Origin of the sequence: Leptolyngbya sp. FACHB-261 (genome assembly GCF_014696065.1) — a bacterium.
Taxonomy (GTDB): domain Bacteria; phylum Cyanobacteriota; class Cyanobacteriia; order FACHB-261; family FACHB-261; genus FACHB-261.
In genome coordinates, this window is sequence record NZ_JACJPL010000024.1 from 230,687 (window position 1) to 288,357 (window position 57,671).

Below are 57,671 nucleotides of genomic sequence, written 5' to 3' on the forward strand. Positions count from 1 at the left end.
TGCAAAGCAGCTAGCACTTCTAAGCCATTACCCGCCACGTCTGCCCGGTAGCCCAGGCGCTCCAGGATCAGCAGCGCCATCTTTTGATTCACCAGATGGTCCTCCGCCAGCAGAATCCGAAGTGGCACCTGCTGCGCTAAGTGGGAATTCATTGCTAAGGGCAGCGTTTGGGCAGACCTGAGCTTGGTCGGTTGGCCGCTCAAGATCTCATTCAAGATCTTGTAGAGCTGGGCTTGTTTAATTGGCTTGCTCAAGAAGGCAGCAAAGTCTACCAGCTTCGACTGCTCGCTTGGGGACTGAGTACTGAGCGAACTGAGCATCACCAATGGCAGTTGCTGACCAGCAGGGGACAAACGAATAGCAGCACCCAGGCTCAGCCCATCCATCTCTGACATGTTCATGTCCAAAATGGCAATGTCGAAGATTGCACCTTGCGCCAGCCAACTGAGCGCCTGAAGAGCAGATGGAGCAGCCCGAACTGCCATGCCCCAGGACTGGGCTTGCAGGGTTAGGATTTGCCGATTGGTGGCGTTGTTATCAACAACCAACAGCCGCTTGCTAGTCAAATGGCTGCCGGTTGCCCCCGTTTCGGCTTGGTAGTTGAGCGCAGCCGGCAAGAAACTCTCGGCTACGGAGCGAGCCTGGATCGTGAAATAGAAGGTAGAGCCCTCGCCAACTTGACTTTCGACCCACATCCGGCCCCCCATCAGTTCACTCAACCGATGGCTGATGGCTAAACCCAAGCCTGTGCCCCCATATTGGCGACTGGTAGAAGAATCGACCTGGCTGAAGGACTTAAACAGGCGGTCCATGCGGTTTTGGGGAATGCCAATGCCAGTGTCGCGGACGGCAAAGGTGATCTCATACAGCTGACCGACTTCAGGCAGTCGGCAGGCTGGAGCCGTGTCCTCATGGGTCTCAGGTTCCACAGGTTGAGCACTGACAACCACGACGACTTCGCCAACTTCAGTGAATTTGATCGCATTGCTGAGCAGGTTCACCAAAACCTGACGCAGCCGGGTGACGTCGCCCATAAAGCCAGCAGGCGTTTTAGGATCGATTAGATAAGCCAGTTCCAGTTCCTGATAGGCAGCTTTAGACGCCAGCAGATCCAGCGCACTTTCGACGCAAGCTCGTAGGTCAAAGGGTTGTTCTTCTAAATCCAGCTTGCCGGACTCGATTTTTGAGAAGTCTAGAATGTCGTTGATCACGGCTAGCAAGGCATCGCCGCTGTTGCGAATGGTCTCGGCAAAGTCGCGTTGTTTGGGGGTCAGATCTGTATCGAGCAACAGGCCTGTCATGCCAATCACGGCATTCATCGGCGTGCGGATTTCGTGGCTCATAGTTGCCAGAAATTCACTCTTGGCTCGGGTGGCAGCCTCCGCTACTCTTTTGGCTTTCTCTAGGGCAAAGTTTTGCACGGTTAATTTCTCCCGTTGCTGAGTTTCGCGGCTTAGCAGTTCAGCCTGGGTTAGCGCAATGCCCACCTGAGCGGCTACCGCCTCTAGAAGTTCGATTTCTGGTTGGCTCCAATCCCGCAGTTGATCGCACTGATGCAGGCTAATTAAACCGCTGGGCTGCCCTTGATAGGATGTGCGCACTGCCAGCAAAGACCTCAGGCCAAGGGAGCGTAGCAGTGGTTCAGCTTGCTCAAGATGGGGGTCGTCATAAACATTGTTAGAGGCTACGGCTTGGTCAGTTGCAATTAGCCGCTCCAAATAGGGGTTTCCCGCAATGGAAAGCTTCAGATTATTGACCCGTTTAACCCCAGGTTCTACAGACTCAGCGACTAGAGAAATATGGCAGTTGGGTGTGTCAATGCAGGTGTAGATTAAACAGCGATTGGCTCGAAAGGCTCGACCAATTTGTAGGGCGGCAGTCTGAAGAATTTGCTGGCTGTCTAAGCTTTGACGAATGTCCTGGGTGAGGCGCTTGAGGATTAAAGTGCGATGGAGTTGCTGTTGCAGGGCGATTCTACTTTGATGCAGTTCTCTTTCAACTTGCTTGCGCTCAGTGACATCTTTCACAAAGCAGTAATGCCCGTTGAATTGCTGCTGGTCATAGCGACCAGTCATGATCACCTGCTTATAGAAGGACGAACCATCCTTGCGCAAGCCCCGCACTTCGGCTTCAATTCGCCCTCCGCGCTCCAGTTGTTGGTAAGCAGCCATGATTACCTCGTGATCATGGGCATGAACGGTGATCGGCCATTGCCGGCCAATCAACTCCTCGGGCTCATAGCCCAGCATGTCGGCGTAAGCTTTGTTGACGCTCAAGTAGCGTCCCTCTGTGTCTAGCTGAGAGATGCCCTCGACCGTGTTTTCTAGGGCGAGGCTCATGTCGCGAAGTTCTTGTTCAGCCCGTTTCCGCTCGCTGATCACCTCGTTAAATACGGTGATACCGCCGATCTCCCTGACTCCATTCCACCAGGGATGGATCTCCCACTTCACCCAATCAAAGCTGCCATCAGCATGAATAAAGCGGTCCTCATCACACTTTTCAACGGTGCCAGCTAAGCAGCATTGATGGGCCTGTTTCCAGGACTCAGGAGTTTGCGGAAACAGATCGTAGTGACAACGGCCAATAATCTCCTGCCCTAGCAAACGGTGGTTGCTCAACCATTGCTGACTGACCATCACATAGCAGAGGTCGCGGTCCAGTAAGGCGATGGCTGCTGGCGTATGTTCTAAAAACAGACGCAGTTGGGCCTCGCTGGCAGCCAATGCTTGCTCTGTCAGTTTGCGTTGAGTGATGTCCCGCGCGATGGTCAGGACTTCGTCCTCGCCAGAGGCGACAATGCGCACCTCTTCATGCTGAATGTTGTCCTCCGCACACAGCTGGAGCTCATAGGTTTGAGTCTCACCCGTGGCCAAAGCTGCTTCCAGCAACTGCCTCTGCTGGCGAGCTGCATCTGCTGGCATAACCTCCTGTAATTTCCGACCGATGATCTCGCTAGACATCACCGTCTTGAAGTTTTTTGCAGGTCTGAAGTCCAGGTAGGTCCCGTCTCGTGACATCCGAATCATCAAGTCTGGAATTGCTGCTAGCAGCGCCCGATTTCTGGCCTCACTTTGGCGCAGGGCTACTTCGGTTCGTCTGCGTTCAGTCACCTCGCGGTAGATCAGCCAATAAACACCAGACAAGATGGCTAGGCTAAGTCCGTTACCCATCAAGGTGTTGGAGACGCCTCGTTGAGTGCTTGCCTTTGCTGCTTGCAACTCCTGTTGCAGTAACTGATCCTGCTGCCTATCCAGCCGGTTGAGAATGACGCGGCTCTTATCCATGAGCTGTTTGCCCCTGCCCGTCCGAACCACCTTGCTCGCTGCTTCAAAGCCTTGAGTTCGGCGCAGGTCAATGGTTTCTTTAAGATTCGCAAGTTTAGCCGCCACTAACGGTTCAAGGGCAGCCAGGCTCTGCTGTTGATTGGGGTTATCCGCTGTCAGTTGCCGCAGCTTTTGCAGCCTTAGATCAATGTTTTGAATGGCAGCGTTGTACGGTTCCAGATAAGGGTCTTTCCCCGTAATGATGTAACCCCGCTGTCCCGTTTCAGCATCTCTCAAGTCAGAGAATAAGTTCTCTAATTGCTTATCAACCTCACGGTTGCGTACGACCACAGTCATCAACTCGGTCAGCTGAGTCACGCTGTTGTACGAGACCATACCAACCATGACTAGAAGACTGGCTGCTATCCCAAAGCCCCCGACTACTTGGCCGAAAAAGTAGTTGCGACTAAGGGTGCCCTGCCTCTGCGGTTGAGGAATGGCAGCTGAGTCAGATGAGTGATGCCCCTGGGGTTGTCTGAACACTGACTACTGTGCAAGGCTCAACAATCCTCACAAAGTGCCTCACTCGACTAAGAATCTAACGTTCGGCTTCAGGAAGTGTTAACAATATGACCTTAGAGGACCCTTACCTGGCCTTAAGCGAAGATCAATACAACCCGCTCATGGAGCGGGTTCTCAAGCGAAGTAACCAGGTCACAGAGGCGCTTCTAATCAGCTTCCACTTCAGCCTGCGCCTTAGTGGACTTGCGGAACCGCTGTCCCATTTTGTTCACTGCACTATCTAGACCCAGCCGCTTGCCAGTTGCCTTTGCCGAGTTATAAGTTAACCGTGCCGCTGCATAAGCTTCACTGCCGACTAACATTTGCGTTCCTTCTACCAGTTCTTGCAACTGATTGAGTGACATCAAAATAGTGCTTAGTGCCTCAAATAATTCCAAATCTCGACGCATTTCTGCCACATCAATACAACCGGGAATCAAGCTAGGATTTTGGGCAGCCAGAGCTACAGCATCATGCACAAAAGCCCGGGACTTTTGCCCTAGCTTGGACAGTTGGCGGCGTTCCTCTCGGGTCAAACCCACCAGAAATGGCATCTTTTCGCGGATTATTTCAACTTCTGCAATCACAGCCTGTAGCTGTTCGTCGGAAAGATGAGCACTAATACTACCAAGTGTCATGCTGACTGCCCCTTGAAGGCTTATTAAGTAAATCGCTAAGCCCATAGAGGCCGCTTCTTTAGCAGTTCCCCTTTAACAGCCTGCGCAAACCTGTATTCACACTGAAAAAATCAAGTCAACTTACGACGCGACTAGGTGAATTTTCAGAGCTTAATTCGCTCACGGCCCTCAAATCGACATCAATGTCATTTTGAGCCGCAACAATGTCACTTCAGATCCCGCTGGTCTCACTTCGGACCGCGCCAGTCTCACTTTGACCCACAAAGATGTCACTTAAAGTGACGTTGGTCTCACTCTGGACGCCGCCAGTCTCACTTTGAGCCGCAACGATGTCACTTCAAGCGACGCTGGTCTCACTTTGGACTGCATCAGTCTCACTTTGACCCACGAAGCTGTCACTTTGAGTGACATTCATCTAAATTCAAGGTCAGAGCGTTGCACTTTTAACAGCTTGCTAAGGTTATTGACCTTCCACTAAGGCTTTGTAGGCCTCAGCTGTGAGTGTTTCAGCCAGCTCGCTGCTGTTGCTAAGACTAATTTTGAGCAGCCAACCCTCACCGTAGGGGTCTTCGCCAATCTTTTCGGGCGCATCAACTACAGCAGCATTGACTTCCACTACACTGCCACTCACCGGCGCATAGAGATCGCCCACTGCTTTGACCGATTCCACACTGCCGAAGCTTTGGCCCTGCTCTAGAACAGTTCCGACCTCTGGCAACTCGACAAACACCACATCTCCCAACTGATCCAAGGCAAAGGCTGAGATGCCAATTGTTGCCACCTCACCCTCCAAGCGCACGTACTCATGGGAGTCGCGGTATTTCAGATCGGCAGGATAGGTGAGAGTCATAGACCAAAGATGCTGTGTAGATTGGGTTCTAATTAGCTTAGATCTAAGCAGCCTTAGATCTAAGACAGCTTGAATCGAAGGTTGAAGCTTAACGCAGCTCTCAGCGAACCGCCGCTTTATAAAAGGGCCGTTTCACCACCCGAGCGGGCTGAACTCGCCCCCGAATTTCCACGCCCAGCTCCTGACCGACGCTCGCTAGTTCAGCACTGACATAGCCCATAGCGATTGGCTTGCCCAGCGTCGGCGAAAGCGTTCCACTAGTCACTTCGCCAACTATTTGCCCGTTGTGCACCAGCGGATAGCCATGACGCGCAATCGCCCGCTCGGTCATTTCCAGCCCCACCAGTCGACGGAGAACCCCCTGGCTCTTTTGGGTCTCCAACGCTGTTCTGCCAATAAACTCAGGTTTTTGGTCCCAATGCACCAGCCAACCCAGGCTGGCTTCTAACGGCGTCGTCAATTCGGACATGTCCTGTCCATATAAATGCATGGCTGCTTCCAAGCGCAGCGTGTCCCGTGCTCCCAGTCCACAGGGTACTGCCCCGGCAGCTAATAGGCGCTGCCAAAAAGCTACGCCGGTCGCCACATCAAGCATGATCTCGAAGCCATCTTCGCCGGTATAGCCAGTGCGGGCCAGAAAGGCCGGAGCCCCTAAGATCTGGCTTTGCAAATGGCCAAAGCGAGGCAGACTGCTGAGGTCAGTGGGCACAAAGGACTGCACCAACGCCACTGCTTCCGGGCCTTGTACTGCCAGCAATACTTGCTCAGCAGAGCGATCCTCGAAGGCAACTCCACTCAGATCTAGATGTTGTAGTAGCCAGGTTCGATCCTTCTCACTCGTCGAGGCATTGACAATTGTTAACCAGCGGTCACCACCCTGGTTATAGAAAATCAGATCGTCAATAATGCCGCCCTGAGGATTGAGCAGAACCGTATATTGCGCTTGACCCGGTTGCAAACGGGCGAGATTCGAGGGCACAAGTTGCTGCAATTGGGCCACCAAGCCTGAACCTTGCAACGCAAACTTGCCCATGTGCGAGATATCAAAGACGCCAACACCCTGCCGCACTGCTTGGTGTTCGGCCTGAATGCCCACATACTGCACTGGCATTTCCCAACCCCCAAAGGCGACCATGCGCGCACCGGCTTGCTGTTGCAAGTCAAATAAAGGAGTGCGCCTGAGTAAGCCGCCAACTTCAGCCATTGCAGCCTCGAGGGGAGAATAGACCGTCTTTCATTATGTGTTCAAATGAAATGGAGAAACGCGCAGAAAGTCGCAGGTTGAGTCATGGCAGAGCGTCCCATTAAGAAATCCGAGTTGGCAGCCCGCAAAGCAGCCGAAGGCCAAACCGCCGGTCCCGAAACCGAAACCCCTGCACCTCAGGAGCAAGGCAGCCGAGAGCGTTCTAAACCCCAACTGAAGAGCAGCGCTGAACGCAGCGAGCGCAGCAGCGGCGGTGAACGCAGCGGCAGCGGTGAACGCAGTCAACGCGGTGGCGGTGGCGGCGGTGAGCGTGGCGACCGTCGCGGTGGTCGGGGCAAACGCGGTGAACAGGCGGCGCCATCTGGCGTAAACCCAGCTCTAGCCAGAGGTCCTAGACCCAGCAAGGCCAAGCCAGCTGAGCCCGAAGCCCCTGAACTTGAGGCTACTGAACTTGAAGCCACCGAAGCAGAAACGACTGGGTCTGAAAATACTGAGCTTGAGACCAGCGAAGTCGCAACCGAAAGCGAAGTCGCAACCGAAGCAGTAGCTGCGCCGACAACTAGCGAAGTCGCAACCGAAGCAGTGAGTGAGCCTGCGGCTGCGCCGACAACTAGCGAAGCTCCAGCTGAACCGGCAACCAGTGAAGCTCCAACTGAAGCAGCAGCTGAGGGCGAAACGACTGAGGGTGAAACACCTGAAAAGCTAGTCGCAGCAGAATAAGCAACCGAAACTCCTCTCCCGGCCCAATCCGAAGCGGTGAGGGGAGCTAGGTCACTCCCCCTGCCTTCGTCGGAAAGGGACTAGAGGTTAGGTCTCTTGGCAGCCAATTCTTAAGGATCCAGAACTCCGCTTTGGTGAACCAGTTGCGTTGGGAACCGGGGATATACTGACTCCAGAGGGGGGGAGCAAGATTTCTTAATGCGAGGGAGACTGCCAGTTCTATGGGTAAGGTGGACCGCAAATGAACGGAATTGATCTGCAAGGCAGTTTTATTGAAGCGCTAACCCAGTTGGGGCTACCCTACGGTGCGGCGCGGGCAGTCTGGATGCCACTGCCCATGCTGACCGTGGTGATTGGAGCCAGCTTGGGACTGCTGGTAACGGTTTGGTTGGAGCGGAAGATTTCGGCTGCAGCTCAACAGCGCATTGGTCCTGAGTATGTGGGTCCGTTAGGCGTTTTAGCGCCTGTCGCTGATGGTCTGAAATTAATTCTCAAAGAAGACGTTATTCCTGCCAAGGCTGACGCGATTCTGTTCAGCGTCGGACCGATCCTGGTGCTGCTGCCAGTGTTTGTGTCCTACTTGGTAGTGCCCTTCGGACAAAACCTGGTCATTACCAATATCGGTAATGGCGTGTTTCTCTGGATCGCACTCAGCAGCATTCAGCCAATTGGTTTGCTGATGTCTGGCTATGCCTCCAACAACAAGTACTCCTTATTAGGAGGCTTACGGGCGGCAGCTCAATCGATCAGCTACGAAATTCCCTTGGCGCTTTCGGTGCTGGCGATTGTGATGATGTCCAATAGCCTGAGCACCATTGACATCGTCAACCAGCAACAGGGCTATGGCATTTTGTCCTGGAACGCTTGGCGACAGCCAGTAGGCTTTCTGATCTTCTTAATCTCGGCTCTGGCTGAGTGTGAGCGCTTGCCCTTCGACTTGCCTGAAGCGGAAGAAGAATTGGTTGCAGGTTACCAAACCGAATATGCAGGCATGCGCTTTGGCCTGTTCTACATTGCCTCCTACGTCAACCTGATCTTATCGTCGCTGCTGGCCTCCATCCTGTTCTTGGGTGGTTGGAGCTTCCCTGTTCCTGTGGAGCAAATTGCAGGCTGGTTGGGTGTCAGCGAAGGGAGCGGTGTTTGGCAGTTTATTGCGGCTACCATCGGCATCGGTATGGTGTTGCTCAAGACCTACCTCTTTATCTTCCTGGCAATCTTGATGCGCTGGACTCTGCCACGTGTCCGCATCGACCAACTGCTAGACCTGGGTTGGAAGTTTTTGCTGCCCATTGGGCTCGTAAATTTGTTGCTGACAGCTGCCTTAAAACTGGCGTTTCCAGTTGCGTTCGGCGGTTGACCCCCTTGCCTTCCTGAGAGCACCCTTCGAGAACACAACCTCTTTTAGCCTTTTGACATATGTTGAAGTTTCTGGAGAAAGTGGGCAGTTACGCCCGTGAGACAGTCCAGGCCGCCAGGTACATTGGTCAAGGGCTTTCGGTCACCTTCGACCATTTGCGCCGACGTCCTGTCTCAGTGCAGTACCCTTACGAAAAGCTCATTCCCTCTGAGCGTTTCCGGGGCCGCATTCACTTTGAATTTGACAAGTGCATTTCTTGCGAAGTCTGCGTGCGCGTATGTCCGATCAACCTGCCGGTTGTGGATTGGGAATACAACAAAGACACCAAGAAAAAGCAACTCAAGCACTACAGCATTGACTTCGGTGTATGCATTTTCTGCGGCAACTGTGTGGAGTACTGCCCCACCAATTGCCTGTCCATGACCGAAGAATACGAACTCTCGGTTTACGACCGCCACGAACTAAACTTCGACAACGTGGCAATGGGACGCCTGCCCTACAAGGTGACGGAAGACCCAATGGTGACTCCGATCCGAGAGTTTGCTTATCTGCCCAAGGGAGTGGTAGACGGCCACGAAGTGCCTTACACAGCCCGCCGCGCTGGTCTGCGCCCCGAGGAAATTCTGGAGCAGGAGAACAAGAGTTAAACCTTTGCCGTTAACCCCTTTGGTTTAAGCCCTTAACGGCAAAGGCCTTTGTAGCGGATTGCCTACTCCGATTGCCCTACTCCAATTGACTTTCATTGAAGGAAGCTGAACTCCCGTGAATCTTGCTGAAGGTGTCCAGAACGTTTCATTTGCCATCCTGGCAGTCATGATGCTTGGAGCAGCGCTGGGCGTTGTGCTGCTCCCTAACATCGTCCACTCGGCGTTTCTGCTGGGTGGTGTGTTCATCAGCCTGGCCGGCTTGTATCTCCTGCTCAATGCTGACTTTGTTGCTGCCGCTCAGGTGTTGATTTACGTTGGGGCAGTCAACGTCTTGATCTTGTTTGCGATCATGCTGGTTAATCGCCGCGAGCCCTACACTGTTGTGCGCTGGGGCTGGCTGAGAAGTGGGGCCACAGTCTCGGTTTGTATCGGTTTATTTGCCTTCCTGGGCTCGATGATTTTCTCGACTCATTGGGCACTTAAGCCAATTGTGGCGTTACCCTCGACAGTTTCAGTCATTGGCATTCACTTCTTCACCGACTTTCTGCTGCCTTTTGAAGTAGCTTCGATTTTGCTACTGATTGCTTTAGTGGGTGCAATTGTGCTGGCGCGTCGCGAGTACTTGCCTGATGAAGCGACTGGCGAGGAGTTTGAGCTGGTCGAGCGGCCTCGCGATCCTGTAGCTGCCCTTGCCGAAGCAATCGAAAGTCCACTAGAGCGCCCAATCGGCAGAATTTAGACCTGGAATACGAGAGCCGCAAATTATGCAACTCCAATACTTTTTGCTTCTGGCCTCTGCCCTGTTCTGCATTGGCATCTATGGTCTAGTCACCAGCCGCAATGCAGTGCGCGTGTTGATGTCTATTGAGCTGTTATTCAATGCAGTCAACCTGAACTTGCTGTCCTTCTCTAACTATCTGGACTCCACTGATATCCGTGGCCAGATCTTTGCGGTCTTTGTGATTACGGTGGCGGCCGCAGAGGCAGCAGTAGGGCTGGCGATTATCCTGTCCATCTACCGAAATCGGGAAACCGTGGACATGGAGCAGTTCAACCTTCTGAAATGGTAGAGCCAGGTTGGGGGCGAAGCATGACTGGTTTTGTGACCAGTGCAGAGCGTCAATGCTTCGCCCTTGGGCGTGCTGGGTCCCGATGTTAGGTTGGCAGGTCTCAGATTGGGTGACACTGCTGCCGCTCTTATTTTTTGGGCTGTTGGCGCTGATCGTGGTGATTCAAGATAGCCGCAGCCTGTCTAGGATCTATACAGAAGGCAATCGTTCGCTGCCTCGCCTGTCGCGAGAATTGGTACGGGGCAACCGGGCTGAGGCGCTAGAGATCGTGGGTGCCTTGGGCGGTGTTGTGGGGGCCCTGCTAGAGGAAGGAATTCAGTTGGTAGATCGCACTTCCTCAACCGAGGCGTTTAAAGGCGCGTTTGCCTGCACTCGACGTTTGAGCTCTACCCAGTTTGAGGGTGGATTGTATCTGCTGCGGGTCTCAGCGCTTGGAACGGTGGCAGTGACGCTGCTGGGACAAGCCTTGGGTTCAAATCACTTTTGGTGGGGCGGCCTTGCCTTGACGGCATTGATTCTGCTGAGCGAGCAAGTGTTACGCCTGCAACTGCTGAGGCTAGACGAGACCCTAGAGCGTCTGCAGCTGTTGCTGTTGGACTACTGGCAGAAGATTCACTCAGCACTCTGACGGGAGTTGCGCCAGGGGGTGTTGGTCTGTTGGTAGAAGAAGACATACCCTTCAAACAGACAGCCTACCAGGGCACAAGTTAAGCTGATCACCAACGTGCCGGTAATGGTATCTCCACTGCCAAAGGTGGCCAAGAAATTGGCAAACTGCTGCGCGCCTGCTTGCAAAAGGGGTAGATGGGTTTGACTGAATAAGAATAGGCCAGCCGTGGCAAAGCTCAACAGTGCGGCGGGGACAGCGAAACAGAGTAGGCCAGCTACCAGGACGGATCGAGTCAGGGTGAGCATCAACATGATGGTTAACATACGTAGGCCAAGGACAAGGGGGGGAAGGAGTCAGCCTCAAGCATAGGATTGTTACATCGGAGCAGCCGAAATGCTGCGCAATCTTAAATCTTGCTTAAAAAGCTTGTTGAAGTAATGTAAAGTCCAATAACTCAGCTTCTCGATGCATTGCAGACCAGAGCGGGACGGTTGGCCTGTTAAGCTGCAAACATCTGCCGGCAGAAGGAGATGCAGGTTGCTCGACAGCAATGCGTTTGGTCCATTGGGCCTCTGGTTACAACGTCTGGGATTAGCCATCCTCCTGGGAGGCCAAGTTCTCATCCACTTGCTTAAAGGCAAGCTCCACCGACGTAACACATTAGAACAAATGAGTCTGGTAGGAACTGACTCAGTAGGCATCGCTCTGATTACGGCTGCGGCGATTGGGGCAGTGTTTACAATTCAGGTGGCACGTGAGTTTATTCGCTTTGGCGCAACTAGCACAATTGGTGGGGTTCTAGCGATTGCGCTCACCCGTGAGCTAGCACCCCTGCTGACCGCAATCATTTTGGCGGGGCGGGTTGGCTCTGCGTTTGCTGCTGAGATTGGCACCATGCAAGTCACTGAGCAGATTGATGCTCTTCAAATTCTGCGGAGTGACCCGATTGACTATTTAGTCGTACCGCGAGTTGTAGCCTGCAGTTTGATGTTGCCGGTACTCACAATGTTCGCGTTGGTCACCGGGCTATTGGGCGGCATGTTCCTGGCCTATAGCCTTTACGACATCTCACAAACGCTGTTTCTCGACTCTGTACGCAGCTTCCTGCGTCCCTGGGACTTATTTGCAGCCATTCTCAAAGCCATCGTATTCGGCGCCCTAATTTCCGTGATTGGTACAGGCTGGGGGTTGACCACCACGGGCGGCGCGAAAGGTGTTGGCCAGTCTACGACGACAGCTGTCGTGACCTCACTCCTGGCAATTTTTATCTCTAATTTTTTTCTAACCTGGTTACTGTTTCAGGGTTTCGAGGGTGTGGATTAAGTTGCTGAGGTGATGACTTAGGTATTGCATAGACATTTCCCCCTTACAGTGCCTTTGCCCGTGGTACCTTTGCTCGTATTTTTTCCATCGTTCGCCCAGACTTGCACAAATTGATCAACGTCAATTCGAGATTTAGATCAATGATTTCATCATCTTCTCGTCATCTATTTAGGCCGCGCTTGTGAGCCATCACTTAAGCCTGTATTTTGCGCTTTGATTAAAGAAGCTTGGCACAGGCCCAAACACCATCCAAACTCCCCCTACTAAGCTGAGGCAAGGCCCAGGCTAGCAGAGCGGGCGCGAACAGCCTCTAGAATAGGGATAATCCAGGCATTTGGAGCGTTTGAGCGGTGGCAGTTTCTTCCAATTCCCCCCCCAATACAGAAACGGCAGTTGAGTTACGGCCCAGCTATAACCTCCCCTTAGCGATCTGCTTGTTAGCTTTACCTGCGCTGCTTGTAGCCTGGTGGCTAGCCCTAGTCGTATCCTTTTTTGGGCTGTTTCTGCTTTACCAAGCCTCGGTGATTCGGTTGGTCTTTACCGCAACCGCTCTGGACGTCTACCGAGGGCAGGAGCGCATCCGGCAGTTTCCCTATGCAGAGTGGCAGAGCTGGCGAATCTTCTGGCCTTCGGTGCCGATTTTGTTCTACTTTCGCGAAGTAAACAGCATCCACTTTCTACCGGTGCTGTTCTCTCCTGGAGAGCTTCAGCGTTGCTTACAAGAGCGCGTCGCTGGCCTGGACGCCTGAACCGCAATCTTCTTGTCTCTAACTTCGTCTTTAGTTAATTCACTTTCAGCCTTTAGAAGCCCGGCACTATGGAAGATCAGCAAAACCAAGAACAGGCAGTCGCCAGTTTAGAGCAGCGTCTCGCCGCGCTTCAACAACAGGAGCAGGAATTGCAGCAAGCGATTGAAGACTTGCGCAACTCTCAGAGCCGTGTCTTTCAAGAACAAATCACGGAGCTGCAAAACACGTTGGGCCGCTTGATGCAAGAGAGTCTCTCGGAGCTGGAACATCGCAAGCAGGCACTTCAAGAATCTGTTAGTCAGCTGGAGCGCCGCCAAGAACGCATTCAAGCTGAGATGCGCAAAAATTTCGCAGGGGCCTCTCAGGATCTCGCAATTCGGGTTCAGGGATTCAAAGACTATATGGTCGGCAGCTTGCAAGACTTAGTTCTGGCTGCTGAACAACTTGAGCTAGTGCCCCCTGCCGCTACCCAAAAGCAGCCCGAGCCAGAAGAAGCTCCGGCTAAGCGCTCTAGCGTCCCTGAGCAGGGTTTCCCTGATCAAGCCAAAAAGATCCGCCAACTGCTGGAGCAGTACCGTGCCCTCCCAGACTATTACGGCCCGAGTTGGCAGTTGCGCCGCACCTTTGAGAAAGTACACGAAGAGCGCGTCACCAATTGGTTCTTCACCCTAGCGGGTCGGGGCGCAGTCAAGAGTATGGGCAGCCGCTTGCAGAATATCCTGGTGGCCTCCGCGGTCATTTCTGTGTTGCGGGTTATGCACGGGAATCGGCTGCGAGTGCTGATTCTGGCAACTCTGCCTGAGCGCTTGGGCGAATGGCGACGCGGCTTGCAAGATTGCCTGGGCATTGCTCGGGCGGACTTTGGGCCGGATGGCGGTGTGGTGCTGTTTGAAGACCCAGATCCAATGGTGCAAAAGGCCGACCGGCTACTGGCTGATGGCGATTTACCCATGCTGATTTTCGACGAGGCCGAAGAGCAGGTGTCACTGAATACGCTGCGCTTCCCGTTATGGCTGGCCTTTGGTCTGGATGCCCAGCAAATGACCCGAATGATGTACTAATCGCTTCGGCTCGCTCTGAATTAAGGAACAGGCAGTCATTAAACAGGCAGTAATCAGCGTGTAATCAGCGTAAGGAGTGGCGGGTGAACAGCATGGAGATTGGGTTCAGTGCCGGATTAGTAGTGCTCGCATACCTATTAGGGTCCATTCCCACGGGTTACCTCATAGGTCGCTGGCTGGGGGGACTGGATATTCGAGAGCACGGCTCTGGCTCAACTGGTGCGACCAACGTGCTGCGGGTCCTCGGCAAAGGGCCAGCACTGTTCGTCTTCAGTGTGGATTTGCTCAAGGGAGTTCTAGCCGTTTTTCTAGCCCGCTTTTACGGCTCGGAGCTGCTGCCGCCTGACTGGGTTGCCTGGTTGGTTCTGCTAGCTGCCCTAGCGGCTCTGCTGGGCCACAGCCGCTCAATTTGGATTCAGTTTACAGGTGGTAAGTCAGTGGCAACGGGTCTAGGGGTGCTGCTGGCAATGGCTTGGCCAGTGGGCTTGGGCGCTCTAGTGAGCTTCTTACTGGTGCTGGCACTGTTTCGGATTGTCTCGCTGGGTTCAATTATGGCGGCAGGTGTGGTTGTCGTACTGATGGTGGTCACGCAGCAACCACTGCCCTACGTTCTCTTCGGCATCCTGGGCGGATTGTATGTGCTGTTGCGGCATCGACAAAACATTCAACGGCTAGTGCAGGGCACCGAGCCCCGGATTGGGCAGAAAGTTCAGGCTTCTGAACCTCTCTCGGTTTCGGAGTGAAGAGACACTTTGGTCTGGGGCGACCCCAGTTAAGGCTAACGCTGCTCCTGAGCACCTGTTTGGGCAGCTTTGGCTGGGGCACTGCGGCGCAAGCTGCGGAGCAGGTAGTGTTTGCCTATGGTCCCCTATCGCGGGCTGTACCTGTACGAGCCATCGCAGCTTATGCCCGTGAGGGCCGCATCACTCCTGAGCTGGAGCCCTATGCTGACTTGCTGGCCTCGGAGCAACTGGCTCAGATTCGCGTTGCTCTGACCTCTGCGGCACCGTCCAATTTGGCTGGGGTAGTAGCAGTCTCTCAGTTTCTCTACACGCCGGAAGGCGAGGCCTTTTTGGAGCAGGTGGGCTCGGTGGTGCGCACCAGTCCTCAGTTGCCGGGGGCCCTGGCGATTCGAGGCGCATTGATTCGCTCAGCCGCCGATCCCTCCGGTATTAATCTGGTCAATTTTTTGCGCTACTATCCTACGCCCACCGTCTACATCGACTTGCGCCAGGGCGTGCAGTTTGCTCGACGCATTCAACGGTTAGTCCGGCGTACCCAGCAGGTTGCGGCCCAAGCTGGCTCTGGCATGGGCGATGGGGTAGGCATAGATTTCAGCCAGCTTCCTGACCTGCGGGAGACAGGCGCCTTCACGGTTGAGGAATACAGACTCGACTTGCGCAATCCGCAGGGCGACCGTCCCTTGCCGACCGATCTCTACCTACCTCGGGTCGTACCTCTGGTCCCGCGTTCACCGACGGCAGTGCCGGTGGTTCGGCCAAACCCGATCGTGGTAATTTCCCATGGCTTGGGCGAAGACCGGGCCTCTTTTCGCTACATTGCCTTGCAACTAGCCTCCTATGGCTATGTTGTCGCCGTGCCGGAGCACTCCGGCAGTAGCGACCAGCGTTTACGCAACGTTCTGGCAGGCCTAGAAAATGCAGTCGTCGACCCACAGGAGTTCGTGGATCGTCCCCGCGACATCAGCTTCCTGCTCGATGAACTCACGCGTCTTAACCAAACAGACCCCAGGCTGCGTGGCCGCTTGGATCCTGAGCACGTAGGTGTCTTTGGCCACTCCTTCGGTGGCTACACGGCACTCGCTTTGGCAGGAGCAGACTTAGATTTGGCAGGCCTACGTCAGAGTTGCGCTAACCAACCCACTTTGCTGGCAAATCCGTCGATTGTGTTGCAGTGCAGAGCGGTGGAGCTGCCAGGACAACGCTTGAGTTTTCGCGACCCACGCGTGCGAGCTGCAGTGGCCGTGAGCCCCCTGACCAGTTTGATTTTTGGTGCCAGTGGTCTGCGAGCGGTGAAGGCGCCGGTCACAATTGTGACCGGCACCAATGATGCGGCCACCCCAGCCCTAGCAGAGCACCTGCGCCCGTTTGCCTTTCTGCCTCAACCCAAGTATTTAGTTACCCTGACGGGTGCCACTCACTTCAGCTTCAATGACCCTGGCAGCAGTGGCGTGTTTACATTGCCCGCGGCTGTAGTAGGCCCTGCGCCTAACCTAGCGCGACAGTATTTGCAGGCGTTGGTCGTTGCTTTCTTCAATACCACCGTGTCCCAGGAACTGGACTTTGGCCCCTACTTGAGCCCGGAATATACTCGTTTCCTTAGCCAACAAGCTTTACCTGTGCAACTTAGCCAGCAGGCACCAGCGGAGGTCTCGTCTTTGCATAAGCCAAGCCCAAGCTCAGTAGGTCTGAATCAGTAAGCCTGAAATAGTAAGTCTGAAATAGTGATATTCAATGACATTGCGGGGACATTGCGGGTGACATCCCAAGCCTTCATTGATGCAGCCTAGCTTCCTACAAACCCAAGGAAACCTTAGTTTTTGGGTTGCCCGATGCCTAAGCAAATCAGAAGCTAGAGACAGAAGCAATGCGGTAAACTGCGGTGAATCCCGAGGAATTGATTGACTAAGGCAGTAGCCGGGTGCGGTCCGGATGTCCCCTGCCCGTATAGTGAAGCTACTCTATTGCTGCCATGCCCTCCAGGCGTTCTCAACCGTCCCGCTCCTCGCGTCGCCCTGCTTCTGGCAGTGAGCGTCAGAATGCCCGGAATGCCGGCCCGCCGCAGGACGGCCAGTCTCCGGAGCGCCGTCAAGCCCGGCGTAAGTCATTGCGCAACCGACGTAAGCTAGGACCCAGCAAGCGGCCCGGCCCTCGGCACTGGCTGTTGCTGGGCGCAACCGGTTTAATGACTCTGACCACTGGCGTGGCCGCCTTTGTCTGGTGGCAGGTGAACCAGAATCTCCCTGACTTCTCCAACGTCCGCTCCTTCACACGTGGTGGCACATTGGTAATTCAGGCGGCAGACGGCCTACCCATTCTGCAACTGGGACCCACAGCTCGGCGCAAAGCCGAGATCAACCAAATTCCCAAACCCCTGATCGACGCGTTCATCGCCACTGAGGACGAGCGTTTCTACCAACATGGGGGCATCGACTATTGGGGCATTGTGCGTGCAGCCTTTGTCAACACCTTGTCTGGAGACCTGGTGCAAGGTGGCAGCACAATCAGTCAGCAACTCGCCCGCATGATCTTTCTGGATCAGGAGCGGAGCCTCTGGCGCAAGCTGCGCGAGGCTGCTCTGGCCCAAGCGTTAGAGCGCAAACTCGACAAGCAGGAAGTTCTAGAGCTGTATCTCAACCAGGTTTATTTGGGTTCGGGGGCCTATGGCGTCAGTGATGCTGCCTGGATCTACTTCAGCAAGAACCTCAAGGATTTGAGTCTGGCAGAGGCCGCAACCCTAGCCGGATTGGCGGCAGCTCCTAGCGATTATTCGCCACTGGTCAATCCAGCCCTGGCCGAGCGCCGTCGCAATATTGTCTTGGGGCGTATGTCTGACGTCGGCTACATCAGTGAGGATGAAGCCAAAAGCGCGCAAGCCCTGCCCTTAGATCCCAAAGCGGGTAGTATTGCTGACGCTTACAGCACAGCTCCCTACTTTGCCAGCTACATCCAGCAGGAATTGCCCAAGTACCTGACTGCTGACCAGATCGAAGCCGGCGGTCTAATTGTCGAAACCAGCCTCAACCCCAAGTGGCAACGGGCAGCAGAAAAAGCCGTATACAACGCCATTGACTACGATGGACCCCGCTTTAACTTCGAGCAGGGAGCGCTGGTCGCCATTGACCCTAAAAACGGCGAGATCCGAGCCTTAGTTGGCGGCGGAGACTTTAGCCAAAGCCAATTCAACCGGGTCACTCAAGCCCAACGCCAGCCGGGGTCAACCTTTAAGATGTTCGTCTACGCGGCAGCCATGTCTAAGGACTGGACGCCGTTCGATATCTACCGCGACGCCCCCTACTCGATCTACGACTATGAACCCAAAAACTTCGGTGGTGGCTATCGCGGCGATGTCAGTCTAGTCAAAGCCATTGCCAACTCGATCAACATCGTGGCTGTGAAGCTGATGGTCGATGTCGGCATTGACCCGGTGATCAACTTGGCGCGAAAGATGGGCATTGAGTCTCCGCTTGGACGCGATTACTCCGTGGCTCTGGGCAGCTCCGAGGTCAATCTGATGGAAATTACCGGAGCTTATGCCACCCTAGCCAACCGGGGCATGCATGTGGCGCCCCACGGCATCCGGCGCATCATCCGGGCCAGAACCGGCGAGGTCCTCTACGACTCCTTTCCCGAAGCACACCGTGCCCTGGACGAGCGCACTACCAACATCATCACTTGGATGCTGCAACAGGTTGTGCAAGCTGGCACTGGGCGCCCTGCCCAACTGACAGATCGCCCAGCTGCTGGTAAAACCGGCACCTCAGAGGAGGGAAGGGACTTGTGGTTTATTGGCTTTGTGCCGCAGCTAGCTGCAGGGGTGTGGCTGGGCAATGATGACAGCGCCCCGACCTGGGGCACCAGCCGGGCTGCTGCGGTCACTTGGCAGGAGTTTATGGCAGATATTACTGAGGGCATTCCTGTCCAAGAATTCCCCGAACCGCCTCAACTCAAGGGCCGGGGACTGCGCCCCAGTGAGGTGGACGATGAGCGTGCCACATCCTCCGGGAGCAGTGGCGGCGGCAGTAATCGCAGTAACGACGAGGATCACAGTAGTAGCGACTCAGACCAGGATAAAGCAGCCTCCGAGGATGGCGACGCCCCGTCTGAGCCCCCAGCATCAGAAGCTCCTGCCACCGACAGCAGCGCGCCAGCAGATGGCGCTACCGGCGAACCTGCTCCTCTACCGCCAGCCAACGAAGCACCTCCAGAGAACTCGCCGATTCAAGATTTTGTGCCTGCGCCTGCACCTGATGCCGCTCCTGCTAATCCTTAAGCTTGCCAGCAGTCGCTGGATGCGCTAGAGAGGTGTTAGGAACAGAGTTCAGCCTTGGTATCCCCGTCTGGTTTGCAGACGGCCCCAGGGAACGGAGGTTCATCCATAGTGCCTATCAATGCGCCTTTGCCCAGTGGCGGGCTTACTCCTTCTGGAGTTGTGCTGCCAGAGCCGCCTGTTACAGCTCCCAAAGTCCGCCGCATTCTGGGGTTGGATCCAGGGTTGGCAACTTTAGGCTTTGGGGTCGTGGAAGTATCAGCACAATCGGCCAGCAGACCGGTGGCACCCCGGGTACTTGACTACGGAGTAATTCGCACAGCTGCAGGCACCGACATACCGGATCGCCTGCGTGTGATCTACCAGGACATGCACGAACTGCTGGAACTTTGGCAACCCGACCATGTTGCTGTGGAGAAGTTGTTTTTCTACCGCATGGGCAATACGATTGCGGTGGCCCAGGCCCGAGGGGTCGTGATGCTCACCCTGGCTCAGCACCAGCTAGCGATCACCGAGTTTGCGCCACCTCAGGTCAAGCAAGCCCTCACAGGCTACGGCAAAGCTGGCAAGCAGGAAGTGCAGGAAGCGGTAGCTCAGATGCTCAGCCTCAGCGAAATTCCTCGCCCTGATGATGCTGCTGATGCGCTTGCGATAGCCTTAACCGCTTGGTTTCAGCAGTAAGTTCCACGCGAGTTCTACCAAGATTAGGAGTTCTGGTTACCAGTGCCTGCTATGAGCCTTCAACCTAAACTCCAACCATGAGCAAATTTTTATTGGTTACAGACCTCGACAATACCCTGGTCGGGGATGATGCTGCCTTGGCCCAACTCAACCAAACTCTAGAGCAGCATCGGGCAGCTGGGTCACTGCTGGTTTACTCCACGGGGCGTTCTCGGGTGTCTTACCAAAAGCTGCAACAAGCGAAGCAGCTATTAGAACCTGATGCCCTAGTGACCTCAGTGGGCACCGAGATCTATCGCCCAGGCTCAGTCGAGCCTGAAGCCAAATGGTCCGAGTTTCTCGCTCCTGGCTGGGACCGAGCGCTAATCTGTGCAGTGACTGCTCATTTCGCAGATTTGGAACCGCAACCAGACTCCGAGCAAAATCCCTTCAAAGTTAGCTTCTGGATCACAGAACTGGCGGCCCGTGAGGTGGTTCCTAGGTTAGAGCAGGCTTTACAGGCTGAGAATTTAGACGTTCAGCTGATTTATAGCGGCAGCCGTGACCTAGACATTCTGCCAGCTAAAGGCAATAAGGGTCGAGCCATGGCCTATGTGCGCGAGTTGTTTGGCTTTACGCCAGAACAAACGGTTGCCTGTGGCGATTCGGGTAATGATCAAGCTTTGATGATGGGCGAAGAACGCTGTGTGATTGTGGCAAATGCCCACCCAGAACTGCTGACCTGGTACCAAGCAAACCGCGCACCACACCGCTATTTAGCCCACGCCAAATATGCTGCAGGTATTGCCGAAGGGTTGGCTCATTTTGGGTTTCTGTAAGTAGCTTTTTACCGGCTTTTTAGAACGATAAGCAGCTTACCTAGGCAATGGGGTATACCTAAACCAGCAGTATCCCTTGCAATGGGTGTGTGAGACTTTCGGCAGCTCAATTGGATCTGCTCTCAGGTGTGCCGCCCTCGGCTCTAGAGCAACTTGACACCGATGCGGATCCCAGTCGTGGTTTGTTGCTTCTGCTTCAGCAGCAGGAATTAGGACTGCCAGTTGCAAATTTTCTGGTGGCTGATGTTCTGCTATGCCAGTGGTTTCAAGCGTTCCAGGTCCAAGCCTTTCAAACCGTAGGCCTAGCAGGGCAGGGTGAGCCGCTCCTCAACCACAAACGCTCGCTCAAACGAGCCGATGGCATTTGGCTCAGTGCCAGCTACGACCTGCTGTTTTTGTCAGAGCGCTCAGAGCTTGAGGCAGAGCAAGTTGAGATTTGGCGCTTGGGTGGGCCTGTGTCAGTCCAGTCTTGGCGAGACCGATTAGCCCTATACCTTTTGCCGGAAACCAGCGCCTATGAACCTGAGGCGATCAGGCTCACCGTCTGGTCACCCACCCACACCCAGACCCACTGCTACAGTCGTGCAGCTCATCAGCAGACCCAGGTCGAGCTAGAGCGCCTGTTACAACGCTTGCAGCAACCCCAGCCGGTTGAGTCAGAGGTCCTAGAACTGCCAACTCTGGCGGAGATTCAGGAGATTCCCCTGTGAGCAAGGCTGTCTGGCAACTGCCTACCCCCACCTCCCCACCAGAGTGGTTGGTATCGCTGACCGGTCATCGGGCAGCCCAACTGCTTTGGCGGCGGGGGCTGAGAACGCCCGAGCAAGTGCGCGGTTTCCTCAGCCCAGATGCCTATACTCCTAGCCCCGCGACAGCTCTTGGTGACGAGCTGGAACTGGCCGTTGAGCGGTTAGTGCAAGCTCATAGACGAGGCGAACGGGTTGCAATCTGGGGAGACTTTGATGCCGACGGGGTCACGGCAACCTCGGTGCTCTGGGATGGCCTCGGTCAGTTTTTTGCCAAGGACCAACAGCTTACTTACACCATTCCTAACCGGCTCAAAGAATCGCACGGCTTGCATGCAGAGGGGCTCACCCAGCTTGCCGCCGCTGGCTACAGCTTGCTGGTCACCTGTGATACGGGTAGCAATAGCCCTGAGGAACTGAAGCTAGCATCAACGCTGGGATTAGACGTCATTGTCACTGACCACCACGCGCTACCGCCTGAGCGTCCACCAGTGGCAGCTTTTCTCAACCCACGCGCGCTAGAACCAGACCATCCCCTCGCCCATCTTTCCGGAGTAGCAGTCGCCTACAAGCTTGTCGAAGCGCTTTACTTAGCCCTGCCTGAGGTTCCCCGACGACCGCTGACTGAGTTGTTAGATTTGGTCGCCATTGGCCTGATTGCCGACTTGGTGAACTTGCAGGGCGATTGCCGCTATCTGGCTCAGCGTGGCATTGCTCGCTTGCAGCAGCAGACTAGCCCCAATCCCAGCCGCCCCGGTCTGGCCTTGCTACTGGAAGCCTGCCGTCGCGCCGGAGACCGACCCACCGATATTGCCTATGGTATTGGTCCGCGCATCAATGCCGTTAGCCGCATTCAGGGGGATGCTCGTTTTTGCGTGGAGCTGCTGACTAGTGACGATCCCCGCCGTTGTCGGGAACTAGTCCAGCAAACTGAGTTGGCTAACACCCGTCGCAAAGGTCTACAACATTTTCTGGCACTCCAGGTGCACGAGCGTCTGGCTAATCTGGACCTTTCCACTACAGGCGTGGTGTTGCTGGCAGAATCGGGCTGGCCCTTGGGCATTTTGGGGCTGGTTGCAGGACAAATCGCCCAGGAGATTCACCGACCGACTCTGCTACTTAGCCTTGAGCCGGACGGTCGAGCCCGAGGCTCAGCGAGATCGGTAGCCGGGGTAGACCTCTACGCTCTATTTGCAGGACTTGAGCCGCTCTTAGAACGCTTTGGCGGACATCCCCTCGCCGTAGGACTGCAACTGCCTCAAGACAACATCCCGCTCTTACAGGCAGCCCTCAACCAGCGCTTACAACCTGGTACATTGTCTGGGAACAAGCTACAAACCCCTCCATTGGCAATTGATCTGGAGCTGACTGTGGCAGAGTTGGCTGAGGATGGAGGCCGCAGTTTGTTTCAGGAACTGAAGCAGTTGGAACCCTGTGGTCAGGGCAACCCAGCCCCTAAACTCTTGATTCGTCGCTGCACCTTTGAAGGCACTACCAATCCGGGTCTACGCGACGCGAAGGGGCAAAAGGTGGGCTATGTCCAAACCCGCTTTACGCTACGCGATGCAACCGGCAGTTTCCCTGGGGTTTGGTGGGGCCATTATGTTCATGAGCTACCGCCTGGAGGTTGTGATGCGGTCGTTGAGCTGGAATATAACGCCAACGCCTGGAATTCCAGTAGCCGCAGTAGCGAGAAGCGCTATGAAGTCCGCTTGGTTGCTGTGCGTCCTGCCCAGATTGAAGCGCCAGCACCTGTTACCACTGAGCCAGGGTTGCCCACGATTTTAGATTGGCGAACTAGAGTACCCGACCACCCCGAGCCAGCTCTGCGCTTAGCCCAGTGCCCTACCAGCTGGGAAGAACTGCGGGAACGGTTGCACCACGCTGCCCTATCCGGCTTGCCCTTAGCCCTGGTCTACCAGCTACCCATACCAGACCCTCAGCCTTGGCCCACGTTGGTCGGTCTTGCTAAATATCTGGCCCGCACCGGCAAACCAGCCAGCCTCGACCAGTTGCAGGCCCGACTGGGCATCGGCCCAACTTCCCTGGCCTTGGGTCTAAAGGCCTTGTCTGAAGCGGGTTTCAGCGTCACACAACAGCCCAACTCCAACCTTGTGGAAATTGGGGGACTAGAACCCAGAGAAAACCAACCCAAAGAATCGATTGCCCAATTTAGTGCGGCAGTCCGAGAAGAAGCATTTCAATATCAGTATTTTTATCAGTTACCTCTGTCTGCTATTCAGGCCAAAATTCACGGGTGGAGCCCCATACCCATACAACAGGGTTAGAACCTAGGCATAGTTTGCCCATTCTCTCTGAATGAGCCAAATTCAAAACAGCAAGTCGAGCCTTACCAAACAGCCGAGAACTCTTACCGTCAGCTTCTTGTGGCTGGGGGTTTCCTGTCTGGTTTTGCTAATTGCAGGCGGTTGGGCGTTAACAGCAGCCGTTAACAACAGTCAGCGGCAAGAGGATGAACGCATCAACCGCTACCAGGAAATTTTGCGCTGGACCAACTTGCTTTATCAGGGAGCACTAGATGCTGAAACCGGCATTCGCGGCTATCTCATTACGCGGGATCCTCAATCTCTGGCTCCCTACTATGAGGGTCAGGCTAATTTTGCCAAAAACTTGGCTTTGTTACGGCAGGTCGAAGCGCTGAAACAGAGTGAGAGACTAGGCCAGATCGAGCGCAGTTTCGAGGCTTGGCAGAACCGCTTTGGCAGACCAGTACTCAAGAGTTTCGGTAACTCAGCCGAGATCGAGCGTCTAGCCCAAACCTCATTGGCAGGAAAGGCAGTTTTTGACTCTTTGCGTCTAGACATTGAGGCTTTTCTCGGTGAGCAGAGAGCACGGCTTATTACGCAGCAGGCTGTAGCGCGTAAGACGCGCGACCTTATATGGCTGGTTAATAATATCTGCACCTGTTTGGTGATGCTGGGCGTGCTGCTGTTGGGGTTATGGTTGCACCGCAGCTTACAGCAACTCTTGCAAGTTCTCGATGAGCGCACTCAAACTCTAACGGCATTGCAACAGTCACAGAAAGCAACACAAGCAGCTCTAAACCGCTTAGAAAAAGCCAACACCGAGCTTGATAGTTTTGTCTATTCTGCTTCCCACGATCTGCGCGAACCTCTGCGCAGTTTAGAGGCCTTTAGTGGTTTTCTACTCGAAGACCTTGGGCCTCGCCTAGAGGGACAAGAGGCAGACTACCTCAACCGCATTGTTAATGCTACGCAGCGAATGCGCCGTCTGCTCGAAGATCTCCTGCAACTGTCCCGGATTGGGCGAGATCCGGAGCAGCACAGTAGTGTCGATCTCAACTGGGTTCTGCGTGAGGTTTTGCTAGAGTTTGAACTACAAATTCAAGAGCGTCATGCCAAGCTTCGGTGTCCTGAAGTGTTGCCAACAGTAACTGGCAATGCAACGGAACTTGCTAGTATTTTTCGCAATCTCATTGGTAATGCGCTTAAGTTCAGCCCAGGTCCTTATGGCGAAGAAGGTGGACCTCAAGTTGAGATCAGCTATGCTGAGCAGCAACATGAGTTTCTGTTTTGGGTCCGGGATTGGGGGATTGGGGTTGACCCGAACTACCATGACAGAATCTTCGTGCTCTTCCAACGTTTAGGACGGCGGGAGGAATTTGAGGGAACTGGCGCTGGCCTAGCCATTGTGCGCAAAGGTGTCCTGGCTCATGGTGGCCAAGTTTGGGTTGAGTCTCAACCCAATGAAGGAAGCTGTTTCTTCTTCACAATTCCTAAAAATCCAAAACTTTAACTTCTCCCCCTATTATGCAAGATTATGCAAGCCCTAACTTCTCCACAACATCCTGTGCGCATCTTACTGGCGGAAGACAGTGAAGACGATATTTTAATTATTCAACGGGCTTTTCGACGCGGACAGATCTCGGTAGATCTGCAGGTTGTACGGGATGGTCAAGAGGTGTTGGACTATCTCCAGCAGCAAGGAAAGTTCAGCCAGCCAGAAGTCGCGCCTCGCCCCGACTTGTTAATGCTGGACATCAATATGCCGCGCAAAGATGGACTAACCACCCTGCGTGAAATTCGGGCAGATCCACGTCTGCGTCTTCTGCCGGTGATCATTCTAACGACTAGCCGCGCTCAAGAAGATATTGTTAGCAGCTATGAGAGTGGTGCTAATACCTATGTCACTAAACCAAATCAGATCGATAAGTATATCGAGGAGATGCGGCTCATCGACTCCTACTGGCGATTGGTTGCAGTTCGCCCTCCGCTTGTTTAGCCCTGCTTTGACGCAAGGGTTCAGTTTCGCTTAGCAGCCTAAGCCTAAACCACCGATCTACCCTATAAGAGTGCCCTGAGGCTGACTGAGTAATGAGTATCCGCTCCCGTGTTCTGATTGTAGATGACTCACCCGATAGCCGCCTGATCTATGCTCGCCATCTTCGTAACGAGCCCTACGATATTGCAGTAGCGGCAGATGGCGAAACCGCCTTGACGCTCATTAGCGAATCACCTCCAGACCTAATGTTGCTCGATAACATGCTGCCTGGGATCAGCGGTCTAGAAGTGCTGCAACGGTTGCGCAATGATCCGATCACAGCGGATTTACCGATCGTGATGATCACAGCGCATAACTCTACAATGCGACCTCGGGCCTTAGAGCTAGGGGCCGATGATTTCATTAGTGTGCCATTGGAGCCAGTAGAGCTTAAAGTGCGTCTGCGCAATTTACTGCGAATGCGACAGACCACTAGAGAGCGTGCAATCTTGGCAATTCGGCAGAAGCTGATGGAAGAGCAGATGCAGGAGGCTGATGAACTCAGCCGCAACATTGTCCACGACCTAAAAAATCCGCTGTTCTGTATGCGCTTACTTGGGGATACCCTGCTGCGCTATCGAGAGAGTTTGCCCCCTGCTGTGCAAAATTTAGCACCAGTTCTGCGCAAAGAAGCAGACTCATGCCTGAGCCTGGTTGAGGAATTACTGAACTTTTTGCGGGACAGTTACCAACAGGAAATATGCGGTGTTATTGATCTAGGGCAATTGCTCAGCACGATTGTGGACGAATTGTTACCACTAATTGAAGCCAGTGGTGCGATTCTGCAAATCGCACCAGATTTACCAGAGCAGCTCAATGTTCAGCCCCAGCGCATTGCCCGAGTGTGGCGCAATCTGCTCTCCAACGCCATCAAGTATTCTCAGAATTCTGCAACTCCTATTATTAAAATTAGTTACAGTCAGCAAGAATATTTTCATTGTTTTAGTATCAGTGACAACGGCGTCGGCATTCCACCAGAATATCGAGACGAGATTTTCTTGCCCTTTCGAAGGGTGACTTCTGAGAGCGAAGTAGCTGCTCCTGAAGAGCAAACGATCGGACATGGTGTCGGCCTAGCTATTGTTAAGAAAATCATTGATCAGCACGGTGGCCGAGTGTGGATTGCCGAACGGGAGGGTCCAGGAACTGAGGTTCTGTTTACACTTCCCAAGCAGGTGATTTGCCCTGCAAATTCTAATCTGCAACGCTCAGTTCCAGCACTACCCGTGGAGCACTAGCTGCTGCATCTTGTCTTGAAGGTCCTCGATAGACCTACTTGAACCTAATCTTGAATCTAGCCTCAATTTAAGGATGTAACTAAGGCTAATGTGGGAGCCCTTCACAGATATCCTGGGGGGAATAAACCGTGAGCAGATCTCACAGTTTTTTTGCTTTAATAGATAGGCTCACACTGCACTGTGTTCGATAGGGTTCACCCGACATGGCCTCAAAGTCCAGTATTACTGACAAGTTACAGCAGTATCGCAAGCTCCAGGAGCAACTTCAGCAACTCGAAAGTGAGATTAATATCCCCAACGAGTATCGCGAAGGGAACAAGGTCGAAGAGGGGATTCAACTTCAGAGCGTTATAGACGGGCTTGAAGATCTAGGCTTGTCACCACATCAGTTAGCTGACTACATGGCAGCCAAGAAGATTGTGCCCAGAGGGTATAACTTGGTTGATCCAAGCGGTAAAGCTTCTGGTCGCGGTGTTGGTCGTAAAAAGGGGGGAAACCGCTTCAGCCGTCTGACCTCAGAGCGTAAAGCCTGGTTAGAATCGGCAGTCGCGGATAATCCTAAAATGACTGACACGGATTTCCTAGAGATGATGAATGCTCAGTTTAGTGGTGATTTCTCACTAGAGGTGATCAGTAAGCTGGTTGAAGAATACCGTCGTGGTTAAGCGGCTAGCCTGACTACATTTTTGGTCAGGCATTTGATTTACTTGAATTTCTTGAATTTAAAGAACCTAGGGCTGGAGATGCAAGGATCTTCAGTCCTTTTATTTTGAGTGATTGACCCTGATTAGAACCAACCGGACAATTTGAACCCTCACTGTTGTCAACCAGTGCTCAGACCCGCTTCGCCTTGATCTCGTGTTTAGGGGGGTGAACCCTCTTGGGGTCTTTTCTACCCTATCTTGCCTATATATTGATTTGGATATTGATCCAAGTTTGGACGGAATTTCCTATATCTTTCGATACAATCCTAGGTATGGGCAGATCAGCAGAGAAGAATGCACAACGGCAGCTGTCAAAGATGTGTAGCATCACACAATCTCGCTATTTGACCCTCATCTGAAAAACTCTCCTCTAAAAATGCTGATTTCGTACCTAGACGATTTCTGCAGACTGTCCGGAGAAATATTGTGGTTAGGTGAAAGATCCACCATCACCAGACATTAATTCCGCTTCAGAGTTTAGAATACTTGCTTGCCTTTTAGGTTAGCGAGGAAACAGTCGAAACATGAATAATTTAGCCTCCCCAATCGTTGGGCTAGACTAAGCGGGACAAACGTAATAAGATCCACCTCGATCAGCCTGCGGCGCTGGTAGGGCGCTGTCGGTGACAACCTACACCATACAATTCGGGAGCACGAGACACCAGTGGGCATCTTTAAGCGTCTTTCGCGGGACATGGGCATAGACCTAGGAACCGCAAACACCCTGGTCTACGTTTCTGGTCGTGGCATTGTGCTTCAAGAGCCTTCTGTGGTGGCCATGGACATGAACGCCAAAGTGCCTCTAGCGGTTGGTGAGGATGCTAAGAAAATGCTGGGCCGCACCCCCGGCAATATCGTCGCCATGCGCCCGCTGCGCGATGGTGTAATCGCCGATTTTGATGTGGCTGAGCTGATGCTCAAGCATTTTATTACCCGTGTGCACGAGGGCAAAACGCTGCTCCGTCCCCGGATTGTAATTGGCATTCCCTCTGGGGTAACTGGAGTAGAGCGGCGGGCCGTTATGGAAGCGGCACACCAGGCTGGGGCTGGCGAAGTTTACCTGGTCGATGAACCTGTAGCAGCAGCTATCGGCGCTGGTCTGCCAGTTGCTGAACCTACCGGCAACATGATTATTGATATCGGCGGTGGCACCACCGAAGTTGCGGTGCTGAGTTTGCAGGGCACAGTGCTGAGTGAATCAGTCCGCGTAGCAGGCGACGAACTGAGTGAAGCGATCACCCAGTATATGAAGAAGGTTCATAACCTGGTGATTGGTGAGCGAACTGCGGAAGAAATCAAGATCCAAATTGGTTCGGCCTATCCAGTAGATGAAGAAGCCATGATGGAGGTGCGTGGTCTGCACCTGCTCTCTGGTCTACCTAGAACTGTAACGATCAAGAGTCCAGAAATCCGTGAGAGTATGGCTGAGCCTCTCTCAGTAATTATTGAAGCCGTCAAGCGCACTCTAGAACGCACCCCACCAGAACTAGCGGCAGACATTATTGACCGGGGCATTATGCTCGCCGGCGGTGGCGCGCTACTAAAGGGGATTGATACGTTAATCAGCCACGAAACTGGCATTGTCGTGCATGTGGCAGCTGATCCGCTAAGCTGCGTAGTGCTCGGAACTGGACGCGTCCTTGAGAACTTTAAGCAGCTGGAACGGGTGTTCAGCGGTAGCTTTAGAGCGCACTAAGCTTGAGGCATAGGTGCAGGTCTAGCATTCGGGATTCTCAAGTGTGGCTCTGGTTCAACTACACTATCCAGCTAGAAATTAAGGTAAAGGCTAAACAAGGGGATCTCTCTGTAGAGAGATCCCCTTGTTTAATTAGAGCTTGTGTAAAACTCTCTCTTTATGCATAAGTAGAACCCCTACTAAGAAAGATTCTAAAGCCGACTAGCTTTGCTTTGATAGGCGGTTAGTCCCTTAAGGTTAAGCGTAATGAGAACAAGATTTCTAGCTCTTATTGGAACCGTTGCTGCCCTAGTAACCGCTGGCGGCGCTGCGGTTGCACAATCCACTGCTCCTGCAGGCGGTGAGATTCAGTTGTCTCGTGAGGGTCGTGAGATCCTTTGTCAACGTTTCCCGCTCAATTCCCGTTGTCCTGGCGGTTCGACTGGAGCTGTCAGTAATAGAACCGCACCGGCTGCGGCTGGAGCGGTGACGACTCCTAGCGACCCCAATAACGATCCCTCCGGTCCTAGTGGCAATCCAGCTATTCCTTACCCCAGCCGCAACGGCCCAGAGAGCTTGAACCCCGAAGGCAATACGCCTGGAGCCAGCGGTAGCAGTGCCAGCGGCACCAGCTCCAGATCTCAAGCTTGCGTTGCACCTCAGGGATCCTCAAGCAGTATGTCTGGCATGTCTAACCGCAATAGCGGCATGTCCAGTGGCAGCATGTCTAACAGTGGTTCTTCGCCCCGCGGCGCTGCTTCTACCGAGCCTCTAAGCCAACGCAGCACAACTGAAGTTCTGGAAGACTCCTCTGAACTGCGGGTTCAGCCTGGTGATCAGCAAGCCAGCGACAGCCGGGCCAGCTCCAACCGCACGAGTGGTAGCACCTCCGGCAACATGACTGGCTCTATGGCGCGTGGTGCTTCCAGTAATAACTCTCCTCGCGGCGCTGCTTCTACCGACACAGTCGGCGAACGGAGCACAGCCGAGATTCTGCAAGATACCTCTGAGCTGCGCGTTCAGCCTGGTGACCAGCAAGCAGGTACCGGGCAAGAAGCTTGCGAACCTCCTACTGGCGGCCAGTCTGGTCGTAGTACAACGCCTGGTTCCTCTAGCAATCAGCCCAATGGTGTGAACGGTAACAACGCTGCTCCAGGTGGCGCTTACGCTCCGACAAACGGAGCTGGCGGCAACCGTCAGTAGTCAGTACGACCGTTGAGTCAGTAGGTGTCAGGTCAACAGAGCAGACGCTTAGGTATTCGTTGCAGTACGGTACAGTCGGCGTAATATCCAAACTTCAATGGGGGAGAGAGCAATTTAACCTGCTTTTCAGTCTGGGAACTTCTTCTCTGCCCCATTGAGCTTATTTGGAAAACAGAAACCAGGCCCCGAAGAGTAATCTTCGGGGCCTGGTTTGAAAGACAGACCCGATCAGGAAATTCAGGTCCAGTTTCCAGGTCTATTGATTTGTTTCCCGATTTGTCCCCGGCGATTAACGGGTGCGGAAATCGTTGCCGATGGCGCCCTGTTTCCAAGCGCGGAAGATATTAAACAAAGCCCAGCTACCTGCTAGCAGTACAGGACCAACCACAATTAGAACTCGCCAGTCCATTTTGGATATACTCCTACGCGAAATATTTGTTGATATTTGACATTGTATGGATAGAGCGATGCAAAGGGAATCGTTTGCCCTCTTTTCATCATCCCAGTCTTTGGTCAGACTCTGGCTCAGTTTTTGATCTTCAGGCCATTCCTCAAGCTTGTCTTTGGCACTGAACTTACAGCTCAGTGAGGCTAGCACCAGCACAGACAACGATGTGACGGCTGGGGTCAATCGTAATCCAGCCTTCACTGCGCAATTTGCCTAGCAGTCGGGTCACAGTCACACGGGTAGTGCCGATCGCATTAGCGAGGTGCTGGTGGGTTAGGCGAACACCCAAGCGAGTCCCTTCCACCGTTGCCTGGCCGAGCTCATTCTTGAGCAGCCAGAGGATGTGTCGCAGCCGATCTTCAACACGGCGCTGACCAGTCAGGGCCAAAATCGCTTCTGTTTGGCGCAAGCGGCGGCTCACATGCCGGAAGATACCCTGTGCCAAAGTGGGCGAGGCTTCCACTTCAGCGACAGTCAGACGCATCAAATCCACATCTGAAAGCGCTGTTGCCATATAGGGTTCTAGCAAGGTGAAGGGCTGGCCGAAGGGCATCGACGGACCGGCTAGACCAAGCAACGCTTCGTCACCACTGGCGTACAGCGTACTGAGCTGCACCACACCACGACAGACGACCCAGATCTCCTGTGGTTGAATCTTGATAATCTGACCGCTGCGGAAAGGATATAAGGGTCGGTCTCGATAGATCCCTTCCATCAGCTGCCGGTCATACACTTCTTGCAAGCTTGGTTCAGAGAAGCGAGCTGTGTACGAGGAGTCGCTCTGGGGATGTAGCTTAGCCATACTCACTCCGTAGCAGCCTTCAGGAATGGGCTGCTGCCATCAGAGTAGAGTGCCAACGTAAACAGCAGGTAATCAAAACTTAAAAACTGAGGGGGATGTGTGCCAGATGACAGCACTTCTCAGGTTGCATATGCTCAGGGCTCAGGTGTCTAGGGCTCAGAGGGCAGGGTATGAATTTTGAGAAAGTTGGTGCCCCTAGCTTTCTGCATAGGAGTTCCGCCCAAGATGAGAATGGCATCGCCAGCACTGGCTAAGTGGTGCTGACGCAAACAAGCTTCGATTTGTTCAATGATGCCTTCTATAGAGCTGGCTGGCTGGTTCAGCAGCATCGGCATCACGCCCCAATATAGATTCATTTGACGATAGACAGCGAGGTCAGGGGTCAAGGCAATGAGCGGGGCGCGGGGGCGTTCAGCAGCAGCGAAGCGAGCTGTATAACCAGTCGTGGTGAAAGCAGCGATGCAGCGCAAGTCCATGATCTGATCGATGGTGTTAATTGCTTCACTTAGAGCGTGGGTGGCATCAATTTCGGCAGGGGGCAGGTTAGGAAACTCCAAAATCTGCTCTACTTCTACGGCAATGCGCACCAGCATCTCCACAGCCTGTACTGGAAACTCACCCACCGCTGACTCACCGGAGAGCATGACGGCGTCGGTACCATCAAAAATCGCATTGGCGACGTCGCTAGCCTCAGCGCGGGTAGGCCGAGGGTTGCGAATCATACTGTCGAGCATCTGCGTGGCTGTAATCACAGGTAAGCCGCGCTCGTTGCAGGCGCGAATAATTCGCTTTTGTAGAATTGGCACTTTCTCGGGGTTGACCTCGACCCCCAAGTCGCCCCGTGCCACCATCACACCGTCGCATTCGTCCAAAATAGCGTCCAGTTGGGCAACAGCCTGAGGTTTCTCAATCTTTGCCATGACTGGCACCGTTGCCCCCTTTTCTGCCAGCAGAGCTTTGAGGGCTCGAATATCTTCAGGGTGGCGCACAAAGCTCAGGGAAACCCAGTCCACGCCTTGAGCTAGCCCAAAATCTAGATCCTGCTTGTCTTTGTCAGTTAGAGAGGGCAAGCGCAGATTGAGGCTGGGCAGATTAACGCCCTTACGGCTTTTAAGAACACCACCACGAACGATCTGGCAAAGCACAGCGGGTGCTTCAATGGCACTCACAGTCAATTCCAAGAGCCCATCATCAAGCAGCACTCGTGTGCCCGGCTGGGCCTCTTCCGCTAGAAAGGGATAGTCGATGGGGACGGTATCTGGCTGTTCGGCAAAGTGGTCAATGGGAATCAGGGTTAAGCGACTGCCCTTGTGAAGCGTGATCTCTCCTTGAGGCAACTGCCCCACCCGAATCTTAGGGCCTTGCAAATCCTGCAGCAGCGTGATTGGCACATCCAGCTCGTCAGACACCGCGCGGATCAGCTTGACTGTGCGCGCGTGGTCCTCGTAACTGCCGTGGGAGAAGTTCAAGCGGGCAACCGACATGCCCGCCTCGATCAACTGCCGCAGCACCTCTGGGGAGCTGCTGGCAGGGCCGATCGTTGCGACAACTTTTGTGCGGTGGAGAAATGGGGGCATGCAATCACCTTTAACATTTGCCTAGCCGGACAAGGTGTTACCGCCCACACTTTAAGCAGAATGGGTAGGCTGGTTCCAGTTGTCAACTTGGTTTTGTGAGCAGAATGAGCAGCAGAGGACAAAGCGATGTTGGTTGATGAACTTCTGAGACGGTACGCAGCGGGGGAGCGCAATTTCCGCCGAGCAACCTTGTTTGCTGCTGAGCTGAGCGAAGTGAATCTGAGCGGTGCCGATTTGCGTGGGGCCAATCTAACCGGAGCCAAACTTGTAGCTGCTAATCTCAGCAAGGTTAAGCTCGGCATGGCCAACCTGACTGGAGCTAAGCTCTCAGTCGCTAACTTGAGTGAGGCTGACCTCAGTGCAGCTAACCTAGGCGGTGCTGATCTTAGTGGAGCCAAGCTTGAAGGCACATTCCTGGATGGCGCTAAGCTGACAGGCGCGATTATGCCGGATGGCAGTATTCATGGTTAAGGTCAGGGCTAATTCAGGACTAGTCCAGGGCTAAGTTCGGTAGATACAGCAGCCAAGGCAATCAGTTATTTCCAGGTTCGACTTAGTCGTCAAAATCTTTTACGACTTTCACCAAAATCCTCACAAGAGCGAAGGCTAATTCTTTCCGTTTTTTACTTGAGCCGCTAGTAGGAAAGCTTTCCAAACTTGGCAATCAACTTGCCTTCAAAGTCAATGCGCTACCCGAACTGAACTTCTAGGATGAAAGAGTAAGCAACTTGATAAGCCTAAGGAAGTTCCAAACAATGACACTACAAAGTGGTTACGTTCTTCTGCCTGGAGAGGGTAAAGCAGTTTGGTCAATGAGCGGTTTGACAACCATTAAAGCTTCTACTGAAACCACTCAAGGCAGATTTGGCTTATTCGAGCAACTATTGCCCCCAGGCTTTGAACCTCCAGCTCATGTTCATGAGAAGGAAGACGAGGCGTTCTACATTCTGGAAGGGGAACTCAGCTTCCGTTGTGGCAACCAAAGCGGTCGGGCAACGCCAGGTTCATTTCTATTTTTGCCGCGCGGTGTTGTCCACAGTTTCCGAATTGAAAGTTCGACTCCTGCCAAAATTCTGATCTTTTGTACTCCCGGTGGCTTCGAGCACTTCTTTGAAGAAATGGGAGAACCGGCACAACAACGCGAATTACCACCTAGGGAACAGCATGAGCAAGGGCAGCACGAGCCTGAAAAAATCACGCTATTGGCTGCAAAATACAAGCTCTCTTTGAAAGAGCCGCAACTTCAGTCCTAGACAGGAGCGAACCACGATTGCCAGAGGCAAGCCAAGCATATTACGCTGGCTTGACTCTAGCTTTTATCAACCAGTCTTTGCTTAGTAGAAACAACTAATCAAAACAATCAGGTTGCCTTCTAGTCTTTGGCTTTGACCGCTAACTTTGCGTTTCTAACTTTGTACCTCTAATACTTCCACAGCATCACCGCGACGGACTTCCCCTATGTTGGTATGAACTAAGTTCTGACCAAAAACAACACCGCTCTTCGCGCGCCGATAAGTGGCTAGTGTGACTAGAGGCTCTTTTCCCCGCTCGGCAGTGGCTTGGTCTGTAGTTGTGATCGCACAGCGTTCGCACAGTTTGACGCCCCGAAAGGTGGCATTGCCAATGCGCACTGCCCGCCAACCATCTTCAGCATAGGGCTCACACCCAAACACCACCAAATTCGGTCGAAAGCGGTTCATAGGCAAGGGAATTTCTAACCGCGCGTTGAGATCTCTCAAGGAAGCTTCCGAGATCACCAATAACGGATAGGCATCTGCAAAGCTGACCTGAGCGGGTTCGCTAATGTAGTCTGGCTCCACTGGTCGGTCGTAGCCCTCGCCAATGCGCACTAAACGGCAAGGAGTTTCGAGGAACGTACTTAACCACTCAGCCGCAGCTGAACCCTGGTCAACCGCCTGACATTGATCGTCCCAAACTGTCACCGACAAACGCTCGCTTGCTATGGGCGCGAGCGGGACGGAGAACTCAGGCATCCCTGGCGATGTCAAGCGCAGACTATCCGGCTCCAAAGCTGTTTTGATCAGAGCCAGACGCGGAAACGCCCGCTGCGTGAGGAAGCTTCCCTTTTCATCCACAATCAGCCAATTACGGTCATAACGCAGCCCCCAAGTATCTAAGTGGGCTGCATCCAGTTCAATGCCAGCACAGGACTTAACCGGGTAGACGTAAATGGCAGATAGAAGGGGCTGAGACATGCAGAATTCCTCGCCTTGTAACAGCAACACCCTATCGAAGGTTTAAAAGGGCGATGAGTTCGAGAATTCAGTTATTTTTTTAAGTATTGATAATCATTGCTTAGGTTCTGGAAGCAGTTACAACGCTCCGGCAGCACCCAAGTTAGGGCATCAAGTAGTTAGGGCATCAAGTAATGTTGCTAGGCGGCTGTGCCGAGTTTGGGTTTCAGATTTTGATTTTTGGCTTCCAGAAGTTGGAAAGCCGAGCAAGATACAGCAGCTCATGCAGCTGCTGTATGACCGTATTGGTACAGACTCAATGAAATGCTTACACAGTAACTTGTCATACCGACAGTCTGTATGATGAAGCGGAATTCTTAGGTCTGAGAGAATGTCATTGATTGAGGATGTTCTCAACTTCTGGTTTGCTGACGCCCACCAAGATCAAGCCAGCCTGCGTGCCTGTTCCAAAGTTTGGTTTGGCAAAAAAACAGACTTTGATGATCAAGTTCGGACTCAATTTGTTGAGGTTTATCAGCAAGCGGTTGCTGGCGATCTAGATAACTGGCGGCAGTCAGCTCAAGGCTGCTTGGCTCTGATTCTCCTATTTGATCAGTTTCCCCGCAACATGTTTCGAGGTAGCGCCCAAGCCTTTGCCACAGATAGCCAAGCGTTAGGTTTAGCCAAGCACGCCTTAGCGCAAGGGTTCGACCGCGAGCTGCTACCCGTTGAACGCTGGTTTCTCTACCTGCCATTTGAGCACAGCGAGTCCTTAAGCGAGCAGCAACGCTCGGTTGAGCTGCAACGGCCGCTCGAGGAACAGGTGCAAGGTCTAAATATTCTCCGCTACGCCCTGCGGCACCTTGAAGTGATTGAGCGATTTGGCCGTTTTCCCCATCGCAATCGGATTTTGGGCCGCTCTACTACAGCTGAAGAAGCGGAGTTTCTCAAGCAGCCGGGCTCGTCGTTCTAGCCATGTTGTTCTGATTACCTGACTCTAGCCTGTGGGTCTACAGAGACTGTTCTGACTAGTAAGGCTTGGTTCAAACTGAGGCAGAACCGCATCAGCCGTAACAATTGGCTCAAGGATAGTTGGCTCAGGGTTTCTTGCGAGCACTCGTGCCATTGATATCTTTGGTGATGTCTTTGGTCTCTTCGAGCAGACGCTCAATGCCAATAATCGCCCGGTCAGTAGCAATATCTTTAAGGGTGTGAAACGAAAAACGCCGCTTGTCCCCTTCGCGATTCCAGGCATCTAACAGCGCAGCATTGGGATAAGTGCCACTGTTGAGCTGCTCCAACAGCAACGGCCACAATTTCTTAATGGCACTGGCATCACCAACGTAGAGCCTTAAGTGACCGATGTGAGCAAGTGCGTAGACGCCAGAGGCCATTGCTTATAAAAGCAGGGAGAATTACCAGCAGTCTATTAGTGGTTGTGGTTTAACGCAACCATCTGCTCAACTGCCGCAGCTTCAGTCAAGGTCTTAGCGTTTGCTTGTAGGCTTGGCTTGCTTACAGGTTTTCTTGCAATTGCACCAATCACCCTGACCGGTTCACCTTCGGTTCACCTTATCAATTGACCTTGGTCAATCAGCTTGCAGAACTCTACTCAACTCTCCGCTGAACTCTCGCTAGTCGGCCCCAGGTAGCGGCTGAGCACAGGAGAGTAAACCTCGTAGATCAGGGAAAAGGGCGCTCCACCATGCCAAAACAGGTAGTGCCTCCCCCAAAATGGCCCAGGCATTTCGAAGGCTTCTTCCAAAGCCTTGTTGTGGCCCAGAAACAGGGTCCGAATATCTCGGTAAACTTCTCGGCGCGACTGACTCAAACTGATGCCGATGGGCAAGCTAGGGTCTGCCAGGTACTGATCAATCTGACTGGCTTGCCACCAGGAAACTGCATAGGACAGCCGTAGACCACTCTCGGTTCGCAACCAAACCTGTCGCCGCAGACGAGGGCCTGGAATGGCAGTCAGCTCTGCTGGCGCACCATCTGCATCAGACCCAATATCGCTGGCGTCCAAGATGTCTACCTGCACGGTTTCGCCAGTTAGCAGCCTCAGGTTTCGCGTAGCCGAGCCATCGCCCAACAGAAACATCCGCCAGGCTGGTGATAGATGGGCGGGTTGACCAGGCTGCAATAGATCTGGCCCAGCAGTCCAGACCGGTTTAAGCGCACACCAGGCTTCAGGCTGTGCCCCTGTCTCTGGGCTGTGGGCTGGCAAGGAAACAACGGCTCGTTTTACTCCTGTTGATCCCGCTCCTGTTGATCCCGCAGACGATTCTAAGCCAATGGCCTGCTGAGGGCTGGGCACTGACCGCTGTTCGAAACAGCCGATATCTTGTGACGCCGAGTATCCCTTCACCAGACCTCTTAACAAAACTTTTCACGTCCCTGACGGGATCATAAGCTAGGAGATGACCGCTTATCCACTGCTTCTGCCATTTGCCTGCTGTCATCGCTCGTCGTTGCTACCCTGGGCTGGACTTCGGCAAGCGATAAAGAACTTCATTTAGCTGTCCAATTGACCCTATAGCAACCCACGGGCCTTGAGTTCTGCCGCACACCACAACAGGGCCAAGGCACTCTTGGCATCAGGCATCTGGGCAGAGCTAGCCAAGTGCATCGCCTCTGCCGCATTCAGCAGAACTCGTTCGATCAACTCGCCGTTCTCAAGTGCCTGTGGCTGCTCTAGAGTCACCCCGAGCGCCAGAAAAACGTGGGAGCGCTCATCGCTGCGGCTGGTCGTGGGGTAAAAGCAACCTTGATAGAGCAGTTCGCGGCAAGTGCCACCGATTTCCTCAGCCAGTTCCTTACGGGCCACGGCTGCCAAAACCGTTTGGGAGACATTGGGATTGTAGGCATCAGGGTGGTCATGCAGGCCTCCAGCTGGCACTTCTAAGCACCACTGATCGACTGGGTAGCGGTACTGACGGATCAAGACTACGGTTCCGTCTGCCATCACGGGCACGATGAACACTGCCGCCGGTTGCTGCAAGTATTCGTAGGTGGTTGATTCTTGACCCAGCAGCAATTGGTCCTGCCGTAGCCGTAGCCAGGGAGTTGCCAAGAGACAGGTACTGCCTAGAAGGTGCCAGCCCAACTGCTTGCCCAACGGTTTGTCGGTCATCGTCACCCTACTGTTGATAATTTTTCTCATCTAGCGTTAGCTTGAGGAAGAGGGTTTTCCTCTCCCTTCGCTGTTCGTTGTTTGTTTGTCCCCTTACTTAAACACGTGCCCTATGTCTTCCCATAAATCGCCTTGCCGTGTTGCTGGCCGCATTGTCCGCTACGAAGCTGCTAATTCTGGTCAAATCAAGCATTTACGGCTGGCAACGGCTGGGGGAGAAGTGGAAGTCAAAATCCCCAAGTTTCTGCGCTCCACGGTGCAATCAAGTTTGCCTGCTGGAACCTGGGTCGAAGTGATTGGCTATCGCAAGTGGGCTGACAGCCAGATGGAGATCAAAGCAGCCCTGATTGTGGCAACTGGTACCGTGGCGACTGCTGTGCTAGAGGCAGAAACCGCAATGGAACCAAGTAAGCCAGCGGAGACCAGTGCCTCTGCCAAGCTAGGCACCATTCAGGTTTGTCAAAAGTCAGACTGCTGCAAGCGCGGTGGTACAGCGCTTTGGAACGCCTTGGAGACAGAGCTGGACCGACAGGGCTTGAGCGACCAGGTGAAGCTGAAGGGGACAGGCTGCATGAAGCAGTGCAAAGCAGGTCCTAATCTGGTGGTTTTGCCTGACAAGACCCGCTACACCTACGTCAAACCCCAACAAGTCCCACAGTTACTAGAGAAGCACTTCGGTGAAGTGTTCGCCCACCAGAAGTGAGCACTCAGGAACAAGTTATTAACTTGAGAATGCTTGTAGAAGCTTGACAAAGACTTGGTAGAGGCTTGCAGAGAACCCCTCTCGAACAGCCCCAGTACCGCAAATACAAGCTATTCTCAATTGGGGCACCACTGGCTTAGGCGATTGGGAACCACGATTTGAACCGCAATGCCAGAGGTCCCAATTATGAGCGGCCGGGTTGTACTCAACCACTCCACCCATGTTCCCGGCCTGATTCCGATTTTGCATGAACTAGCCCGTCGGGATGGCATTCAAACCATCACACCTGGCGTGCTCAGTTCTGCTCGGGCTCAGGCCCCTCGCTTGATTCTGCGTATCTCAACACCGATTCGAGGCGGCTTCAAGCTTCAAGCCCGTAAGGGAAAGACGGTGCAGGAAGTGTTTGTGATTACTCGCCTGAGCCAAGTTGACTTGGAAAGTGCCGTGGCGCAGGTGCTCGATCGCTAACTGCCTCTAGTCAGAAGCCCATTAACCCTGCAGTTAAGCTAATGCTCAGTCGACGCTGGAACCGCTTGGGAAAGACAAAGGGTTCAGGAGGCTACTTCCTGGTCCATAGAGCCAGCATGAGTACAGCGCAGCTACAGTTATTTTTAGGATCTCAACTTCAAGTACATTGAATTTCCTCAGTTTGGCAACAAGTTAAACTTTGGTTGTATTCATAATTTTCTCCTTGAGAGACTGAGTGAGCAGAAGTTGTACAGTATTCGAAGCCAAATTAAGCAGCAAACTCTATCTTTTAGGAAAGAAATCTAGCTTCTTATTCAATTGGCTTCGGGTCACTTGTCCAACATCCTTATCCTAAAAAAAGGCACTCAATAGCGCACAAGGTTTTCTGAAAATCAAATTCTAGATTTAGCAACGGAAAATTGCTTGAACGGAAGCTGCCACAAATCTATTACAGGAGATCACAGTGTGATCTCCTGTAATAGATTCGGTCTAGGCCCTAATCTAGAAGCCCAATTTAGGGCGTATCAGCCTTAGCAACCGTGGGCAAGCTACCCTGACGGTAGACCTCCGGTAACTTGGAGCGATTCACAGAAAAGCCTGATCCAGGTTGACCGGCCCCATAGGTGAGCCAGTAGCTCCAAGCCAGCAAGCGGAACCAGAGCAGCGGATTTTGCGGCTCGATCCAGCGCTGCATCCAGCGCAGAAATGGCGGAACCCAACCAGCCAGCAACACATTTAGCAGAGCATTCCAAGTAAAGCTTAGATAGCTAACCAGCCAGCGCAGAGCATCTCTCGGTCCAGCCAATTCCCAAATCCAGGGCAGCAGAGCTGGGTTGGTGAAGGCAGCCCGGATCGCCATGCGGTTGAAGGCCAGCCAACCAGCGCGATCTTTAATAAAGGCATCGGCAATCTCAGGCGACTCCCCGGCCAAAATGCCGAAGAAGGTATTGAGCATTGAGTTCACCCGTGCAGGTGGCAAATGCTTGCCGGTAGGGACCATCATGCCTTTGGAGAACAGCCAGGTGACGGCGACGTTGCTTTGGTAGGCACGGATGCGGTCCAGTTCGCCAGAGGCTAACAGGTCGTACTTCAAGGCTGTGTCTAGCAGCTCAGTCAGACGGGGCAGATTGCGCACCAGTGAGCCAAAGCCGGTAAAGACTAGGGGCGATTGCAAAGCCGCCGCATCCCCAACTGCAATCAGTCGGTCAAATCCCACCCGCCGCGAAGTGGCTCCAGTACTGAAATGTCCTGGAATGTAACCGAAGGTCGCTTTTTTCCAGACCAATTGGTCCAGATCGCAACGACGATACTCCGGCAAAATTGCGAAAAAGTCTTCGTACATTTCCAGCAGCGAGCCAGGATTGTCGGGGTGCACTTGGTGGTAGTGGAACAGGTAGAAGGTCAGGTCCTTGCCCTCGCCAGGAAACAGCTCCCAAATCAACTGGCGTCCCCGCGAAATATCGCCGTGACTGTAGAGCACATCGCCGTAGCGCGAGTCCCAAACCCCCGGCTCAAAACCATCAGCAATCACTGCACCAACCGTGGGGCAAACGCTGTCAAAAGCTTTGCCACCATTGAGTTCCCAATTGAGCTGCCAAGCAATGGGAGAGGCAGTACCCATCGCATCGACCACTAAGCGCCCTTGATAATAAGCCAGTTCACCGGTGGGCAGGTGCCGCGCCGCCACTACCGCTCCTGTGGCGTGGCTATAAACCTGCTCAAACTCAGTCTGATCGCGGATCTCGCCACCTAAGTCGCGTAGTTTTTGACCGCACAACCGCAACAGCTTCTCAGAATCGAGCGCAATGTTTAAAACCGTGGGCGTATGTAAGACGGGGGCCCGAGCTTGAGGCGGATTATTGGCATCAAAGAATTTATTGAAGCCATCTACATATTCACGGGCGATCAAGCCCTCAAATTCAGCCTCACTTAACAGGCCGATTTCAATCAGACTCTGAGCTTCAGACCGCGAGATATTCCACTCCCGGTTCATCCGACCAAAGGGCAAGCGCTCCAACAACAGCACGCGGTATCCGAGCCGGGCCATCACTGCCGCATGAATGACCCCGAGGGCACCGCCCAGGTAGATCAGGTCGTATCGAGAGGTTGCAGGCTCAATATTGGGCGGCAGTCCTTGAATCACCACTTCACGCGGCTTTTGGGGAGAGCGCACACTTTGACGCCAGCGTTGCTCCCACCAGTAAGCCCGCATCAAATCATATTCACCGTCAGGAAATCTTTGAAAATACTTAACGGTAAGTGGGTATTTTTGCTCAAGCGCTTCAAAAATCGACTGGCTGTCCGGATTGAAGGCGGGAGGCTCTGGATATACGCAGGGGAAGCGACGACGCACCTGCTGCTCAAGCTCCCTCAAAAGCTGGGGTTCTCCCGGCAGCATCTGCTGAGCCCAGCGAAATGCTTTTAAGTAGGTAGTGCGCTGCACAGACCAAACAAAGATGCTTAATTCCCCGCCTGCAAGGGCAAGCCGGATTCCGTCAGGAGTCACCGTTCGAGCTGGCTGCTCTTGGCTTACCGTAGCAGCCAAAACTGGCTGAAACTCTCGCTGGAGCCAGGCCCGAACCGCCTCAAGATCGGGGGTAGGAACTTCTAGATACAGTCGCTCGTACATCGTGCTCAAAAAATTGTCACCTCAGCTACTCGCTGGATTGAAAGTGCGCTATACTTACACCACTTCTTTAGACTTCAAGAAAGTTAACACACTTCCTCATTTTTTAATTTTTAAGGAAACACACTGATGAATTATCCCATTCCCTCTAGTCCTGAAGAAATTGTTGCCTTACGCCAGCGTCCTGTGGACGAGGATTTGATCGCAGCAGCAATTCTGGGCGTCATTCGCGTCGCCCGTGCCCAGGGTCAATCTCTGCCGGATGTGATGGCTGAACTGCGTCGAGACGACCAACTGCTCGATCCAGATCTGCGGCGGTGGCTCTGCGGTGTAGTTGAGCAGACTTGGACCCTGGTTTAGCTCTGCTTTAGACCTGATTTAGACGCTGGTAGCGAACTCAACTAAACACCATAAGCGCCCTAACAGCTTGCTCTAGGCTATTTGATCATCTTGAAACCAGGCCGTGATGGTCGTAGTTCAAGGTATTTGTAACAGTCTCTAGAAGGCCCTGCTCTAGGTAGGGCTTGGTGAGATAGGCGTTAGCGCCTAATTCCAGTGCCATCTGACGGTGCCGGTTGCTGCTGCGGGAGGTCAACATGATCACAGGAATTTGGCTCAAGGCAGGATCTTGGGCTCGATAGCTCAAGAGTTCAAAACCGTTGAGGCGCGGCATTTCAACATCGCAGATCATCAAACTCACCGCATGTCGTCGCAGTTGCTCCAAGGCTTCTTGACCATCCCGAGCTTGCACAATCAGGTAGTTCGCCTTTTGCAGCGTTAAGGCGAGGCTTTGGCGCAGCGTAATCGAGTCATCGACTACCAGGATTGTGGGTCGTCCATTGGCTGGTGCCTTAGGCAATTCCTTCAACAGAGGGGGCTGGGCCAGTTGCCCCGGAGGAAGCGCAGCAGAAGCAGAACTAGGAGGAGCAGGAGCAGACGGGGACGCCTCAGGTGAGCCCACTAATTGGCTTACTAATTGACCTGGCAATTGACCCGGCAACTGGCCCGGTAATTGCACTAACTGACCCGGCGCTTGCGACGGAGCAGCCACTGCTGCTTGCTCTAAGACGTAATGAATGAGTGCGGCACCATCCAGGACCAGCGCTAAACGCCCATCCGCCAAGACACTACAACCAGAAACATAACTAGGGGGCGCAATCAGAGCCGTACTCACCGACCGGATGACTAGATCTTGTTCGCCTAGAATTTGGTCAACTTCTAGCCCCAAGCTGTGAATTCCTGATTGCAACAGCAGCAGCGGTTTGGGTAGCAACGTCTCACTGCTGGCATAGAGAGCAATACCTTGGGTCTGGCTCTCAGGCAAAGGTGAACTATATGGCAGGAGGTTGGCCAGTTGATGCAGGGGAACTGGATGCTCATCTTCGCCCTTGTACCAATCCAAAACTCTTTGTCCTTGCCAGAGTTGAATCTGCTCTGCTTCTGGCATCACAATCTGCTCTAGGGCATCGGCAGTAAAGGCGTAAACTGCCCCGCCAGCCTGACAAACAAACAACCGAGAAATGGTCAAGCTGAGAGGAATTTGCAACGAAAAGGTCGTTCCCTGTTGCAACTGTGAACGCACCGTCACCGAACCTTGCAGGGATTGTAATTGCGATCGAACAACATCCAAGCCAATACCACGCCCAGATAAATCACTAACCTGGGCCGCCGTGGAGAAGCCAGGTTCAAACAGTAAAATTGAGACCTGCTCGTTAGAGAGATGATCTAGCTCCTCTGCCGCTAACCAGTTCACTTCGAGCGCTCGGCGGCGGATCTGTTCCGGATTAATTCCTTGCCCATCATCGCTGACTTCGATGATTGTCTTTCTACCCTGGTGATAGGCGTGGATATGGATTTGTCCGGCGACTGGTTTGTTGTGTTGCAATCGGACTTGACGCGGTTCAATTCCGTGGTCAAAGGCATTGCGGACTAAATGTAGCAAGGGATCATAAAGTTTTTCAGCAATGGCTTTATCGACCAAAACCTCACTGCCGTGAAGATGCAGCTCAACAGGTTTGTCGTGCACAGCGGCGAGTTGTTGCAACAGGCGAGGAAAGCGATTAAAAATCGTGCCCAAGGGCAACATTCGCGCTGCAACTAAATCGTCTTGAGTGTTGGTGAGTAGGCGGCGCTGCTGGTCTAAGACTTGACTGGATTGTTGAACGTGAAAGTCAATTCCCTCAGCGGCTTCTTCGAGTTGCACAGTTTCTTCCCACGCACTCTGTAGAAGCACATGAAATTCGCTGTAGGGATCCATTTCAAGGCTGTCGAAGCGATAGAAGGGAGCCTGCTGTGCCCCTGCTAGGGTTTTGACCGGTTGCCGTTGCGGTTTGGTTACTAATCGGTCTGCCCAGTCGCGGAGCTGACTCAGGGTTTGCTGGTGTCGCTGCAATTGCTGCAGCAATGCCTGAACTGAACTCTGGCTTTGCTCATTGCCAAGAGCTTGGCGGTTCTGGTTGGTCAGCAGTTCACCGGCCAGGTAGTTTAGGCGTTCCAATCGCTCTAGCTCGACCCGCACGCTCTGAGCTGGGGCGCTGGCCTCTTGGGGTTGAGATGCCGGACTAGGACTGAAGCTGGCTGCTTGGGGCGCTGCGGTTGGTGGGGGCGGGGGCTGAAAGCCTGGCTCTAGGTCTGATAACAGAGTCTCCAGGCTCTCTAGGCCCTCTCCGACCTGTGGCTCAAAACTGGACAGACTCGGCGCTGGCGTTTGATCTGGCCAGCTTTGGTCCGGCCAAGTTGAATCTTGCTGTATTTGGTCGGCCTCTATTTGGTTGGACCGTGTTGAGTCAGGCTGTGTTGGATCTAGCCAGGATTCGTCGGCCTGTGTTGAGTCAGGCTGTGTTGGGTCTAACCAAGTCGGGTCGAGCAGTTGCTCCAAAGGCTGTGCCTCTAAAGCCCAACCTTCAGGCGGTAGCTCAGAGCTTTCCTCCACAGGCCACTGGCTCACCTCAGCCGTCAAGCTACTAAAGATATCCTCCAGGCTGGGAGTTTCTAAAGTCTCTGCTGCCACCTCTGCGGCGACAGGCTGAGTAGGAACGATTAAGGCTTGCAGTGCTGGCGATACAGCCCCACCACAGTCCCGGTCCCCCGCCAGTACAGCCGCCTGTCCCTGCTGGAAATCAGCTAGAGCTAGTTGAGCAATCGTCAGCGCTTGATCAGGGTTGGCGTCGAGCGACTGAAGCGCAGCTTGCGCAATGCTGCCGAATCCTGGCAAGTTTAAAGACTCTGCTAGACCAACAAAGACCTCGGCTTGAGTGCGCAGGCTTAAGGCAATGATCCCATCCGAGCCATTTGAGCTATCTAAGCTCTCGGCTTGCGCCACAGTAGTGGCTAATTGCTCTAAGCGCTTGCTCACTCCAGTTTCGAAGATTGATTGGGTAACATCAAAACCCAATTCGGCAGAGGTTGGAATCTGCGCTTCCTCATCGAAACAATCACCTAACCGGCTCTGAAGTTGTGTAAACACAGCCGCAGCTCGGTCAAAAATTTCTGCCTCATTGATTGCACTGCCGGTGAACTCCGCCATCAGCGGCAATCGCAAGCATTCATAGCCTTGAAACAGTAGAGCCTCCAACTCTAGGTCAATAACCACATCTGGGTTATAGAGCGACTTGAAGACATTTTCCAGGGAATGAGCCACCGTTTTGACCGTCTCAAGCCCCACGCTGGCAGAAGCCCCTTTGAGGGTGTGGGTCATGCGCATGAGGGTGTGCACTTTGGCAATGCTGTAGCCCTCCCGCAAATTGAGAAGCTCCTGCTCGATGGTTTGCAACAGCTCCGGTGCTTCCATCAAGAAGAAGGCGTAAGTCTGATCTCGAATGCTGGGGTCAGCGTTCATGCAATTCTCCACAGGGCTTTTATTGGCAAGTGCACTTGGAATCGCAACCTTAGAATCGGAACAAAATCGCAACGGTGGCTATGGTGCTGGCTTAGAGATGACCCTTACAAATAGGACCTTACAGATGGAGCCGCTCGCAGGGACGTTCCAGGGCAAATACAAGGCAGATACAACGATTCATTTATTGGTTGACTTTGAACTGGCCCACACTGACTTGCAGCTCATCCGCCGTCGCCAGCAACGCGTTGAAGGAGGCAGAGATTTCAGCGGAGTCTCCAGAAGTTTTGTTGGCAATTTCCGCCACTGCGGTCATCGATTGGGTAACCGATTGCGCCTGCTCATTTTGTAGAAGTGCCGTTTGGGTGATGTCCTCAACGAGTTGGCTAATCTTGGCTGTGGCCGCGACGATATCGTTTAGACTTTGGCGAGTTTCGTTGACCAAATCAGTTCCAGCCACGACTCGCTGAATCCCCGTTTCCATCGCCGCCGCAACCGCACTGGTTTCGCTTTGAATCTCCTGCACCAGCTTCTCGATGTCGGTGGTTGCAGCTGCAGATTGCCGCGCTAAAGAACGAACCTCATCCGCCACCACAGCGAAACTACGCCCATACTCACCGGCACGGGTAGCTTCAATCGAAGCGTTCAGCGCCAGCAATTGAGTTTGCGCTGTGAAGTTGCTAATCAGGCTCACGACCTTGAAAATCTTCTGGGAGGATTCGCTCAGACGCTTGATTTTCTTGCCTGTTTCAGCCACCGTTTCACGGATTTCTAAAATGCCATCGACCGTGCGGTTCATGGCGACATCACCGGCATGTACCGTCTGATTGGCCTGCTGAACTGCCACTTTGACCTGTTGCGCGCTGGCTGATACTGCCTGAGTTGAGCCACTCATGAGTTGGATCTGCTCAAGAGTTTGAGCAATCTCTCGAAACTGCTGAGACGCTTGATTGGACAAGCCTTCTAAAGCCACTTTGCTACTGCGCGAGGTCAGCGACACATTGGCCGCCGCCGTTTGCATTTGCATCACAACTTGGCGCAGGCTTTGAATGGTTGTGTTGTAGGCGTCGGCAATTGTGCCCACTTCATCCTCGGTGACTGGTGCTCGCACCGTCAGGTCGCCACCTAGAACTGGACGCACAGAAGCCAACACCTGAACAGCGTGGTTCTGAAGTTGCTCTTTGGCTGCTTTTTCTCGCTCTGCAGCCTCAGCAAGTTGCTGTGACTTTAGTCGCAGTTGTTCGAGGTATTCTGCCTGTTGCAAAGCGACGCCGAACTGAGTGCCGATTTGCACCATCACATTGACATCTAGCTCTTCCCATTGTCGGGGGCCAGAGTTTTGATAAGCCGCCAACAGCCCCCAGAGTTTGTTCCCTTGAAGAATTGGCACAATGACATAGGCTCGGGCTTCATACCGTTCCAATACATCTAAGTAGCAGCCTGGAAAGCCCGCTTGATAAATGTCATTGACAACCTTAAAACGGGCTCCTCTGCCGTAGGCACCGCCTTTAGTATCTTGTAAATAGGTGTCTACTGGTCTGAGCTGGTCTTGACCCAGGTATTTAGCACTGCACTCCGAGATATTTGCTTCAAACGTGCCGTTCTCCTGTTTATCTTGTAGGAGAGACATCCAACCACTAGCAACAGACTCAGCTACAAACTTCCCGCTCCAATCTGGCTCAAACCGATAAACTACTACCCGTTCAGCTTGGAGCAGACTGCGAACTTCTTTGGTGGTGGTTTTGAAAATGATATCAAGGTCAAGGGTTCTGCGGATCTTGTCAATGACTTTAGAGACTAAGCGCTCTCGTTCGGCGACTTTAGCTAGTTGTGTGGACTGGGCTCGCAGTTGATCCAGGTATTCAGTTTGTTGCAAAGCTACGCCTAACTGGGTGCCGATTTGCGTCAGCAGTTTGACTTCTTCTTCTTCCCAATGCCGAGGCCCACTATGCTGGAAGGCCGACAGCAGTCCCCAAAGTTTTTGCCCTTGAACAATAGCAACGACCAAACAAGATTTAACGCCGAAGTTCTCTAGAGCTTCAACGTGGCAGTCGGTCAGACCCGCAGTGTAAACGTCATCAACGACTAGCGGTTCGTTGCTGCGGAACCTACCGCCTTGGTGTTCGTTGAGATAGGGATCTTCCCAGCCACTACCCACTAGTTTCGGCCAGCCGCCGGACTCAGACTCCACCACAAAATCGCCGAAGTAGTCTGGGCGGAATTTGTAGATCGCTAAACGCTCTACCCCCAACAGTTGCCGAACTTCTTGCGCTGTGGTTCTGAAGATAGTGTCGATGTCTTGAGCTTGACGAATCTTGTCAATGACCTTGGTGGCTGCTTGTTCCCGTTCGGCAACCTGCTTGAGCTGCTTAGACTGCGCTTTGAGCTGTTCCAGGTATGTAATTTGCTTCAAGGCAGCGTTGAATTGGGCAACGATTTGCTCTAGCAAATAGATCTCTGATTTCTCCCAGTTGCGTGGGCCAGAGTTTTGGTAAACCCCTAGCAAACCCCAAAGCTTTTCATCCTCAAAAAGCGGCACAATCAGGTAAGCTCGGACCTCAAACTGCTCCAAGATCTCAACGTGGCAGAGTGAGTGGCCTGCCTGATGAATATCATTGACCGCAAAGGTTTCATGATGCCGATAGCGGCCCCCCTGCGTTTCCTGTAAATGGCTGTCTTCCCAAATTGTTTTGATATTCGGTCCAACCAGTTTCACCCAACTAGCGCCCACAGATTCTGAGATAAATTCGCCGCTCCAGTTGGCATCGAAACGGTAAATAGCAACGCGGTCAGCCCGTAATAGATTGCGAACTTCTTGAGTAGTCGTCTTGAAGATAGCCTCTAAGTCAAGGGATTGCCTGATTTTGTTCAGGATCTTCGTAACCGACTGTTCTTGTTGAGTCTGAAGTTGCAGTTTGGCGCGAAATTCCAGCGGCTGCAAGGCAACCGTTAGCCTGGTTGCAACCTGGTAGAGCAGATTGATCTCTGCTTCCTCCCAACGGCGCGGCGCAGCGCATTGCTGGACCACAAGCAAGCCCCAGATTTGACCTTCAAACCAAATCGGTAGACTCAAGCTAGCCTTGACTTGCAGTTCCTCCAGCAGTTTCAACTGGTAGGGGCTAAGCTCAGCCGCATAGATATTACTGATGGCGACGACTTGCTGCTCATATTCCGCGGCTTGGTCAGCGCCAAAACAAAGAACTGGCAAGGTTTCACCGAGCGATGGTGCCCACTTCCGGCTGACCGCCTCGGCGATGACTGTGCCCTGGCTTTCGGAACTGAGACGATAGATCAGCACCCGATCCGCTTGCAAATAATGGCGGATCTCAGCTGCCGTTAGCTTCAGCAAATTGTCCAGATCTTGGCCCTGCCCCAAGTGCCGCGTAATGGACAGCAGTTTTTCCCGCTCCGCTTTCAGTTGTCGTTCAGTGGCTTCGGTCCAACTGGCCAGAAACTGCTTGCGGACACCAGCGATAAAATTTTCAATTTGTGTAACTTTAAGTTCTAAAGCAGACTTCTCTGGCTCTGCCGTTTTCTCCAGCTCTGATTTGAGCGAGGAAACAACAGCACTGATTTGTTGAAAAGGGGAGCTAGGATTCGCTAGGTTCTGAGTGCCATTAGTGCCATTAGTGCCGTTAGTGCCGTTAGTGCCATCGATTGGCTTTGAAGTGGCTTCAGACTGATGCAGCATGGACATGGATAAGACCTCGATTATTCTTTAAACTAAATGACCACAAATTGGGTGAGCCTAAATGGGGTGAGCCTAGACAAAGTGAACCTAGACCAATCGCTCAACCCATAAAACTTAGCGATGACAAGTCTGCCAGAGAGGAGCCCGAGCGATCGCAACAACATCAAGAACGGCGCTGCCAGATTCAGTCAAGTACCCCTGGATAAAGGGCAAAAGTCTGGATGGGAAAAGAGCAGCAGTAGCAGGCTGAATTTGCCGAATTTCATGCGGCTCAATGTCATTGACTTGCGGCACCACTAAGCCTAGAACTTGGTTGCGGATCTGCACCGTGATCACCATCCGAGTTGCCCAAGCTTCCACAGTGGACAGAGCCTGAGGTAAGCCTAGAAACTGGTCTAAATCGACTAGCCACAGCATCTCCCCTCGCCAGTTGTAAAGGCCCAGGACACAACCGGGCATCTGCGGCACTGGCAAGATTTCTGAGCTAGCGATCTTGAGTACCTGTGTAATCACATCCACAGCGAGCAAGGCGGTATCTTGCCCTAGGCGAAAGCGTAAGAATTTTTGTTCAGATTCTCCAGGATCAGCTGCTACAGACGCTAGAGTTGCGTCCAGATCTGCAGCCCGTTCTAAAGGCGAGGTAGGATTTACAGATAGTGCCTGCTTAACAGAATTCGACATCATTCTTGTCCTAAATGATGACCTAAAGCTTAATCAGTTGTCGGACAACTGTGAGCAGTTGTTGAGGGTCCACCGGTTTAGGCAAATAGGCATCTGCGCCCAACATATTGCCCCAAATTCGGTCAACTTCGGTGCTCTTAGTGGAGCACATCACGACAGGAATTTGGCTGGTCACCGGATTCTTTTTCAGCTCTCGACACAGCTCAAAACCGCTTTGGCCCGGCAGAATTACATCTAGAACAATCAGGTCCGGCTTTTGAAAGCCCAGCTTCGATATGGCCTCCTCACCGCTGCGCACACACACGACTGAAATCCCCAATTGCTTGAGATAACGCGACATCAATTCCGCATCAGTCAAGCTATCTTCCACCAGTAAGACAGTGTTCACAAGATCACCTTTCGGAAACAATAAATTTAGGACAGAGCGGCTTTTTGAGCACTAGTAGGCAGAGGTAAATATTTGCGCAGCAGTGTCAATATCCGTTGGGCTTCAATCGGTTTAGCCAGAAAATCTGATGAACCGACCACCTTAGCTCGGACTCGATCCACAATGCCGTCATTCCCCGTCAAGATAATCACAGGCGTTTTCTTGAAAATAGAAACCCTGCGAATCTGTGCGCAAATCTCATAGCCACTGGCAATGGGCATTACCAGATCCAAAAAGATCAGATTAGGCTTAGTTTCTAGCAGGATAGGTAGGGCCTGTAAGGGATCTTGAATCCCCACAAACTGGTAGCCAGACTGAAGCAAAATCGACTCCATCAAGCGGCAGTCCATCGGGCTGTCATCAACGCAAGCGATCAATAATTGGGGCTGGTCCCCTGTTGGCTGATTGGAAATTGGCTGATTGGGATTTGACTGATTGGGTGCTGACTGATTAGGACCATTAACCTGGGATCGACCTGGTTCTGCAGCCGGGTTAGACTTCGGGCCAGTGTTTGAGCCAACGTCTGAGCCAGCCTTTGGGCCAACCTTTGAATCAGTGCTTGTCTTTGGGGAAGCGAGATCAGGAATAGCCACCAGTCCCATAGTCCCCTTGTGAATGTAGGGCATCAGTGACTGAGTCAACACCAATAGGTCCTTCCTCATCAGAATGGCTAAATCTCGGAGCGTCCGTTTGCCATCCATGATCGCGACAAGCGTCTGGTAGAGACTGGGTGAAACTTGCCTTTGTAATTGCTCAGGCTGCTGAACAATCGGCGCTAAATTTGGCGAACAGTTCTTCAGCCCCGCGCGGCACCAAGCATCCCAAACTTGTTGAGTGGCTTGGAGTGCATGTTCAGTATTAATCAGTGCCAGGGACGACTCTAAGCTGTCCTGCTGGAAACAGGTAAAGGTCAATTGCTCAGCCTGTTCCCGTTGCTTGACATCAAACAATGCCTCGGCCACGGCACCGCGAATCAAAGCAGCCGCTTGCTCTCCTGTAATCATCTGCCGCTTGGCAAGGGTGAGCAGCGCCCGGTAATCCCAGTAGCCTTGGTGGCCATCGGGCGAAAAGCTAAGGGCGGCGTTCAGGTCCAGTTTGGGACAATGCTGCGAGAGCAGCCGATAGCGGGCTCGAACGGGGTGTAAGCCGCCCTTAACCCAAACTAAACGCCCGGAAGACAAATAGAATCGCCATTGCAACCCACTTGCAGCTTGGACATCAAGCCAACCTGAAAACTGAAGCTGCCGAAGCGATTGAAGTTGGCTATCAAGGCCGTCAAGGGCTTGATGAACAGAGGTCATCCTGTAGTCTCTACTTCTGGTAGTGAACCAGCGGTCCCTGGTTTGTGGTCACTGAAGTAGATGCACTGAAATCTGCGCCTTAGCGCTGCACTCTCGTTTGAGAGCCGCCGTTTAGAGTCGCGTTTTGCCCCCAAGGTCAGCCTGGGAGTGACTAGGCCATAAAACCTCGAATGCTTTCCAGATCACATAATCTAGGATTGAGTCCTCGGTGTATACACGGAAAACCAGATTTCACCCTCTCTTGATTCTTCGATAAACCCCGTGTAAATACCGGATGGCTATAATCTTTCTTAAGCTATATCTTCATCTCAAATGGCCTGAGAGCTTGAGAATCTGAGGCTTACAGTCCCCCTCACAGCCCCAAGTCCGCCCGTGCTGCTGCTGCTGCTTGCGCAACCACGTCAAGCGGCAGTTCTTGCCAAGCCGTTTCGCCCACCTCAGCATAGAACTGCTGGTCATAGGCCCGCGTTTGCATCACTACGGGCATCGGCACTGCGTGACCCAGCACCAGCGCTTGCTGTTTGGAGTCCAATTTAGCCAGCACCGCACGCAAATTTTGCCCGCCGGAGACGCCTGTAAAGATCGCCTCAATATCTTTTTCGTCATTGAGCAGGGCAGTAATCCGTGTGCCAATCTGCGACATCACCTCGTTGTCGATTCCAGAAGGACGCTGATCGACAATCAGTAAGGTCACAAAATATTTGCGCATCTCACGGGCAATCGTGCCAAAAATCGTCTGCCTGGCAATCGCTGGGTCTAGAAATTTATGCGCTTCCTCGATGGTGATCACCAGTTGCCGGGGTCGGTCGCTGGGATTTTTGGTCTGCAAAAAGTGCTCTGCCTTGCGCACATAGCTAGCGTGAATGCGGCGGGTGATCACGTTGGTTGCCAGCATGTAGGCCAGCAGATTTGATTGCGAACCAAACTCAATCACCACATGCTTACCCGATTCCAGGGCATCTAAAATCTGCGCCACATAGTTATGAGGGCAGGCGCTACGCATATATTTCAGCCCGTCCAGCCGTGTGAGCTTGCGCTGCAAGGCCATGATTGAAGATTTAGAGCCCATTTTGGTTTCGCAGAACTCTTGAATCTCCTGATTGGACAGGCTCAGCAGCCGGGTAATCCAACTTTTTCCAAACTCATTGCGCAGGATAATTGCGTTCTCTAAACTGGCCTCCGAGAGGTTTAGCTCACTGCTGACCAGCATCAAATCTTCGACTTCGATCTGGTCGTAGCTGATGTAGAGCTCCTGGGCATCACGTACGCCACGCCGTTGGGTGGATTCGGCATCTAGGGTGTAGACCTGAACCTCACTGGGAAACAGTTGCCGCAGACCTTTGACCGTGTGAAAATGCTTGCCCTCCGCTGCCGCTTCCCAGCCGTATTCTGAATGCATATCGAAGATTAGATTCACCGCAGCCCGCTTGCGAATAATGCCGGACAGCAACAGGCGAGTCAAAAACGATTTGCCGGTGCCCGACTTACCAAACACGCCGTTGCTGCGTTCGACAAAGCGGTCGAGATCCAGACAAATCGGCACCGCCATATCGATAGGCTGCCCCACCGAAAAGTTACGGCGGTGCGGATCATCTTCCCAGCCAAACACCACCCGAAAATCGCGTTCTGAAGCGTCGTAAACCTGGCTAAAGTGACTGGGCACCGTTTTGACCGGCAGCAATTCTAAGGTCGGCGAACTGCCATCATCCAGGTTGGAATCGCTGATGAACATCAGCATTGGCGTTAAGCTCACAGTGCCAAAGGTACCGGTTCCCGCCAAAACTTCAGTGAGAAAAGTATTGCTAGGGTCGGGAGGATTCGACAAAATTCGTGCGCTAGCAGTGCCCAGTTTCACATCGGTCAGAATGCAAAAAAAGCGAGTGCGCTGGCCCTGCACCACCAGAAATTTTCCCACTCGCATTTCTTCCACTGAAACATCCGGATGCAACCGGACTTCAATGCCTTCACTCAAAGATCCCTGGATCACCGATCCCAAGGGGCGCAGCATTTCCATGCAATCCAATACCTTTCGGGCACCGTAATCTGCGACTATATTAATCCTCTGAGTTCACATTTGACATTTATGGCGATTTTGCCTCCCCAAATTGTTCTAGATCCGCTTTTACAAACTTGGCTACGCGAAGATATTGGCCGAGGCGACCACACTACCCAAGGCCTATTTCATCGTTCATCGAATGTTGAAACCCCTAGGGGTAGCGCTCAATGGTTAGCAAAAGAAGCAGGCGTGATTGCAGGCTTACCTCTAGCCACTCGCATTTTTCAATTGCTAGATCCTCAAGTTCAATTCACGGCCCTGGTACCGGAAGGCAAAGCTTGCGATTCTGGCACTGTGATTGCGCAAATGCAGGGACCCATGGAGGCCCTGTTGATCGGTGAGCGCACAGCCCTCAACCTGACCATGCGTCTGTCTGGAGTCAGTAGCCTGACGCGGCAGTATGCCGACAAAATTGCTGACTTAGCCACACGCCTGGTGGACACGCGCAAAACTACCCCCGGTTTACGCCTGCTGGAAAAATACGCCACTCAATTGGGCGGCGCGATCAACCACCGCCTGGGCCTGGATGATGCCGTGATGATCAAAGACAATCACATTGCCGCAGCCGGTGGCATTGCTCAGGCCGTGCAACGCATTCGTGCCTACTTGCCGTATCCGCTCACGATTGAAGTAGAAACGGAGTCACTAGAGCAGGTGGCTGAAGCGCTGGCAGCAGGCGTGGAAATCATCATGCTCGACAATATGCCCATCGCCCAAATGCGAGAGGCCGTCGCTTTGATTCGCCAGCAGAATCCTGCGGTCAAAATCGAAGCCTCTGGCAACATTACCCTCACCACCCTGCGCTCTGTCGCTGAAACCGGCGTGGATTATATTTCCACCAGTGCGCCTGTAACTCGGTCTTCCTGGCTAGATATCAGCATGGATCTGCAGGGACCAAGTTATGACTCTATTTAGCGAGTGCTTGCTAACTGGTGCTCGCTAATATCAACAATATCAGCTCATTTTTTAGTCACTACCCGTTTGCCCCCTCCCAACCTCCCCTTGCCAAGGGGAGGAGCTGTAGGTGGTGAGGTTTTGATTGGCGGCTCTCATCGAGAAAATTGGGATAACTGGTGCTAGCTAATTGGCACTCGTTAACGGGTACTAGCGGCTGACTTAAGCTTGCAGGTTCGATTGCATTGCTCATTAAGCCTTCTGCTTTTATCAAGCAGATACAGGATAATGTAGCTTTAACTACCAATTACAGTGCGGTTCGGTGAGCTAAGCGGGTGAGTTCAGAGCTAAAGAACTAGGGTATCTAAGGTAGAGCCTAGTGATGACAAAAAAGCTTAGAACTTCATCCAGTTTTAACTGAGCTTTTACTTCTTCTGCTTGTACAGCCTGGCTCCCAGGCTTTCAGCTTCGCCCCTTCATCTCAAACCATAATCATTGTCTTCAATAAAGTTTCTGTAAAGCTCAAGCTAAGTTTGCTGTTTACCGGTTGAACATGCAAGTATTTACACGGAGTTTGTAAACTTTACAAGGCGCATAGCTTCTTGGGCTGGAAGTGGAACTTGCCCCGTCCATTTCCACCGTTCTCTCTTGCTGTTTATGGTCAGCTGAGTAATGAAAATCTTAAAGCTTCCTTACCCAATTGCAGCCGCAGCCTTAGCAACCACAACAGCTGTCGCTGGCTTCTGCCTTGATGCCAAAGCTGCAACTTTTAACGGTAGTTCTAATTTTGCAGATCTGATTAGCCTGCTCGGTTCAACCAAACAAGGGCCGATGGCACGGGTGGGAACCGACTTAAGCTCCCTCTACGTTCGACACACAAACGGTCTGCCGGTCTTGCCGTCGTCATCGTTGCAACTGTACGGCGATCAAGTAAGAATTAACGCCATTGCCGCTGGCAGCACCCAAACCCTGTTCGCCGATCTAAACAACTTGGGACTGCAAGGGGGTTCGACTTACGGCTCTCTGGTGTCAGGCTTATTGCCCGTTGCATCAATTGATGACCTGGCTCAGCTCAATAGTCTGCAATTTGCCCGTCCTACCTACCGCCCGATCAGCAACGTCGGTTTAGTCACCGGTCAGGCCGATATTGCTGTGCGCGCAGATGTGGCCCGTGAGCGGTTTGGCGTGGATGGCAGCGGGGTTAAGGTTGGCATTTTGTCAGACAGCTTCGACTTTTTGGGTGGCGCGGCAACCGATGTGGCCACGGGTGATCTGCCGCCGGATGTGGAGGTGCTCAAAGAATTGCCACTGGATGACCCCTTTGGCGGCATTGATGAGGGGCGGGCGATGGCACAGCTAATCTACGACCTCGCGCCCGGTGCTGATCTGGCCTTTCATACTGCCTTTCTGGGAGCAGCGGACTTTGCTCAGGGCATTCTCGATTTGGCCGCGGCTGGCTCCGATATTATCGTGGACGATATTGGCTATCTCGAAGAACCGTTCTTTCAAGATGGCGTAATTGCTCAAGCCGTGGACGAAGTTGTGGCTGATGGCGTGGCCTACTTCTCTGCTGCCGGTAACGATGCTCGCAATAGTTATGAGAGTCCTTTTAATGCCAGCGGTCTAGTCGATCCTCTGTTTGGTGAGCTTCACGATTTTGATCCGACAGCAGGCATCGACACGCTGCAAAGTATTACCATCCCCGAGGGCAATAGTATTGTGCTGAGCTTCCAGTGGGATCAACCCTTTGCCTCACTCGGCAGTGAGGGCTCGGCTAGCGATCTGGATATTCTGCTGTTTGATGAGTCTGGCACTAACCTCCTGGCTGGCAGCACAGAGTCTAATATCGGGGCTGATCCGCTAGAAATTTTCGAATTTGAGAACGACGGCTCGTTTGGCAGCGACCAGTTCAACCTGGCGATTACCAATCTGACAGGCCCCAATCCTGGGCTGATGAAGTACATTCTGTTCGGTCTTCGCGGCAGCATCAATGAATTCGATACCGCTAGCGGTACGGTCTTCGGTCATCCCAATGCTGAGGGAGCCGAGGCGGTGGGCGCTGCGCCCTACTTCCTCACGCCAGAATTCGGTGTCAACCCGCCAATCCTCGAACCCTTCTCCTCAGCCGGTTCGGTGCCCATCCTGTTCGACTCGGAAGGCAACCGTTTGGCCCAGCCAGAGATTCGCTTAAAGCCCGAAATTGTGGCTCCCGATGCCGTCAACAACACGTTCTTTCCACCCTTTCCAGGCTCAGATCTTGAAGGTGATGGCTTCCCCAATTTCTTTGGCACTTCGGCGGCAGCTCCCAACGCGGCGGCGGTGGCAGCCCTGGTGCTAGAGGCCAATCCAGACCTCAGCCCACAGGAACTCTACAGAATTCTGGAGCGAACAGCCATTGATATGG

General features: G+C 53.1%; 49 protein-coding genes (2 of these 49 running past the window's edge). 30 read left to right on the forward strand and 19 right to left on the reverse strand.

Annotation, left to right across the window (positions count from 1 at the left end):
* The 4 genes from H6F94_RS15545 to gcvT form a co-directional block, all read right to left on the reverse strand.
* On the reverse strand, positions 1-3,806 hold the 5' portion of the coding sequence (locus H6F94_RS15545) for a response regulator (protein WP_190803147.1). 658 nt of this gene lie to the left of the window's left edge; 3,806 of the gene's 4,464 nt are visible here — the first part of the coding sequence; its start codon is at positions 3,804-3,806; its stop codon lies beyond the left edge, outside the window.
* 185 nt (positions 3,807-3,991) lie between these two features.
* Positions 3,992-4,462: a hypothetical protein gene (locus H6F94_RS15550; RefSeq protein ID WP_190803148.1), complete on the reverse strand. Its 471-nt coding sequence runs from the start codon at positions 4,460-4,462 to the stop codon at positions 3,992-3,994.
* A gap of 460 nt (positions 4,463-4,922) precedes the next feature.
* Positions 4,923-5,312 (reverse strand): glycine cleavage system protein GcvH, encoded by a 390-nt coding sequence (gene gcvH, locus H6F94_RS15555; RefSeq protein ID WP_190803149.1) that lies wholly within the window; start codon positions 5,310-5,312, stop codon positions 4,923-4,925.
* A 100-nt stretch (positions 5,313-5,412) separates the two neighbouring features.
* A complete protein-coding gene (gene gcvT / locus H6F94_RS15560; RefSeq protein ID WP_190803150.1) occupies positions 5,413-6,516 on the reverse strand; it encodes a glycine cleavage system aminomethyltransferase GcvT in 1,104 nt (367 codons plus the stop codon).
* Between the two features lie 84 nt (positions 6,517-6,600).
* On the opposite strand from gcvT, the gene H6F94_RS15565 reads away from it, so the two are divergent.
* The 6 genes from H6F94_RS15565 to H6F94_RS15590 all read left to right on the forward strand — a co-directional run bounded on the left by H6F94_RS15565 (position 6,601) and on the right by H6F94_RS15590 (position 10,938).
* The gene (locus H6F94_RS15565; protein ID WP_190803151.1) at positions 6,601-7,236 is read left to right on the forward strand and encodes a hypothetical protein; all 636 of its coding nucleotides are present in this window, start codon (positions 6,601-6,603) and stop codon (positions 7,234-7,236) included.
* Between the two features lie 241 nt (positions 7,237-7,477).
* Positions 7,478-8,593, forward strand: a complete 1,116-nt coding sequence (gene nuoH, locus H6F94_RS15570; RefSeq protein WP_190803152.1) for an NADH-quinone oxidoreductase subunit NuoH — start codon at positions 7,478-7,480, stop codon at positions 8,591-8,593.
* 59 nt (positions 8,594-8,652) lie between these two features.
* The gene (ndhI, locus tag H6F94_RS15575; RefSeq protein WP_396426439.1) at positions 8,653-9,240 is read left to right on the forward strand and encodes an NAD(P)H-quinone oxidoreductase subunit I; all 588 of its coding nucleotides are present in this window, start codon (positions 8,653-8,655) and stop codon (positions 9,238-9,240) included.
* A 115-nt stretch (positions 9,241-9,355) separates the two neighbouring features.
* Positions 9,356-9,979, forward strand: coding sequence for an NADH-quinone oxidoreductase subunit J (locus H6F94_RS15580; protein WP_190803153.1), 624 nt, complete (start codon positions 9,356-9,358; stop codon positions 9,977-9,979).
* A 25-nt stretch (positions 9,980-10,004) separates the two neighbouring features.
* A complete protein-coding gene (gene nuoK, locus H6F94_RS15585) occupies positions 10,005-10,310 on the forward strand; it encodes an NADH-quinone oxidoreductase subunit NuoK (protein WP_190803154.1) in 306 nt (101 codons plus the stop codon).
* Between the two features lie 82 nt (positions 10,311-10,392).
* Positions 10,393-10,938, forward strand: coding sequence for a hypothetical protein (locus H6F94_RS15590; protein WP_190803155.1), 546 nt, complete (start codon positions 10,393-10,395; stop codon positions 10,936-10,938).
* Here the strand turns inward: H6F94_RS15590 and H6F94_RS15595 are convergent.
* Positions 10,923-11,243, reverse strand: a complete 321-nt coding sequence (locus H6F94_RS15595; RefSeq protein WP_190803156.1) for a hypothetical protein — start codon at positions 11,241-11,243, stop codon at positions 10,923-10,925. The genes H6F94_RS15590 and H6F94_RS15595 overlap by 16 nt on opposite strands.
* A gap of 214 nt (positions 11,244-11,457) precedes the next feature.
* Between H6F94_RS15595 and H6F94_RS15600 the strand changes: the two genes are divergently transcribed.
* The 16 genes from H6F94_RS15600 to H6F94_RS15675 all read left to right on the forward strand — a co-directional run bounded on the left by H6F94_RS15600 (position 11,458) and on the right by H6F94_RS15675 (position 30,430).
* Complete coding sequence (locus H6F94_RS15600; RefSeq protein WP_242041210.1) at positions 11,458-12,243, forward strand: MlaE family lipid ABC transporter permease subunit; 786 nt, start codon at positions 11,458-11,460, stop codon at positions 12,241-12,243.
* A gap of 350 nt (positions 12,244-12,593) precedes the next feature.
* The gene (locus H6F94_RS15605; protein WP_190803158.1) at positions 12,594-12,992 is read left to right on the forward strand and encodes a DUF3119 family protein; all 399 of its coding nucleotides are present in this window, start codon (positions 12,594-12,596) and stop codon (positions 12,990-12,992) included.
* A 68-nt stretch (positions 12,993-13,060) separates the two neighbouring features.
* Entirely contained in the window at positions 13,061-14,053 is a 993-nt protein-coding gene (locus H6F94_RS15610; RefSeq protein ID WP_190803159.1) for a DUF3086 domain-containing protein, read from the forward strand.
* 92 nt (positions 14,054-14,145) lie between these two features.
* Entirely contained in the window at positions 14,146-14,796 is a 651-nt protein-coding gene (gene plsY / locus H6F94_RS15615) for a glycerol-3-phosphate 1-O-acyltransferase PlsY (protein ID WP_190803160.1), read from the forward strand.
* Entirely contained in the window at positions 14,793-16,493 is a 1,701-nt protein-coding gene (locus H6F94_RS15620; RefSeq protein ID WP_190803161.1) for an alpha/beta hydrolase, read from the forward strand. Before plsY ends, H6F94_RS15620 begins: the two co-directional genes overlap by 4 nt.
* 272 nt (positions 16,494-16,765) lie before the next feature.
* Entirely contained in the window at positions 16,766-19,066 is a 2,301-nt protein-coding gene (locus tag H6F94_RS15625; RefSeq protein ID WP_190803162.1) for a transglycosylase domain-containing protein, read from the forward strand.
* A gap of 108 nt (positions 19,067-19,174) precedes the next feature.
* Positions 19,175-19,744, forward strand: a complete 570-nt coding sequence (gene ruvC, locus H6F94_RS15630) for a crossover junction endodeoxyribonuclease RuvC (protein WP_313949307.1) — start codon at positions 19,175-19,177, stop codon at positions 19,742-19,744.
* Between the two features lie 77 nt (positions 19,745-19,821).
* On the forward strand, positions 19,822-20,562 hold the full coding sequence (locus H6F94_RS15635; protein WP_190803163.1) for a sucrose-phosphate phosphatase: 741 nt from the start codon (positions 19,822-19,824) through the stop codon (positions 20,560-20,562).
* A gap of 89 nt (positions 20,563-20,651) precedes the next feature.
* Positions 20,652-21,272: a hypothetical protein gene (locus H6F94_RS15640; protein WP_190803164.1), complete on the forward strand. Its 621-nt coding sequence runs from the start codon at positions 20,652-20,654 to the stop codon at positions 21,270-21,272.
* Positions 21,269-23,596, forward strand: a complete 2,328-nt coding sequence (recJ, locus tag H6F94_RS15645) for a single-stranded-DNA-specific exonuclease RecJ (protein ID WP_190803165.1) — start codon at positions 21,269-21,271, stop codon at positions 23,594-23,596. The genes H6F94_RS15640 and recJ overlap by 4 nt, the downstream gene beginning before the upstream one ends.
* 31 nt (positions 23,597-23,627) lie before the next feature.
* On the forward strand, positions 23,628-25,085 hold the full coding sequence (locus H6F94_RS15650) for a sensor histidine kinase (RefSeq protein ID WP_190803166.1): 1,458 nt from the start codon (positions 23,628-23,630) through the stop codon (positions 25,083-25,085).
* A 24-nt stretch (positions 25,086-25,109) separates the two neighbouring features.
* Positions 25,110-25,571: a response regulator gene (locus H6F94_RS15655; protein WP_190803167.1), complete on the forward strand. Its 462-nt coding sequence runs from the start codon at positions 25,110-25,112 to the stop codon at positions 25,569-25,571.
* Positions 25,572-25,663: 92 nt separating this feature from the next.
* A complete protein-coding gene (locus H6F94_RS15660) occupies positions 25,664-26,848 on the forward strand; it encodes a sensor histidine kinase (protein WP_190803168.1) in 1,185 nt (394 codons plus the stop codon).
* A gap of 203 nt (positions 26,849-27,051) precedes the next feature.
* On the forward strand, positions 27,052-27,513 hold the full coding sequence (locus tag H6F94_RS15665; RefSeq protein WP_190803169.1) for a hypothetical protein: 462 nt from the start codon (positions 27,052-27,054) through the stop codon (positions 27,511-27,513).
* A 703-nt stretch (positions 27,514-28,216) separates the two neighbouring features.
* Positions 28,217-29,248: a rod shape-determining protein gene (locus H6F94_RS15670; RefSeq protein WP_313949308.1), complete on the forward strand. Its 1,032-nt coding sequence runs from the start codon at positions 28,217-28,219 to the stop codon at positions 29,246-29,248.
* A gap of 246 nt (positions 29,249-29,494) precedes the next feature.
* Positions 29,495-30,430 (forward strand): hypothetical protein, encoded by a 936-nt coding sequence (locus H6F94_RS15675; protein WP_190803170.1) that lies wholly within the window; start codon positions 29,495-29,497, stop codon positions 30,428-30,430.
* 289 nt (positions 30,431-30,719) lie between these two features.
* Here the strand turns inward: H6F94_RS15675 and H6F94_RS15680 are convergent, their stop codons facing one another.
* The 3 genes from H6F94_RS15680 to pyk all read right to left on the reverse strand — a co-directional run bounded on the left by H6F94_RS15680 (position 30,720) and on the right by pyk (position 33,257).
* Positions 30,720-30,839, reverse strand: a complete 120-nt coding sequence (locus H6F94_RS15680; protein ID WP_190803171.1) for a photosystem II protein Y — start codon at positions 30,837-30,839, stop codon at positions 30,720-30,722.
* 166 nt (positions 30,840-31,005) lie between these two features.
* Positions 31,006-31,680 (reverse strand): Crp/Fnr family transcriptional regulator, encoded by a 675-nt coding sequence (locus H6F94_RS15685; RefSeq protein ID WP_190803172.1) that lies wholly within the window; start codon positions 31,678-31,680, stop codon positions 31,006-31,008.
* Positions 31,681-31,829: 149 nt separating this feature from the next.
* Entirely contained in the window at positions 31,830-33,257 is a 1,428-nt protein-coding gene (gene pyk, locus H6F94_RS15690; protein WP_190803173.1) for a pyruvate kinase, read from the reverse strand.
* 126 nt (positions 33,258-33,383) lie between these two features.
* Between pyk and H6F94_RS15695 the strand changes: the two genes are divergently transcribed.
* On the forward strand, positions 33,384-33,728 hold the full coding sequence (locus tag H6F94_RS15695) for a pentapeptide repeat-containing protein (protein ID WP_190803174.1): 345 nt from the start codon (positions 33,384-33,386) through the stop codon (positions 33,726-33,728).
* A 284-nt stretch (positions 33,729-34,012) separates the two neighbouring features.
* Positions 34,013-34,510: a quercetin 2,3-dioxygenase gene (locus H6F94_RS15700; RefSeq protein WP_190803175.1), complete on the forward strand. Its 498-nt coding sequence runs from the start codon at positions 34,013-34,015 to the stop codon at positions 34,508-34,510.
* A 153-nt stretch (positions 34,511-34,663) separates the two neighbouring features.
* On the opposite strand, the gene H6F94_RS15705 is transcribed toward H6F94_RS15700, so the two are convergent.
* Positions 34,664-35,473: an MOSC domain-containing protein gene (locus H6F94_RS15705; protein WP_190803176.1), complete on the reverse strand. Its 810-nt coding sequence runs from the start codon at positions 35,471-35,473 to the stop codon at positions 34,664-34,666.
* 370 nt (positions 35,474-35,843) lie between these two features.
* Between H6F94_RS15705 and H6F94_RS15710 the strand changes: the two genes are divergently transcribed.
* The gene (locus H6F94_RS15710; protein WP_190803177.1) at positions 35,844-36,425 is read left to right on the forward strand and encodes a DUF924 family protein; all 582 of its coding nucleotides are present in this window, start codon (positions 35,844-35,846) and stop codon (positions 36,423-36,425) included.
* A gap of 124 nt (positions 36,426-36,549) precedes the next feature.
* Here H6F94_RS15710 and H6F94_RS15715 read toward each other — a convergent pair whose 3' ends face one another.
* From H6F94_RS15715 to H6F94_RS15725, 3 genes are all read right to left on the reverse strand, one after another.
* Positions 36,550-36,846 carry a GIY-YIG nuclease family protein gene (locus tag H6F94_RS15715; RefSeq protein ID WP_190803178.1) on the reverse strand — a complete coding sequence of 99 codons (297 nt, stop codon included), beginning with the start codon at positions 36,844-36,846 and terminating at the stop codon, positions 36,550-36,552.
* Positions 36,847-37,064: 218 nt separating this feature from the next.
* A complete protein-coding gene (locus tag H6F94_RS15720) occupies positions 37,065-37,820 on the reverse strand; it encodes a chorismate lyase (protein ID WP_313949309.1) in 756 nt (251 codons plus the stop codon).
* 165 nt (positions 37,821-37,985) lie between these two features.
* The gene (locus H6F94_RS15725; protein ID WP_190803179.1) at positions 37,986-38,585 is read right to left on the reverse strand and encodes an NUDIX domain-containing protein; all 600 of its coding nucleotides are present in this window, start codon (positions 38,583-38,585) and stop codon (positions 37,986-37,988) included.
* A 112-nt stretch (positions 38,586-38,697) separates the two neighbouring features.
* Between H6F94_RS15725 and H6F94_RS15730 the strand changes: the two genes are divergently transcribed.
* Complete coding sequence (locus tag H6F94_RS15730; protein WP_190803180.1) at positions 38,698-39,288, forward strand: (2Fe-2S) ferredoxin domain-containing protein; 591 nt, start codon at positions 38,698-38,700, stop codon at positions 39,286-39,288.
* 186 nt (positions 39,289-39,474) lie between these two features.
* A complete protein-coding gene (locus H6F94_RS15735; RefSeq protein WP_190803181.1) occupies positions 39,475-39,756 on the forward strand; it encodes a DUF2103 domain-containing protein in 282 nt (93 codons plus the stop codon).
* Between the two features lie 514 nt (positions 39,757-40,270).
* Here the strand turns inward: H6F94_RS15735 and H6F94_RS15740 are convergent.
* Positions 40,271-42,385, reverse strand: a complete 2,115-nt coding sequence (locus H6F94_RS15740) for an NAD(P)/FAD-dependent oxidoreductase (RefSeq protein WP_242041211.1) — start codon at positions 42,383-42,385, stop codon at positions 40,271-40,273.
* A gap of 126 nt (positions 42,386-42,511) precedes the next feature.
* Here H6F94_RS15740 and H6F94_RS15745 point away from each other — a divergent pair, with 126 nt between their 5' ends.
* Positions 42,512-42,742, forward strand: a complete 231-nt coding sequence (locus H6F94_RS15745; RefSeq protein WP_190803182.1) for a hypothetical protein — start codon at positions 42,512-42,514, stop codon at positions 42,740-42,742.
* Between the two features lie 85 nt (positions 42,743-42,827).
* Here the strand turns inward: H6F94_RS15745 and H6F94_RS15750 are convergent, their stop codons facing one another.
* From H6F94_RS15750 to H6F94_RS15775, 6 genes are all read right to left on the reverse strand, one after another.
* A complete protein-coding gene (locus H6F94_RS15750) occupies positions 42,828-46,220 on the reverse strand; it encodes a hybrid sensor histidine kinase/response regulator (RefSeq protein WP_190803183.1) in 3,393 nt (1,130 codons plus the stop codon).
* Between the two features lie 181 nt (positions 46,221-46,401).
* Positions 46,402-49,914, reverse strand: a complete 3,513-nt coding sequence (locus H6F94_RS15755; protein WP_199320449.1) for a GAF domain-containing protein — start codon at positions 49,912-49,914, stop codon at positions 46,402-46,404.
* 108 nt (positions 49,915-50,022) lie between these two features.
* A complete protein-coding gene (locus H6F94_RS15760; RefSeq protein ID WP_190803184.1) occupies positions 50,023-50,589 on the reverse strand; it encodes a chemotaxis protein CheW in 567 nt (188 codons plus the stop codon).
* Positions 50,590-50,611: 22 nt separating this feature from the next.
* Positions 50,612-50,977 (reverse strand): response regulator transcription factor, encoded by a 366-nt coding sequence (locus H6F94_RS15765; RefSeq protein ID WP_190803185.1) that lies wholly within the window; start codon positions 50,975-50,977, stop codon positions 50,612-50,614.
* A gap of 26 nt (positions 50,978-51,003) precedes the next feature.
* Positions 51,004-52,317, reverse strand: coding sequence for a response regulator (locus tag H6F94_RS15770; RefSeq protein WP_242041212.1), 1,314 nt, complete (start codon positions 52,315-52,317; stop codon positions 51,004-51,006).
* A gap of 352 nt (positions 52,318-52,669) precedes the next feature.
* Positions 52,670-54,331 (reverse strand): helicase HerA domain-containing protein, encoded by a 1,662-nt coding sequence (locus tag H6F94_RS15775; RefSeq protein ID WP_190803186.1) that lies wholly within the window; start codon positions 54,329-54,331, stop codon positions 52,670-52,672.
* A gap of 69 nt (positions 54,332-54,400) precedes the next feature.
* Between H6F94_RS15775 and nadC the strand changes: the two genes are divergently transcribed.
* Positions 54,401-55,288: a carboxylating nicotinate-nucleotide diphosphorylase gene (gene nadC, locus H6F94_RS15780; RefSeq protein ID WP_190803187.1), complete on the forward strand. Its 888-nt coding sequence runs from the start codon at positions 54,401-54,403 to the stop codon at positions 55,286-55,288.
* Between the two features lie 651 nt (positions 55,289-55,939).
* A protein-coding gene (locus tag H6F94_RS15785; RefSeq protein ID WP_190803188.1) for a S8 family peptidase crosses the window boundary here: on the forward strand, positions 55,940-57,671 show its 5' portion. The gene runs 191 nt beyond the window's last position; only the first 1,732 of its 1,923 coding nucleotides appear in the window; the start codon lies at positions 55,940-55,942; its stop codon lies beyond the right edge, outside the window.

Coding starts and splice junctions, on each gene's coding strand:
- nuoK (WP_190803154.1), top strand. CDS start 10,005: ATGCAACTCCAATACTTTTTGCTTCTGGCCTCTGCCCTGTTCTGCATT.
- H6F94_RS15685 (WP_190803172.1), bottom strand. CDS start 31,680: ATGGCTAAGCTACATCCCCAGAGCGACTCCTCGTACACAGCTCGCTTC.
- H6F94_RS15565 (WP_190803151.1), top strand. CDS start 6,601: ATGGCAGAGCGTCCCATTAAGAAATCCGAGTTGGCAGCCCGCAAAGCA.
- H6F94_RS15660 (WP_190803168.1), top strand. CDS start 25,664: ATGAGTATCCGCTCCCGTGTTCTGATTGTAGATGACTCACCCGATAGC.
- H6F94_RS15715 (WP_190803178.1), bottom strand. CDS start 36,846: ATGGCCTCTGGCGTCTACGCACTTGCTCACATCGGTCACTTAAGGCTC.
- H6F94_RS15740 (WP_242041211.1), bottom strand. CDS start 42,385: ATGTACGAGCGACTGTATCTAGAAGTTCCTACCCCCGATCTTGAGGCG.
- H6F94_RS15590 (WP_190803155.1), top strand. CDS start 10,393: ATGTTAGGTTGGCAGGTCTCAGATTGGGTGACACTGCTGCCGCTCTTA.
- H6F94_RS15665 (WP_190803169.1), top strand. CDS start 27,052: ATGGCCTCAAAGTCCAGTATTACTGACAAGTTACAGCAGTATCGCAAG.
- H6F94_RS15725 (WP_190803179.1), bottom strand. CDS start 38,585: ATGACCGACAAACCGTTGGGCAAGCAGTTGGGCTGGCACCTTCTAGGC.
- H6F94_RS15625 (WP_190803162.1), top strand. CDS start 16,766: ATGCCCTCCAGGCGTTCTCAACCGTCCCGCTCCTCGCGTCGCCCTGCT.
- H6F94_RS15655 (WP_190803167.1), top strand. CDS start 25,110: ATGCAAGCCCTAACTTCTCCACAACATCCTGTGCGCATCTTACTGGCG.
- H6F94_RS15760 (WP_190803184.1), bottom strand. CDS start 50,589: ATGTCGAATTCTGTTAAGCAGGCACTATCTGTAAATCCTACCTCGCCT.
- H6F94_RS15745 (WP_190803182.1), top strand. CDS start 42,512: ATGAATTATCCCATTCCCTCTAGTCCTGAAGAAATTGTTGCCTTACGC.
- H6F94_RS15650 (WP_190803166.1), top strand. CDS start 23,628: ATGAGCCAAATTCAAAACAGCAAGTCGAGCCTTACCAAACAGCCGAGA.
- ndhI (WP_396426439.1), top strand. CDS start 8,653: ATGTTGAAGTTTCTGGAGAAAGTGGGCAGTTACGCCCGTGAGACAGTC.
- pyk (WP_190803173.1), bottom strand. CDS start 33,257: ATGCCCCCATTTCTCCACCGCACAAAAGTTGTCGCAACGATCGGCCCT.
- H6F94_RS15695 (WP_190803174.1), top strand. CDS start 33,384: ATGTTGGTTGATGAACTTCTGAGACGGTACGCAGCGGGGGAGCGCAAT.
- H6F94_RS15730 (WP_190803180.1), top strand. CDS start 38,698: ATGTCTTCCCATAAATCGCCTTGCCGTGTTGCTGGCCGCATTGTCCGC.
- plsY (WP_190803160.1), top strand. CDS start 14,146: ATGGAGATTGGGTTCAGTGCCGGATTAGTAGTGCTCGCATACCTATTA.
- H6F94_RS15775 (WP_190803186.1), bottom strand. CDS start 54,331: ATGGAAATGCTGCGCCCCTTGGGATCGGTGATCCAGGGATCTTTGAGT.
- H6F94_RS15610 (WP_190803159.1), top strand. CDS start 13,061: ATGGAAGATCAGCAAAACCAAGAACAGGCAGTCGCCAGTTTAGAGCAG.
- H6F94_RS15735 (WP_190803181.1), top strand. CDS start 39,475: ATGAGCGGCCGGGTTGTACTCAACCACTCCACCCATGTTCCCGGCCTG.
- gcvH (WP_190803149.1), bottom strand. CDS start 5,312: ATGACTCTCACCTATCCTGCCGATCTGAAATACCGCGACTCCCATGAG.
- nadC (WP_190803187.1), top strand. CDS start 54,401: ATGGCGATTTTGCCTCCCCAAATTGTTCTAGATCCGCTTTTACAAACT.
- H6F94_RS15710 (WP_190803177.1), top strand. CDS start 35,844: ATGTCATTGATTGAGGATGTTCTCAACTTCTGGTTTGCTGACGCCCAC.
- H6F94_RS15755 (WP_199320449.1), bottom strand. CDS start 49,914: ATGTCCATGCTGCATCAGTCTGAAGCCACTTCAAAGCCAATCGATGGC.
- H6F94_RS15635 (WP_190803163.1), top strand. CDS start 19,822: ATGAGCAAATTTTTATTGGTTACAGACCTCGACAATACCCTGGTCGGG.
- H6F94_RS15675 (WP_190803170.1), top strand. CDS start 29,495: ATGAGAACAAGATTTCTAGCTCTTATTGGAACCGTTGCTGCCCTAGTA.
- gcvT (WP_190803150.1), bottom strand. CDS start 6,516: ATGGCTGAAGTTGGCGGCTTACTCAGGCGCACTCCTTTATTTGACTTG.
- nuoH (WP_190803152.1), top strand. CDS start 7,478: ATGAACGGAATTGATCTGCAAGGCAGTTTTATTGAAGCGCTAACCCAG.
- H6F94_RS15550 (WP_190803148.1), bottom strand. CDS start 4,462: ATGACACTTGGTAGTATTAGTGCTCATCTTTCCGACGAACAGCTACAG.
- H6F94_RS15770 (WP_242041212.1), bottom strand. CDS start 52,317: ATGACCTCTGTTCATCAAGCCCTTGACGGCCTTGATAGCCAACTTCAA.
- H6F94_RS15680 (WP_190803171.1), bottom strand. CDS start 30,839: ATGGACTGGCGAGTTCTAATTGTGGTTGGTCCTGTACTGCTAGCAGGT.
- H6F94_RS15700 (WP_190803175.1), top strand. CDS start 34,013: ATGACACTACAAAGTGGTTACGTTCTTCTGCCTGGAGAGGGTAAAGCA.
- H6F94_RS15750 (WP_190803183.1), bottom strand. CDS start 46,220: ATGAACGCTGACCCCAGCATTCGAGATCAGACTTACGCCTTCTTCTTG.
- H6F94_RS15595 (WP_190803156.1), bottom strand. CDS start 11,243: ATGTTAACCATCATGTTGATGCTCACCCTGACTCGATCCGTCCTGGTA.
- H6F94_RS15705 (WP_190803176.1), bottom strand. CDS start 35,473: ATGTCTCAGCCCCTTCTATCTGCCATTTACGTCTACCCGGTTAAGTCC.